The sequence below is a fragment of the Pseudomonas fjordensis genome, assembly GCF_976987115.1.
The window spans coordinates 344046-401284 of the sequence record NZ_OZ336860.1 but is presented as its reverse complement, the minus strand read 5'-3'; the positions used below and the strand labels follow the sequence as shown (position 1 = coordinate 401284).

The 57239-nt window shown below is 58.8% G+C and carries 54 protein-coding genes, 2 tRNA genes and 1 pseudogene (2 of these 57 cut by a window edge); 32 read left to right on the top strand and 25 right to left on the bottom strand.

The annotated features are described in order from the left end of the window. A protein-coding gene (locus ACWHXD_RS01715) for a glycogen/starch/alpha-glucan phosphorylase (protein ID WP_032894008.1) crosses the window boundary here: on the bottom strand, positions 1-37 show its 5' portion. Its footprint begins 2414 nt before the window's first position; the window shows 37 of its 2451 coding nt (coding positions 1-37); its start codon is at positions 35-37; its stop codon lies off the left edge, out of view. Between the two features lie 237 nt (positions 38-274). Between ACWHXD_RS01715 and ACWHXD_RS01710 the strand changes: the two genes are divergently transcribed. Further along, positions 275-709: a YkgJ family cysteine cluster protein gene (locus tag ACWHXD_RS01710; protein WP_003187815.1), complete on the top strand. Its 435-nt coding sequence runs from the start codon at positions 275-277 to the stop codon at positions 707-709. A 195-nt stretch (positions 710-904) separates the two neighbouring features. On the opposite strand, the gene typA is transcribed toward ACWHXD_RS01710, so the two are convergent. Both typA and thiI read right to left on the bottom strand, forming a co-directional pair. Then, positions 905-2725 (bottom strand): translational GTPase TypA, encoded by a 1821-nt coding sequence (gene typA, locus ACWHXD_RS01705; protein ID WP_003187814.1) that lies wholly within the window; start codon positions 2723-2725, stop codon positions 905-907. A gap of 139 nt (positions 2726-2864) precedes the next feature. Then, entirely contained in the window at positions 2865-4319 is a 1455-nt protein-coding gene (thiI, locus tag ACWHXD_RS01700; protein WP_032894010.1) for a tRNA uracil 4-sulfurtransferase ThiI, read from the bottom strand. Positions 4320-4654: 335 nt separating this feature from the next. Here thiI and glnA point away from each other — a divergent pair, with 335 nt between their 5' ends. The 4 genes from glnA to ntrC all read left to right on the top strand — a co-directional run bounded on the left by glnA (position 4655) and on the right by ntrC (position 9632). Further along, complete coding sequence (gene glnA / locus ACWHXD_RS01695) at positions 4655-6061, top strand: type I glutamate--ammonia ligase (protein ID WP_003187811.1); 1407 nt, start codon at positions 4655-4657, stop codon at positions 6059-6061. A gap of 198 nt (positions 6062-6259) precedes the next feature. Then, positions 6260-6796 (top strand): chorismate mutase, encoded by a 537-nt coding sequence (locus ACWHXD_RS01690; protein ID WP_138761736.1) that lies wholly within the window; start codon positions 6260-6262, stop codon positions 6794-6796. Positions 6797-7113: 317 nt separating this feature from the next. Further along, the gene (gene glnL / locus ACWHXD_RS01685; protein WP_014716523.1) at positions 7114-8199 is read left to right on the top strand and encodes a nitrogen regulation protein NR(II); all 1086 of its coding nucleotides are present in this window, start codon (positions 7114-7116) and stop codon (positions 8197-8199) included. Next, positions 8196-9632 carry a nitrogen regulation protein NR(I) gene (gene ntrC / locus ACWHXD_RS01680; protein WP_003187806.1) on the top strand — a complete coding sequence of 479 codons (1437 nt, stop codon included), beginning with the start codon at positions 8196-8198 and terminating at the stop codon, positions 9630-9632. The genes glnL and ntrC overlap by 4 nt, the downstream gene beginning before the upstream one ends. A 452-nt stretch (positions 9633-10084) precedes the next feature. Here ntrC and ACWHXD_RS01675 read toward each other — a convergent pair whose 3' ends face one another. Next, positions 10085-10525, bottom strand: coding sequence for a hypothetical protein (locus ACWHXD_RS01675; RefSeq protein WP_098949796.1), 441 nt, complete (start codon positions 10523-10525; stop codon positions 10085-10087). Here ACWHXD_RS01675 and ACWHXD_RS01670 point away from each other — a divergent pair. Continuing rightward, positions 10524-10979 (top strand): tRNA (cytidine(34)-2'-O)-methyltransferase, encoded by a 456-nt coding sequence (locus tag ACWHXD_RS01670; RefSeq protein ID WP_065930799.1) that lies wholly within the window; start codon positions 10524-10526, stop codon positions 10977-10979. The two genes, ACWHXD_RS01675 and ACWHXD_RS01670, sit on opposite strands and share 2 nt — an antisense overlap. Before the next feature lie 128 nt (positions 10980-11107). Here ACWHXD_RS01670 and secB read toward each other — a convergent pair whose 3' ends face one another. From secB to ACWHXD_RS01655, 3 genes are read right to left on the bottom strand one after another with little or no spacing between them, the layout of a single operon-like run. Beyond that, entirely contained in the window at positions 11108-11587 is a 480-nt protein-coding gene (secB, locus tag ACWHXD_RS01665; protein ID WP_032894017.1) for a protein-export chaperone SecB, read from the bottom strand. A gap of 41 nt (positions 11588-11628) precedes the next feature. Next, a complete protein-coding gene (grxC, locus tag ACWHXD_RS01660) occupies positions 11629-11883 on the bottom strand; it encodes a glutaredoxin 3 (protein ID WP_138761738.1) in 255 nt (84 codons plus the stop codon). Position 11884: 1 nt separating this feature from the next. Next, a complete protein-coding gene (locus ACWHXD_RS01655) occupies positions 11885-12298 on the bottom strand; it encodes a rhodanese-like domain-containing protein (RefSeq protein WP_032894019.1) in 414 nt (137 codons plus the stop codon). 151 nt (positions 12299-12449) lie between these two features. Between ACWHXD_RS01655 and gpmI the strand changes: the two genes are divergently transcribed. From gpmI to ACWHXD_RS01635, 4 genes and pseudogenes are all read left to right on the top strand, one after another. Then, entirely contained in the window at positions 12450-13976 is a 1527-nt protein-coding gene (gene gpmI, locus ACWHXD_RS01650; RefSeq protein ID WP_032894022.1) for a 2,3-bisphosphoglycerate-independent phosphoglycerate mutase, read from the top strand. A gap of 258 nt (positions 13977-14234) precedes the next feature. Continuing rightward, positions 14235-15529: pseudogene (locus tag ACWHXD_RS01645) on the top strand (murein hydrolase activator EnvC family protein). 30 nt (positions 15530-15559) lie between these two features. Continuing rightward, the gene (locus tag ACWHXD_RS01640) at positions 15560-16873 is read left to right on the top strand and encodes a S41 family peptidase (protein WP_003187790.1); all 1314 of its coding nucleotides are present in this window, start codon (positions 15560-15562) and stop codon (positions 16871-16873) included. A 2-nt stretch (positions 16874-16875) separates the two neighbouring features. Beyond that, positions 16876-17649, top strand: a complete 774-nt coding sequence (locus tag ACWHXD_RS01635) for a divergent polysaccharide deacetylase family protein (protein ID WP_138761739.1) — start codon at positions 16876-16878, stop codon at positions 17647-17649. A 103-nt stretch (positions 17650-17752) separates the two neighbouring features. On the opposite strand, the gene ACWHXD_RS01630 is transcribed toward ACWHXD_RS01635, so the two are convergent. From ACWHXD_RS01630 to ACWHXD_RS01600, 7 genes are all read right to left on the bottom strand, one after another. After that, the gene (locus ACWHXD_RS01630; RefSeq protein WP_098949799.1) at positions 17753-18508 is read right to left on the bottom strand and encodes a substrate-binding periplasmic protein; all 756 of its coding nucleotides are present in this window, start codon (positions 18506-18508) and stop codon (positions 17753-17755) included. Positions 18509-18574: 66 nt separating this feature from the next. Beyond that, positions 18575-19345 (bottom strand): imidazole glycerol phosphate synthase subunit HisF, encoded by a 771-nt coding sequence (gene hisF, locus ACWHXD_RS01625; RefSeq protein WP_003187786.1) that lies wholly within the window; start codon positions 19343-19345, stop codon positions 18575-18577. A 9-nt stretch (positions 19346-19354) separates the two neighbouring features. Continuing rightward, positions 19355-20092: a 1-(5-phosphoribosyl)-5-[(5-phosphoribosylamino)methylideneamino]imidazole-4-carboxamide isomerase gene (gene hisA / locus ACWHXD_RS01620; RefSeq protein WP_032894030.1), complete on the bottom strand. Its 738-nt coding sequence runs from the start codon at positions 20090-20092 to the stop codon at positions 19355-19357. Positions 20093-20131: 39 nt separating this feature from the next. Next, positions 20132-20389 (bottom strand): DUF2164 domain-containing protein, encoded by a 258-nt coding sequence (locus ACWHXD_RS01615; RefSeq protein WP_014716514.1) that lies wholly within the window; start codon positions 20387-20389, stop codon positions 20132-20134. Then, on the bottom strand, positions 20390-21028 hold the full coding sequence (gene hisH, locus ACWHXD_RS01610; protein WP_003187782.1) for an imidazole glycerol phosphate synthase subunit HisH: 639 nt from the start codon (positions 21026-21028) through the stop codon (positions 20390-20392). Next, on the bottom strand, positions 21028-21624 hold the full coding sequence (hisB, locus tag ACWHXD_RS01605) for an imidazoleglycerol-phosphate dehydratase HisB (RefSeq protein WP_003187781.1): 597 nt from the start codon (positions 21622-21624) through the stop codon (positions 21028-21030). Before hisB ends, hisH begins: the two co-directional genes overlap by 1 nt. 339 nt (positions 21625-21963) lie before the next feature. Then, positions 21964-23625 (bottom strand): OFA family MFS transporter, encoded by a 1662-nt coding sequence (locus ACWHXD_RS01600; RefSeq protein ID WP_003187780.1) that lies wholly within the window; start codon positions 23623-23625, stop codon positions 21964-21966. 326 nt (positions 23626-23951) lie between these two features. On the opposite strand from ACWHXD_RS01600, the gene ACWHXD_RS01595 reads away from it, so the two are divergent. The 4 genes from ACWHXD_RS01595 to ACWHXD_RS01580 all read left to right on the top strand — a co-directional run bounded on the left by ACWHXD_RS01595 (position 23952) and on the right by ACWHXD_RS01580 (position 27680). Beyond that, a complete protein-coding gene (locus ACWHXD_RS01595) occupies positions 23952-26168 on the top strand; it encodes an AsmA family protein (RefSeq protein WP_138761740.1) in 2217 nt (738 codons plus the stop codon). Further along, positions 26165-27232: an A/G-specific adenine glycosylase gene (mutY, locus tag ACWHXD_RS01590; protein ID WP_032894035.1), complete on the top strand. Its 1068-nt coding sequence runs from the start codon at positions 26165-26167 to the stop codon at positions 27230-27232. The genes ACWHXD_RS01595 and mutY overlap by 4 nt, the downstream gene beginning before the upstream one ends. Next, complete coding sequence (locus ACWHXD_RS01585; RefSeq protein WP_032894036.1) at positions 27229-27501, top strand: oxidative damage protection protein; 273 nt, start codon at positions 27229-27231, stop codon at positions 27499-27501. The genes mutY and ACWHXD_RS01585 overlap by 4 nt, the downstream gene beginning before the upstream one ends. Before the next feature lie 103 nt (positions 27502-27604). Continuing rightward, positions 27605-27680 (top strand) — tRNA-Phe (locus tag ACWHXD_RS01580). Positions 27681-27809: 129 nt separating this feature from the next. Here ACWHXD_RS01580 and ACWHXD_RS01575 read toward each other — a convergent pair. Genes ACWHXD_RS01575 through ACWHXD_RS01560 form a run of 4 tightly spaced genes read right to left on the bottom strand, consistent with a single transcriptional unit; the run spans position 27810 to position 32590 of the window. Beyond that, positions 27810-29537, bottom strand: coding sequence for an FAD/NAD(P)-binding protein (locus ACWHXD_RS01575; RefSeq protein ID WP_138761741.1), 1728 nt, complete (start codon positions 29535-29537; stop codon positions 27810-27812). A 56-nt stretch (positions 29538-29593) separates the two neighbouring features. Continuing rightward, positions 29594-31255, bottom strand: a complete 1662-nt coding sequence (locus tag ACWHXD_RS01570) for an acyl CoA:acetate/3-ketoacid CoA transferase (protein ID WP_138761742.1) — start codon at positions 31253-31255, stop codon at positions 29594-29596. Further along, positions 31252-31635, bottom strand: a complete 384-nt coding sequence (locus ACWHXD_RS01565; RefSeq protein ID WP_032894038.1) for a cupin domain-containing protein — start codon at positions 31633-31635, stop codon at positions 31252-31254. The genes ACWHXD_RS01570 and ACWHXD_RS01565 overlap by 4 nt, the downstream gene beginning before the upstream one ends. A gap of 58 nt (positions 31636-31693) precedes the next feature. After that, positions 31694-32590 carry a DMT family transporter gene (locus tag ACWHXD_RS01560; RefSeq protein WP_044270608.1) on the bottom strand — a complete coding sequence of 299 codons (897 nt, stop codon included), beginning with the start codon at positions 32588-32590 and terminating at the stop codon, positions 31694-31696. Positions 32591-32691: 101 nt separating this feature from the next. Between ACWHXD_RS01560 and ACWHXD_RS01555 the strand changes: the two genes are divergently transcribed. Together ACWHXD_RS01555 and ACWHXD_RS01550 are read left to right on the top strand one after the other, a co-directional pair. Next, positions 32692-33630, top strand: coding sequence for a LysR family transcriptional regulator (locus ACWHXD_RS01555; RefSeq protein WP_050499452.1), 939 nt, complete (start codon positions 32692-32694; stop codon positions 33628-33630). 163 nt (positions 33631-33793) lie between these two features. Continuing rightward, on the top strand, positions 33794-34465 hold the full coding sequence (locus ACWHXD_RS01550; protein WP_138761743.1) for a YajG family lipoprotein: 672 nt from the start codon (positions 33794-33796) through the stop codon (positions 34463-34465). 36 nt (positions 34466-34501) lie between these two features. Here ACWHXD_RS01550 and ACWHXD_RS01545 read toward each other — a convergent pair whose 3' ends face one another. After that, positions 34502-36109 carry an ArnT family glycosyltransferase gene (locus ACWHXD_RS01545; RefSeq protein ID WP_138761744.1) on the bottom strand — a complete coding sequence of 536 codons (1608 nt, stop codon included), beginning with the start codon at positions 36107-36109 and terminating at the stop codon, positions 34502-34504. A gap of 87 nt (positions 36110-36196) precedes the next feature. Next, complete coding sequence (locus ACWHXD_RS01540) at positions 36197-37162, bottom strand: arsenic resistance protein (RefSeq protein ID WP_138761745.1); 966 nt, start codon at positions 37160-37162, stop codon at positions 36197-36199. A gap of 158 nt (positions 37163-37320) precedes the next feature. On the opposite strand from ACWHXD_RS01540, the gene ACWHXD_RS01535 reads away from it, so the two are divergent. Next, a complete protein-coding gene (locus ACWHXD_RS01535; RefSeq protein WP_032894044.1) occupies positions 37321-37734 on the top strand; it encodes a hypothetical protein in 414 nt (137 codons plus the stop codon). Positions 37735-37907: 173 nt separating this feature from the next. On the opposite strand, the gene gabP is transcribed toward ACWHXD_RS01535, so the two are convergent. Further along, the gene (gene gabP / locus ACWHXD_RS01530; RefSeq protein ID WP_032894045.1) at positions 37908-39299 is read right to left on the bottom strand and encodes a GABA permease; all 1392 of its coding nucleotides are present in this window, start codon (positions 39297-39299) and stop codon (positions 37908-37910) included. Positions 39300-39854: 555 nt separating this feature from the next. Between gabP and ACWHXD_RS01525 the strand changes: the two genes are divergently transcribed. From ACWHXD_RS01525 to ACWHXD_RS01455, 15 genes are all read left to right on the top strand, one after another. Continuing rightward, on the top strand, positions 39855-40628 hold the full coding sequence (locus ACWHXD_RS01525) for an ABC transporter ATP-binding protein (protein WP_003187760.1): 774 nt from the start codon (positions 39855-39857) through the stop codon (positions 40626-40628). A gap of 13 nt (positions 40629-40641) precedes the next feature. Continuing rightward, the gene (locus ACWHXD_RS01520) at positions 40642-41394 is read left to right on the top strand and encodes an ABC transporter substrate-binding protein (protein ID WP_032894046.1); all 753 of its coding nucleotides are present in this window, start codon (positions 40642-40644) and stop codon (positions 41392-41394) included. 75 nt (positions 41395-41469) lie between these two features. Then, complete coding sequence (locus tag ACWHXD_RS01515) at positions 41470-42165, top strand: ABC transporter permease (protein WP_032894047.1); 696 nt, start codon at positions 41470-41472, stop codon at positions 42163-42165. A gap of 38 nt (positions 42166-42203) precedes the next feature. Next, positions 42204-42893, top strand: coding sequence for an ABC transporter permease (locus ACWHXD_RS01510; RefSeq protein WP_032803763.1), 690 nt, complete (start codon positions 42204-42206; stop codon positions 42891-42893). Beyond that, complete coding sequence (locus tag ACWHXD_RS01505) at positions 42874-44061, top strand: methyltransferase (protein ID WP_138761746.1); 1188 nt, start codon at positions 42874-42876, stop codon at positions 44059-44061. Before ACWHXD_RS01510 ends, ACWHXD_RS01505 begins: the two co-directional genes overlap by 20 nt. A 489-nt stretch (positions 44062-44550) precedes the next feature. Next, a tRNA-Thr gene (locus tag ACWHXD_RS01500) sits at positions 44551-44626 on the top strand. 364 nt (positions 44627-44990) lie between these two features. Then, positions 44991-45911, top strand: coding sequence for a LysR family transcriptional regulator (locus ACWHXD_RS01495; protein ID WP_098949809.1), 921 nt, complete (start codon positions 44991-44993; stop codon positions 45909-45911). 285 nt (positions 45912-46196) lie between these two features. After that, positions 46197-47222 carry a hydroxymethylglutaryl-CoA lyase-like TIM-barrel protein gene (locus ACWHXD_RS01490; RefSeq protein ID WP_138761747.1) on the top strand — a complete coding sequence of 342 codons (1026 nt, stop codon included), beginning with the start codon at positions 46197-46199 and terminating at the stop codon, positions 47220-47222. Next, complete coding sequence (locus tag ACWHXD_RS01485; RefSeq protein WP_098949811.1) at positions 47219-48409, top strand: isocitrate/isopropylmalate dehydrogenase family protein; 1191 nt, start codon at positions 47219-47221, stop codon at positions 48407-48409. Before ACWHXD_RS01490 ends, ACWHXD_RS01485 begins: the two co-directional genes overlap by 4 nt. Continuing rightward, positions 48393-49106, top strand: a complete 714-nt coding sequence (locus ACWHXD_RS01480) for an RraA family protein (RefSeq protein WP_003187741.1) — start codon at positions 48393-48395, stop codon at positions 49104-49106. Before ACWHXD_RS01485 ends, ACWHXD_RS01480 begins: the two co-directional genes overlap by 17 nt. Further along, positions 49103-49666, top strand: coding sequence for a flavin reductase family protein (locus ACWHXD_RS01475; protein ID WP_032894061.1), 564 nt, complete (start codon positions 49103-49105; stop codon positions 49664-49666). The genes ACWHXD_RS01480 and ACWHXD_RS01475 overlap by 4 nt, the downstream gene beginning before the upstream one ends. Positions 49667-49696: 30 nt before the next feature. Then, positions 49697-50059 carry an antibiotic biosynthesis monooxygenase gene (locus ACWHXD_RS01470; RefSeq protein WP_032894064.1) on the top strand — a complete coding sequence of 121 codons (363 nt, stop codon included), beginning with the start codon at positions 49697-49699 and terminating at the stop codon, positions 50057-50059. Between the two features lie 73 nt (positions 50060-50132). Further along, positions 50133-51104, top strand: a complete 972-nt coding sequence (locus tag ACWHXD_RS01465; protein ID WP_003187738.1) for an NAD(P)H-dependent flavin oxidoreductase — start codon at positions 50133-50135, stop codon at positions 51102-51104. A 68-nt stretch (positions 51105-51172) separates the two neighbouring features. Then, positions 51173-51946 (top strand): hypothetical protein, encoded by a 774-nt coding sequence (locus tag ACWHXD_RS01460; protein WP_138761748.1) that lies wholly within the window; start codon positions 51173-51175, stop codon positions 51944-51946. Further along, positions 51943-52812, top strand: coding sequence for a DUF6282 family protein (locus tag ACWHXD_RS01455; RefSeq protein ID WP_032894069.1), 870 nt, complete (start codon positions 51943-51945; stop codon positions 52810-52812). The genes ACWHXD_RS01460 and ACWHXD_RS01455 overlap by 4 nt, the downstream gene beginning before the upstream one ends. Positions 52813-52855: 43 nt before the next feature. Here ACWHXD_RS01455 and ACWHXD_RS01450 read toward each other — a convergent pair whose 3' ends face one another. The 4 genes in view from ACWHXD_RS01450 to ACWHXD_RS01435 are tightly spaced (at most 17 nt apart) and all read right to left on the bottom strand, a layout consistent with a single transcriptional unit that may run on beyond the window. Then, positions 52856-54046 carry an LLM class flavin-dependent oxidoreductase gene (locus tag ACWHXD_RS01450; protein WP_003187734.1) on the bottom strand — a complete coding sequence of 397 codons (1191 nt, stop codon included), beginning with the start codon at positions 54044-54046 and terminating at the stop codon, positions 52856-52858. A 17-nt stretch (positions 54047-54063) separates the two neighbouring features. Continuing rightward, complete coding sequence (locus ACWHXD_RS01445; RefSeq protein WP_238344539.1) at positions 54064-55302, bottom strand: MFS transporter; 1239 nt, start codon at positions 55300-55302, stop codon at positions 54064-54066. Continuing rightward, the gene (locus ACWHXD_RS01440) at positions 55295-56281 is read right to left on the bottom strand and encodes an LLM class oxidoreductase (RefSeq protein WP_056782642.1); all 987 of its coding nucleotides are present in this window, start codon (positions 56279-56281) and stop codon (positions 55295-55297) included. Before ACWHXD_RS01440 ends, ACWHXD_RS01445 begins: the two co-directional genes overlap by 8 nt. Beyond that, positions 56278-57239, bottom strand: partial view of an MFS transporter gene (locus tag ACWHXD_RS01435; RefSeq protein ID WP_032894073.1) — the 3' portion only. 598 nt of this gene lie beyond the right edge of the window; only the last 962 of its 1560 coding nucleotides appear in the window; the start codon falls outside the window, past its right edge; its stop codon occupies positions 56278-56280. The genes ACWHXD_RS01440 and ACWHXD_RS01435 overlap by 4 nt, the downstream gene beginning before the upstream one ends.

The following is a 57239-nucleotide window of genomic DNA, read 5'->3' as shown; positions in this document are numbered from 1 at the left end:
CTACCTCTGCTTCTCGTGCAAGCGGTTCCTGAGACATCGGTGCGACCTCGGGCGAGATTGAAGGAGTTGCTAGAGCCTAGTCGGTCTGACAGACGGTAGACGCGCTGGTTCGGCAGTTTTTTAACTCATTGGCCTGTGGCTGAATTTGATGCAGGGGTCGTGCCCGATCAGGCCCTGGCCAAACCTTTGAGCTGAAACCTGCAAAATATTGTTCAAAAAACCACCAATCCCGGTATGATCGCGCGCCCGGATAACGCCCCACCTTGGAACCTTGATGAAGCCTCAACTGATCGCCGCCGCGGAACTCGACCGTCTAGAGACCTGGCAGAAATACTCCGCCCACATGTGCGGTGGTTGCGTGTCCAGCTGCTGCACGCTGCCGGTGGAGGTGAAGATCAAGGACCTGATCCGCATTGGCATCGTCGATGAGTTCGAGCGCGGCGATCCGCCCAAGAACATCGCCAAGCGTCTGCAGAAAGAAGGCATCGTCGAGCGGTACAACAACAAGTCCGAAATTTTCACCCTGCAGCGCATGAGCAACAACGACTGCCTGTACCTGGATCGTAAGACGCGCTTTTGCACTATTTATGACAAACGCCCGGATACCTGCCGCAACCACCCGAAAATCGGGCCGCGGCCGGGGTATTGCGCGTACAAGCCCAAGGAAGTGGTGCGCGAGACCAACTTCAAGACCCTCGACAAGTTCTGATCCGGATTTTGTAGTGCCCTCAAGGGCCTCATCGCAGGCAAGCCAGCTCCCACATTTGAATGTATTCACAGATCCAAAATGTGGGAGCCGGGCTTACCCGCGATGAGGCCGGCACAGTCACCACACAACCTGCAGGCATAAAAAAACGCCCCCGGCCTTTCGACCGGGGGCGTTTTTCATTCAGCCTGAGTTAACTCAGTTCTTGGCTTTCTTGGCAGCGCGGGTACGCTCGCCTTCGTCCAGGATCTTCTTACGCAGGCGGATCGACTTAGGCGTGACTTCACACAGCTCGTCGTCCTGGATGAATTCCAGGGCCTGTTCCAGGGTGAAGCGAACAGGTGGAACCAGAGCGATGGTTTCGTCTTTGCCCGAAGCACGCATGTTGTCGAGCTTCTTGCCTTTGGTTGGGTTGACGCCCATGTCGTTGTCACGGCTGTTCAGACCAACGATCTGGCCGTTGTAGATCTCTTGACCGTGTTCAACGAACAGCTTGCCACGCGCCTGGAGAGTTTCCAGGGAGTAGGTCAGCGCCTTGCCGGTTTCTACCGATACCAGAACACCGTTCTGACGGCCGGACATGTCGCCGGACTTCATGGTGTCGTAGCGATCGAAGATCGAGGTCAGGATGCCAGCACCGTTGGTCAGGGTCAGGAACTGGTTACGGAAACCGATCAGACCACGAGCAGGGATGTTGTATTCCAGACGCACACGGCCTTTGCCATCCGGCACCATGTTGGTCAGGTCGCCCTTACGCAGGCCCATCTCTTCCATGACCTTGCCCTGGGATTCTTCAGGGGTGTCGATGGTGACGTTTTCGAACGGTTCCTGCTTCACGCCGTCAACCTGACGGATGATCACTTCCGGACGACCAACACCCATTTCGAAGCCTTCGCGACGCATGGTTTCGATCAGTACCGAGAGGTGCAGCTCACCACGGCCGGAGACCTTGAACTTGTCAGCCGAGTCGCCTTCTTCAACGCGCAGAGCAACGTTGTACAGCAGCTCTTTGTCCAGACGCTCCTTGATGTTACGGGAGGTCACGAACTTGCCTTCTTTACCGCAGAAAGGCGAGTCGTTTACCTGGAAGGTCATGGAAACGGTTGGCTCGTCAACGGTCAGAGGCTTCATCGCCTCGACGTTGTCCGGCTGGCACAGGGTGTCGGAGATGAACAGCGAGTCCATACCGCTCACGCAGACGATGTCGCCAGCGAAAGCTTCTTCAACGTCTACACGGTGCAGACCGTGGTGACCCATCAGCTTCAGGATACGACCGTTACGCTTCTTGCCGTCGGCGCCGATAGCGACAACCGGGGTGTTCGGCTTGACGCTACCACGAGCGATACGGCCAACGCCGATAACACCCAGGAAGCTGTTGTAGTCCAGTGCCGAGATTTGCATCTGGAACGGGCCTTCACGGTCAACTTTCGGTGCTGGTACGTTGTCGACGATCGACTGGTACAGCGGAGTCATGTCTTCAGCCATGTCGGTGTGGTCAAGACCAGCAATACCGTTCAGGGCCGAGGCGTAGATGACTTGGAAGTCCAGCTGTTCTTCGGTAGCACCCAGGTTGTCGAACAGGTCGAAGATCTGGTCCAGAACCCAGTCCGGACGCGCGCCTGGACGGTCAACCTTGTTGATGCACACGATCGGACGCAGGCCGGCTTCGAAAGCCTTCTTGGTCACGAAACGGGTTTGCGGCATAGGGCCGTCTTGAGCGTCAACCAGCAGCAGAACGGAGTCAACCATCGACATTACGCGTTCTACTTCGCCGCCGAAGTCGGCGTGGCCCGGGGTATCCACGATGTTGATGTGGTAGCCGTTCCAGTTGATAGCGGTGTTTTTTGCCAGGATGGTAATACCGCGCTCTTTTTCCTGGTCGTTGGAGTCCATCACGCGCTCGTCGTTGAGCTCGTTGCGCTCCAGGGTGCCGGATTGACGCAGGAGTTTGTCTACCAGGGTGGTTTTACCATGGTCAACGTGAGCAATGATGGCGATGTTACGTAGATTTTCGATCACTTGTGTATCTCGATCAGAGGATTCGGTGTGCTGACAGGTCGTGGCAGCGATTAACAGTAGAGTCAGGCCTTGCCGTTACAGCTTGACGGCAGAGTCGGGGGGCCGGTGACGCAGGCCACAGGCAAACAGCCCCGGGCTCTTAGCTCGGTCGATAAACGCGCACATTGGCATGCCCCTCACTGAGCAAATGGTGGGCATGCAGGCGACTCATCACGCCTTTGTCGCAATACAACAGGTACTGACGGCTGTTATCCAGTTCCTTGAAACGCGCGTTCAGTGCGTAGAACGGCAGCGTTTGCACGTCGATGCCAGCGATTTCCAGCGGCTCATCCTCAGCGGCATCCGGGTGACGGATGTCGATGACGATCTGGCCGGCCAGGGCTTCGCTGACTTCTTCGATTTTTACATCCTGGCCCAACTCGTCGATCACCCGATCGATTGGGACCAGCTTGGCGTTCTCGAGCGCACGCTCCAGAATCGCCATGTCGAATTCTTTCTCTTCATGCTCCACGCGGTGACGCTTGGCGTGAGTCTTGGGGTTCACCGAAATGACCCCGCAGTATTCAGGCATATGCTTGGCAAAGTCGGCGGTGCCGATTTGCTCTGCCAGGTCGATGATGTCCTGCTTGTGGCTGGCGATCAGCGGGCGTAGCACCAGCTTCTCGGTCACGCAGTCAATGATCGACAAGTTAGGCAGCGTCTGGCTGGAAACCTGGGAAATCGCTTCGCCGGTCACCAGAGCGTCGATCTGCAATTGATCGGCGATTCTGGACGCAGCGCGCAACATCATACGCTTCAATACTACGCCCATATGACTGTTATCGACTTTGCCGAGAATTTCGCCCAGCACTTCCTCGAACGGTACGCTTACAAATAGCACGCGTTGGGAGCTGCCGTATTTCTTCCAGATAAAGTGCGCGACTTCCATCACGCCCAATTCATGTGCACGCCCGCCCAGGTTGAAGAAGCAGAAGTGGCTCATCAGGCCGCGACGCATGATCTGGTAGGCCGCCACCGTGGAATCGAAACCGCCGGACATCAATACCAGGGTCTGTTCCAGGGCGCCCAGCGGGTAGCCGCCGATGCTGTTGTGCTGGCTGTGGATCACAAACAACCGTTGGTCGCGAATTTCCATGCGCACTTCAATTTGTGGCGCTTTCAGGGAAATTCCAGCGGCACCGCACTCGCGACGCAGCTTGCTGCCGACGTATTTCTCGACGTCCATGGAGCTGAACGGGTGCTTGCCGGCACGCTTGCAACGCACCGAAAAAATCTTGCCTTCAAGCGCACTGCCGTAGTGCTGCTTGCACTTTTCGGTGATGTCGTCGAAGTCGCCCAGCGGGTACTCATCCACCTGCAGGAAATGCGCGATGCCCGGCATGCAGCTCAGGCGCTCGGTCATGTCCTTCAAGGCTTTGGCGTCGGTAATGCGGGTTTCCAGCTCGAGGTTGTCCCACACGCCGTTCACCACCACAGCCGGGTCCAGGTCACGGAGCACGGCACGGATGTTCTTGGCCAACTGACGGATGAAACGCGTCCGTACCGGTCGGCTCTTGATGGTGATCTCGGGGAAGACTTTAACGATTAATTTCATGGAAACAGCGCGCGCCGGGCCTGCTGAAAAAGGGGGGCGCGGATTATAGCGGAAATCGCTCAAGGTTTAACCAGTTAATATGCATTGCACATGCAATGCACCAAAACGGGTCATTTACCCAAATAAACGCTACATTGCAGTGCGCGAATTATGCCGTTTTTGCCGATTGCACCGTTATAGGGGCCATTTTGAGGCAAAACGGCCATGTTGGCGCACTGGCATGCAATTTGCTCTCTTGTGAGGCAGGTTGCCTTGGCGGAGTATCCGCGCCGGCATCACCCAAATTCTAAGGGCTAACTCCACTACCCCAAGCCCGAAGCCACCCGGAGGACACCATGTCGAAGTCGGTTCAACTCATCAAAGATCATGACGTTAAATGGATTGATCTGCGCTTCACGGACACAAAAGGCACTCAGCACCACGTGACCATGCCGGCTCGCGATGCGCTGGAAGATGACTTCTTCGAAGTCGGCAAGATGTTCGACGGTTCCTCCATCGCCGGCTGGAAAGGCATCGAAGCCTCCGACATGATCCTGCTGCCAGACGACAGCACCGCCGTACTCGACCCGTTCACCGAAGAGCCAACCCTGATCCTGGTGTGCGACATCATCGAGCCTTCGACCATGCAAGGCTATGACCGCGACCCACGCGCCATCGCCCACCGTGCCGAGGAATACCTGAAGTCCACCGGTATCGGCGACACCGCTTTCTTCGGCCCTGAGCCAGAGTTCTTCATCTTCGACTCGGTGAAGTTCAAATCCGACATCTCCGGCTCCATGTTCAAGATTTTCTCCGAGCAAGGTTCGTGGATGTCCGACCAGGACGTGGAAGGCGGCAACAAAGGCCACCGTCCAGGCGTTAAAGGCGGCTACTTCCCAGTACCACCGTTCGACTTCGACCACGAAATCCGTACCTCCATGTGCAACGCACTGGAAGAAATGGGCCAGACCGTTGAAGTTCACCACCACGAAGTGGCGACTGCCGGCCAGAACGAAATCGGCGTGAAATTCAACACGCTGGTGAAGAAGGCTGACGAAGTTCAAACCCTGAAATACTGCGTGCACAACGTTGCCGATGCCTATGGCCGCACCGCTACCTTCATGCCTAAGCCGCTGTACGGCGATAACGGCTCGGGCATGCACGTTCACGTATCGATTTCCAAAGACGGCAAGAACACCTTCGCTGGCGAAGGCTATGCCGGCCTGTCCGATACCGCCCTGTACTTCATCGGCGGCATCATCAAGCACGGTAAGGCCCTGAACGGCTTCACCAACCCGTCGACCAACTCCTACAAGCGTCTGGTCCCAGGTTTTGAAGCGCCGGTGATGCTGGCCTACTCGGCACGCAACCGCTCTGCCTCGATCCGTATTCCTTACGTCAACAGCCCTAAAGGCCGTCGTATCGAAGCACGCTTCCCGGACCCGGCTGCCAACCCTTACCTGGCCTTCGCCGCCCTGATGATGGCCGGCCTGGACGGTATCCAGAACAAGATCCACCCTGGCGACGCCGCCGACAAAAACTTGTACGACCTGCCGCCTGAAGAGGCCAAAGAGATCCCACAAGTGTGCGGCAGCCTGAAAGAAGCCCTGGAAGAGCTGGACAAGGGCCGTGCGTTCCTGACCAAAGGCGGCGTTTTCAGCGACGACTTCATCGACGCTTACATCGCCCTGAAAAGCGAAGAAGAAATCAAAGTACGCACCTTCGTACACCCACTGGAATACGAGCTGTACTACAGCTGCTGATCCGGTAGCGCTGCTTGAGGCAGCGTGATGAAAAAGGCCTCCTTCGGGAGGTCTTTTTTTTGCCTGAGATTATTCACCGCACTTCCTGTAGGAGCGAGCTTGCTCGCGAAAAACGCCAAGACACCGCATTTTTTTCAACATTGACGCGTTATCGTTAGCGACCTTCGCGAGCAAGCTCGCTCCTACAGAGGATCGCCCTTGAAACATCGACTCGTCTTTGCCCTGCTATTGGCCAGTGCCACAGCAAACGCCGCGCCGCCTACGCTCGAACCCTTGCTCAACAGCATCGCCGAACGCCTGGAGATTGCCGACCAAGTGGCGCTGAGCAAATGGGACAGCCACAAGCCCGTGGAGGATAAGAAGCGCGAGCAAGAGGTGATCGCCAGCGTCACTGCCCAGGCGCCAAGCTACAAGCTGAACCCGGCGGCTGCCGAGCAGTTCTTCGCCGCCCAGATCGAAGCCAACAAACTGGTGCAATACACCCACCTGTCCGATTGGCAGTTCCAGGGCAAGGCGCCGGACGACCCACGCCCGGACTTGGTCCAGCAGATCCGCCCGCGATTGGACGAGCTGCAAAAAAGGCTGCTGCAGCAGTTGGCCGACTTCACGCCCCTGCGCACAGACCCCAAATGCCCCCAATGGCTCGCCGAGGCCGTGCACGAACCGCTGAATGATCCGCTGCGCCAACTGGCGATGATCCGCGCCACAGCCGAGCTGTGCATCTACAAAGGCTAGTGACAGCAAACCCAATCAAACAGGTGGGAGCAGGCAAGCCAGCTCCCACACTGACCGCGATTCGCCGCAAATCTTCACCAGCTGAACAACCTTCACAAAATCGCACTATATTGGTGCGATAGCCTGCACCCTTCTCAAGTGCCCAGCCCATTTTGGTTCGAAACTTCCCGTTCAAGCTGGCAGAACGCCACAGTTTCGCGCCTCAAGCCCTTATTTCAGGGCATTAGCGCTTCTTTTCGGAGCCTTGGTTTGGTTTTTGCATTTTCCTTGTATCAGCGTGTGCCTCAAGCCCGCGCCTTGCTCCAAAAGAGGTCCCGATGACCATCAGTGATGCACTGCACCGTTTGTTACTCGACAACCTGACCACCGCGACCATCCTGCTCAATGCCGACCTGCGCCTTGAGTACATGAACCCGGCGGCGGAGATGCTCCTGGCCATCAGCGGCCAGCGCAGCCATGGGCAGTTCATCAGCGAATTGTTCACCGAGTCGGCCGAAGCCTTGAGTTCTTTGCGCCAGGCCGTGGAGCAGGCACACCCGTTCACCAAGCGCGAAGCGATGCTCACCGCGCTGACCGGGCAGACGCTGACCGTCGATTACGCCGTGACGCCGATCCTGAGCAATGGCGCGACCCTGCTGCTGCTCGAAGTCCACCCCCGCGACCGCCTGCTGCGCATCACCAAGGAGGAAGCGCAGCTGTCCAAGCAGGAAACCAGCAAGATGCTGGTGCGCGGCCTCGCCCATGAGATCAAGAACCCGCTGGGCGGTATTCGCGGCGCGGCACAGTTGTTGTCCCGCGAGCTGCCGGACGAGCACCTCAAGGACTACACCAACGTCATCATCGAGGAAGCCGACCGCCTGCGTAACCTGGTCGACCGCATGCTCGGCTCCAACAAGCTGCCGTCCCTGGCGATGACCAACGTGCATGAGGTGCTGGAGCGCGTGTGCCAACTGGTCGAGGCCGAAAGCCAGGGCTGCATCACCCTGGTGCGCGACTACGACCCAAGCATTCCCGACGTGTTGATCGACCGCGAGCAGATGATCCAGGCGGTACTCAATATCGTGCGCAACGCCATGCAGGCCATCAGCAGCCAGAACGAGCTGCGCCTGGGCCGCATCAGCCTGCGTACCCGCGCTCTGCGCCAGTTCACCATCGGCCATGTGCGCCATCGCCTGGTGACCAAGGTCGAGATCATCGACAACGGCCCCGGCATTCCTGCGGAGCTGCAGGAAACCATCTTCTTTCCCATGGTCAGCGGCCGCCCGGACGGTACCGGGCTGGGCCTGGCCATTACCCAGAACATCATCAGCCAGCACCAGGGCCTGATCGAATGTGAGAGCCACCCTGGCCACACCACGTTCTCGATCTTCCTGCCATTGGAACAAGGAGCCCCCACGACATGAGCCGTAGTGAAACTGTCTGGATCGTCGACGACGACCGTTCTATCCGCTGGGTCCTCGAAAAAGCCTTGCAACAAGAAGGCATGACCACCCAGAGCTTCGACAGCGCCGATGGGGTGATGAGCCGCCTGGCACGCCAGCAGCCGGACGTGATCATTTCCGACATTCGCATGCCTGGCGCCAGTGGCCTGGACTTGCTGGCGCGCATTCGCGAGCAGCACCCACGTTTGCCGGTGATCATCATGACCGCCCACTCGGACCTGGACAGCGCTGTCGCGTCTTATCAGGGCGGCGCCTTTGAATACCTGCCCAAGCCATTCGACGTGGATGAGGCGGTGGCGCTGGTCAAGCGCGCCAACCAGCATGCCCAGGAACAACAGAACCAGGAAGCCCCGCCGACCCTGACCCGCACCCCGGAAATCATCGGGGAAGCGCCGGCGATGCAGGAAGTGTTTCGCGCCATCGGGCGCTTGAGCCACTCCAACATCACCGTGCTGATCAACGGCGAATCCGGGACCGGTAAAGAGCTGGTGGCCCATGCCCTGCACCGCCACAGCCCACGGGCGGCCTCGCCGTTTATCGCGCTGAACATGGCGGCGATTCCCAAGGACTTGATGGAATCAGAGCTGTTCGGCCATGAAAAAGGCGCGTTCACCGGGGCAGCCAACCTGCGTCGCGGACGCTTTGAACAGGCGGACGGCGGCACGCTGTTCCTCGACGAAATCGGCGACATGCCGGCCGATACCCAGACTCGCTTGCTGCGCGTGCTGGCTGACGGCGAGTTCTACCGCGTGGGCGGGCATACGCCGGTCAAGGTGGATGTGCGCATCATCGCGGCCACCCACCAGAACCTGGAAACCCTGGTGCATGCGGGTAAATTCCGTGAGGACTTGTTTCACCGCCTCAACGTGATCCGCATCCATATCCCGCGCATGTCGGACCGTCGTGAAGACATCCCCACCCTCGCCCGCCACTTCCTCAGCCGCGCCGCCCTGGAGCTGGCTGTGGAGCCCAAGCTGCTCAAAAGCGAGACCGAGGAATACCTCAAGAACCTGCCGTGGCCCGGCAACGTGCGCCAGTTGGAGAACACCTGCCGCTGGATCACCGTGATGGCGTCCGGGCGCGAGGTGCACATCAGCGACCTGCCGCCGGAGCTGCTGAGCCTGCCGCAGGACTCGGCCCCCGTGACCAACTGGGAACAGGCGCTGCGCCAATGGGCGGACCAGGCCTTGGCACGCGGCCAGTCGAACCTGCTGGACAGCGCGGTGCCGGCGTTCGAGCGGATCATGATCGAGACAGCCCTGAAGCACACTGCAGGCCGTCGTCGCGATGCGGCCGTGCTGCTGGGTTGGGGGCGCAATACCCTGACGCGCAAGATCAAGGAATTGGGGATGAAGGTGGATGGTGGGGATGATGATGAGGGTGATGAGGCCTGATCACATTTTCCCAAACCCACTGAAGATCCAATGTGGGAGCGGGCTTGCTCGCGAATGCAGTGTGTCAGTCGCCGGATGTATTGGCTGGCCCACCGCCTTCGCGAGCAAGCCCGCTCCCACATTTGGATTTTCATAAAGCTCGGGCTTGTGCACCGCTTCAATGCACGATGAACCGGCATTGAGCACAGACCAGAAAACTCGCATATCGCTTTCGCTACAAAGTTCTTAACCGTAGAAACAACCAAAGCCCCGTATTCCGGGGCTTTGCGCTTTTTGGCATTTTTTTCCAACGGTAAATGCAAGTTTTGGCACGCCCCCTGCAATAGCCCCAGTACTACCCAGTTTCGGGGACCTTGGTACAGGCAGGCCGAGAATCCCCTCTTTAACACCGAAGCCTCAGGCTTCACCCCGTTTTGGGAGCCCTGGTACAGGCAGGCCGGGAACTCCCTCTTTTATTGCTCGTGGAGATGGATCTCCAGCCGCCAGCGGCCATCGACCTCTGCACCGCTCCACTCCCCACGCAACGGCCGGGCCGCTACCAGGTTCAGCAGTAAGCCAGCATCGGTCTTGCGTATGCGCCAATTCACGTCCTTGTCATTGACCTTGAGCTGCCCGCTGGCTGCCTTGCCCTGGGCGTCAAACAGCAACGCCACGGTGCCGTCGATATGCTCGCCGTGCAGCTTGGGTTCATTGTTGAACCACACCACCAAACCATCCGCCGCAGGTTCTACCTGTTGCAGCTCAAGCGGCTCGGGGGTGGTCAAGCGGCCGATCATCAAGCCAATCATCAAGCCGACAATCGCCAATGAGCCCAACACCCTCGGCAATAGCTTCGGTCTCGGGTCGTCTTCGGGGGTAGAATGCAGCGCATCTTTGCCTTCGGAGCCGTGCATGTTTCACGTCATCCTTTTTCAACCAGAAATTCCGCCGAATACCGGCAACGTTATCAGGCTGTGCGCCAACAGTGGCTGCCACCTGCATTTGATCGAGCCTCTAGGCTTTGACATGGACGACAAGCGCCTGCGCCGAGCCGGGCTGGACTACCACGAGTACGCCACCCTCAAGCGCCATGCCGACCTCGCCAGTTGCCTGGAGAGCCTGGGCCACCCACGGCTGTTCGCATTCACTACCAAGGGCTCGCGGCCGTTTCATGATGCCAGCTTTGCCGAGGGCGACGCGTTCCTGTTCGGCCCCGAGAGCCGAGGCCTGCCGGCCGAGGTGCTTGACGCATTGCCCGAGGGCCATCGCCTGCGCTTGCCGATGCGTGAAGGCTGCCGCAGCCTGAACCTGTCCAACACCGTGGCCGTCGCCGTCTATGAAGGCTGGCGCCAACTGGGCTTTAAATAACACCGCATAACAAATGTGGGAGCGGGCTTGCTCGCGAAAGCGGTGTGTCAGTCGTTGAAATATCGACTGAAAAACCGCATTCGCGAGCAAGCCCGCTCCCACATTTTTGATCGGCGCCGTTCAAAAAATCATTGAACGGTCGGCGCGCCTTCTTGTTGCATGCGCTGCAGCTCTTGGGCGTACAGGGCATCGAAGTTCACCGGCGCCAGCATCAGTGCCGGGAACGAGCCACGGGTGACCAGGCTGTCCAGGGTCTCACGGGCATACGGGAACAGGATGTTCGGGCAGAACGCGCCCAGGGTGTGGCTCATGGACGCTTCGTCCAGGCCCTGGATCAGGAAGATACCGGCCTGTTGCACTTCAGCGATAAAAGCGACTTCTTCACCATTCTTGACGGTGACCGACAGGGTCAGCACCACTTCGTGGAAGTCACCTTCCAAGGATTTCTGACGAGTGTTCAGGTCCAGCGCAACGCTTGGGGTCCACTCCTGACGGAAGATGGCCGGGCTTTTTGGCGCTTCGAACGACAGGTCACGCACATAGATCCGCTGCAGCGAGAACTGTGGGCCTTGAGCTTCTGCTGCTTCGGTGTTCTGTTGATCAGTCATCGCAGATCCTTCTTTATCTTGGGTTCTTAAGGGTTTAGGAGTCAGACGGACAGCAGCGCATCAAGTTTACCGGCGCGCTCCAGGGCAAACAGGTCGTCGCAACCACCGATGTGCCGGGTGCCGATCCAGATCTGCGGGACCGACGTGCGGCCAGCCTTCTGGGCCATTTCGGCGCGCACCTGGGGCTTGCCATCGACCTTGATCTCTTCGAAGGCAATGCCCTTTTTCTCAAGCAAGGCCTTGGCCCGCATGCAGTAAGGGCACCAATCGCTGGAATACACGACAACCTGGCTCATATCACTTCACCAACGGCAGGTTATCGCCACGCCAGCTGCTGATACCACCGGACAGCTTGGCGGCGGTGAAGCCGGTCTTGAGCATCTCGCGGGCGTGGGTGCCGGAGTGCTGGCCCTGGGCATCGACCAGGATGATGGTCTTGGCCTTGTGCTTTTCCAGTTCGCCCAGGCGCGCCATCAGCTTGTCCTGGGGAATGTTCAGGGCGCCCACGATATGGCCGGCGGCATAATCTTTGGCCGGGCGAATATCGACGACGACGGCCTCATCCTTGTTGACCAGCGCGGTCAGCTCCGACGTGCTCAGGCTGCGACCACCGCGGCTCAGTTCATGAGCGATCAGCAGCGCCAGCAGGATGACGAAGGCGCCCACAAGCAGATAGTGGGCAGTGGCAAATGCAATCAGGTGATCAACCATCAAGGAGGTTCCAGGGCGTTAAAATGGCGGTAAGTATACACAGCCGCCAGGGGGGGCCAACCCCCGTAAAGCGGTGACGTGGTTGGAACTTCGCTTTAAACTGCCACTCCCTTTTCAATTGTCTTCCTTTATTAACGCCGCGAGAGGATCTATGACTACCACGCCTAAACCTTTGGTCCTGATAATTCTCGATGGCTTCGGACACAGTGAAAGCCACCACGACAACGCGGTTTACTCGGCCAATAAGCCGGTACTGGACCGTCTGACCGCCACCGTGCCCAACGGCTTGATCTCAGGTTCCGGCATGGACGTGGGCCTGCCGGACGGCCAGATGGGCAACTCGGAAGTCGGCCACATGAACCTCGGCGCCGGACGAGTGGTGTACCAGGACTTCACCCGTGTCACCAAAGCGATCCGCGATGGCGAGTTCTTCGAGAACCCGACCATCTGCGCGGCGGTCGATAAAGCCGTTGCCGCCGGCAAGGCCGTGCACTTCATGGGCCTGTTGTCGGACGGCGGCGTACACAGCCATCAGGATCACCTGGTCGCTATGGCTGAACTGGCATTCAAGCGCGGCGCTGACAAAATCTACCTGCACGCCTTCCTCGACGGCCGCGACACGCCGCCCAAAAGCGCGCAATCCTCCATCGAACTGCTGGACACCACCTTCGCTGCCCTGGGCAAAGGCCGCATCGCCAGCCTGGTGGGCCGCTACTTCGCCATGGACCGCGACAACCGTTGGGACCGGGTCTCCCAGGCCTACAACCTGATCGTCGACGGCCAGGCCGAATTCAACGCCGCCACCGCCCAGGAAGGCCTGGAAGCGGCCTATGCCCGTGGCGAGAGCGATGAATTCGTCAAGGCCACCACCATCGGCGAGCCGGTGAAGGTCGAAGATGGCGACGCCGTTGTGTTCATGAACTTCCGCGCCGACCGTGCCCGCGAGCTGAGCCATGTGTTCGTCGATGAAGGCTTCAAGGACTTCGAGCGCGCGCGCCAGCCGAAGGTCGAGTTCGTCATGCTCACCCAATACGCCGCCAACATCCCGGCCCCGTCGGCTTTCGCCCCGGGCAGCCTGGAGAACGTGCTGGGAGACTACCTGGCTAAGAACGGCAAGACCCAGCTGCGCATCGCCGAAACCGAGAAATACGCCCACGTGACGTTCTTCTTCTCCGGTGGCCGCGAAGAGCCGTTCCCTGGCGAAGAGCGCATCCTGATCCCGTCGCCAAAAGTCGCGACCTACGACCTGCAGCCGGAAATGAGCGCACCGGAAGTCACCGACAAGATCGTCGACGCCATTGAAAACCAGCGTTATGACGTAATCGTGGTCAACTACGCCAACGGCGACATGGTTGGCCACAGCGGCAACCTGGAAGCGGCGGTCAAAGCGGTTGAATGCCTGGACCTGTGCGTTGGCCGCATCGTCGACGCGCTGGATAAAGTCGGCGGCGAAGCGCTGATCACCGCCGACCACGGCAACTGCGAGCAGATGTCCGACGAATCCACCGGCCAGGCGCACACCGCGCACACCACCGAGCCGGTGCCGTTCATCTATGTCGGCAAACGTGACCTGAAAGTGCGTGAAGGTGGCGTGCTGGCGGATGTGGCGCCGACCATGCTGAAACTGATGGGGCTGGAGCAGCCGAAGGAGATGACCGGGACCTCGATCCTGATCTGATCCAAAGTACGCCACAAAACAGTGTGGGAGCGGGCTTGCCCGCGATAGCGGCTAATCAGTCGACATCTATGTCGCTGACCCACCGCAATCGCGGGCAAGCCCGCTCCCACATTGGTTTGTGGCGCTTTGAGAGATATCTTTTTGCCATACCAGCACCACTCGGCGCCTATCTTGCCCGCCAGCCCCAATTGGGCGTTTTTTTTGCAGCGCTTGGCGGGCATACTAGGCCGTCCTTTTCCCCTGGTGTCGCCCGCCTCTATGCTTCGCGCCTTGATAACCCTTGCTCTTGTCTGCCTGCTCCAACCGGCGTTTGCCGATGAGCGTGCACAAACCCAACAACAGTTGGACGCTACGCGTCAGGACATTACCGAGCTGAAAAAGCTGCTCGGCAAGCTCCAGGAAGAAAAATCCGGGGTGCAGAAAGACCTGCGCGGCACGGAAACCGAGATGGGCAAGCTGGAGAAGCAGGTCCAGGAGCTGCAAAAAGAACTAAAGAAGAGCGAGTCGGAACTGGAGCGACTCGACGCTGAGAAAAAAAACTCCAGAGCGCACGCGTTGAACAGCAACGCCTGATCGCGATCCAGGCCCGTGCCGCGTACCAGAGCGGCCGCCAGGAGTACCTCAAGCTGCTGCTCAACCAGCAGAACCCGGAAAAATTCGCCCGCACCCTCACCTATTACGATTACCTGAGCCAGGCCCGCCTGGCGCAATTGAAGGGGTTCAACGAAACCCTGCGCCAATTGGCCAATGTCGAACAGGAAATCGCCGACCAGCAATCCCAGCTGCTCGACCAGAAAACCGCCCTGGACACCCAGCGCGACCAGCTCGATAAAGTACGCAAGGAACGCCAGCAGGCCCTGGCCAAGCTCAACAGCGACGTAAAAGCCCGCGACGCCAAGTTGCAGGCCCGCGAGCAGGATCAGGCCGACCTGGCCAAAGTGCTCAAGACCATCGAAGAAACTCTGGCCCGCCAGGCACGCGAGGCCGAAGAAGCGCGGCAAAAAGCGCTGATCGCCCAGCAGGAAGCCGAAAAAAAGCGTCAGCGTGAGGCCGAACTGGCTGCCACCACCGACGCTCCAGCCCCGCGCAAACCGGCGCGTGCAGCGCCTGGCCCGCTGGTTTCCAGCAGTGGCGAGTCGTTCGGCGGCCCTTTTGCTTCAGCGCGCGGCAAACTTCCATGGCCGGTTGATGGTCGATTACTGGCACGCTTTGGGGAAACCCGTGGCGATGACACCCGTGCCAAGTGGGATGGCGTGATGATCAGCGCCTCTGCCGGCAGCCAGGTCCACGCCGTGCATGGTGGGCGCGTAGTGTTTGCCGATTGGTTGCGGGGCGCCGGTTTGCTGGTGATTCTTGACCACGGTAATGGCTATTTAAGCCTTTACGGCCACAATCAGACATTACTCAAGTCGGCAGGTGATGTTGTAAAAGCCGGTGAATCCATCTCCACTGTCGGTAACAGTGGTGGCCAGGACACCCCGGCGCTGTACTTCGCTATTCGTCAGCAGGGCCGCCCGAGCGACCCTGCACAATGGTGCCGGTCCCAAGGATAGGGTCGCATCTACATTAGGAGTTCGTTCGACATGCTGCATTTGTCCCGCCTCACTTCGCTGGCCCTGACGATCGCCCTGGTGATCGGCGCGCCTCTGGCTTTTGCCGACCAGGCCGCACCGGCTGCACCCGCCACGGCGGCGACGACCAAGGCGCCGTTGCCGCTGGACGAGCTGCGCACCTTTGCCGAGGTCATGGACCGGATCAAGGCAGCGTATGTCGAACCCGTAGACGACAAGGCCCTGCTGGAAAATGCCATCAAGGGCATGCTCAGCAACCTCGACCCGCACTCTGCCTACCTGGGCCCGGAAGATTTCGCCGAGCTGCAGGAAAGCACCAGCGGTGAGTTCGGCGGCCTGGGCATCGAAGTGGGCTCCGAAGACGGCCAGATCAAAGTGGTCTCGCCTATCGACGACACCCCGGCGTCCAAGGCCGGTATCCAGGCCGGCGACCTGATCGTGAAGATCAACGGCCAGCCGACCCGTGGCCAGACCATGACCGAAGCCGTCGACAAGATGCGCGGCAAGCTCGGCCAGAAAATCACCCTGACCCTGGTGCGCGACGGCGGTAACCCGTTTGACGTGACCCTGGCGCGCGCGACCATCACGGTCAAGAGCGTGAAGAGCCAGCTGCTGGAGTCGGGCTACGGTTATATCCGTATCACCCAGTTCCAGGTCAAGACCGGCGACGAAGTGGCCAAGGCCCTGGCCAAGCTGCGCAAAGACAACGGCAAGAAGCTCAACGGCATCGTGCTTGACCTGCGCAACAACCCAGGCGGCGTGTTGCAGTCGGCGGTCGAGGTGGTCGACCACTTCGTCACCAAGGGCCTGATCGTTTACACCAAGGGCCGTATCGCCAACTCCGAGCTGCGCTTCTCGGCCACCGGCAACGACCTCAGCGAGAACGTGCCACTGGCGGTCTTGATCAACGGCGGCAGCGCCTCGGCCTCGGAAATCGTCGCCGGCGCCCTGCAAGACCTCAAGCGCGGCGTGCTGATGGGCACCACCAGCTTCGGCAAAGGCTCGGTGCAGACCGTATTGCCGCTGAACAACGAGCGTGCGCTGAAGATCACCACCGCGCTGTATTACACGCCCAACGGCCGCTCGATCCAGGCCCAGGGCATCGTGCCGGACATCGAAGTACGCCGCGCCAAGATCACCAACGAAATCGATGGCGAATACTACAAAGAGGCCGACCTGCAAGGCCACCTGGGTAATGGCAACGGCGGCGCCGACCAGCCAACCGGCAGTCGCGCCAAGGCCAAGCCGATGCCCCAGGACGATGACTACCAACTGGCCCAGGCACTCAGCCTGCTCAAGGGCTTGAGCATCACCCGCAGCCGTTGATCATGCGTCTTGCCCTGATCATCGCTGTGCTGTGCAGCCTGGCAGGGGTCGCTCAAGCGGCCCCTGCCAGCGAACCGCACAAAGCCTACCTGACACTGATCATCGACGACCTGGGGCAAAACCTGCCTCGGGATCGCCGCGTGCTCGCGCTACCCGGCCCGGTGACCACCGCCATCATGCCGGACACGCCCCACGCCGCCGAATTCGCCCGTGAGGCCCACAAGGCTGGCAAGATCGTGATCCTGCACATGCCCATGGACCCGGCCACCGGCCCCTTCGCCTGGCACCCGGAGCTGTCCATCGAAGAACTGGGCAAGCGCCTGGACGCAGCGTTCGATGCTGTGCCCTACACCGCAGGCATCAACAACCACATGGGCAGCCGCATGACCGCACAACCGGCGGCGATGGCCTGGCTGATGGGTGAGTTGCAACGGCGCCACAAGTTCTTCGTCGACAGCCGCACCAGCGCGCAAACCGTCGCCGCCGCCGAGGCGCAGAAGATCGGTTTGGCCCATGTGTCGCGGGATGTTTTTCTCGATGACGAACGCACCGAAGCGGCGATTACCACGCAGCTGCAAACCGCAATCAAGCTGGCGCACAAGCAGGGCTCGGCGGTGATGATCGGGCATCCTTACCCACAGACGCTGGCAGTGCTGGAGCGCGAATTGCCCAAGCTCAAGGCGCAGGGCGTGGAGTGGATCGATATCAAGTTGATGATCAGCGTGCGCAGTAACCGGGCGATGGCCGGGCATGGCAAAAACGGCATCTATCGCTGACACCCCCCTGTAGGAGCGAGCTCGCTCGCGAAAAACTTGAGACCGCCGCGTACCCCCTGGATACCCGCGTCATCGTTGACGTCCTTCGCGAGCAAGCTCGCTCCTACAGGTAGTTGGCCATGATCTGGTCGATACGGCCTTCCTCACGCAACTGGTCCAGCGCGGACTGAAGCTTGGCCACCAGCTCATCCGGCACGTCCTTGTTCAACGCCAGGTAAAGCTGCGCACTGTTAAAGCGCAATACGGTCTTGAGCCCGTTCACCCCCACCTGCCGCGCCAGGTAACGCCCAGCAGGATCGCCAGTGGCCCACAGGTCGATCTGGCCCTCCATGAGTTTTTGCGCGTTGTCCTGGTCACGCAGGGCGACAATCGGCTTGAGCCCCTGCTTGTCCAGGCTTTCGGCAATGGCGTCGCCTTTGTAGGCGCCGATCTTGTATCGGCGCGCCTGCTCAAGGTTTTGCAGCTGGATCTTGCTGTCGGCCTTGGCCAATAGCACCCAATCGTCCGGGCCGATGGGGCCGACCCATTTGAACAAGGCTTCACGGTCTGGCAACCGCGCCATCACAAACACGCCGTAACCGGGTTTTTCCAGGGCGAGCTTGTAGATTCGCTCCCAAGGGAAACGCAGGGTCAGGTTGTAGGAAATGCCGGCGCGCTTGAAGGTTTCGCGCATGATGTCTACGGCGATGCCTTCGATATTCTCGTCCTTGGCGAAGTTCTTGCCGTTTTTCGCCATGTTGTAGGGCGGGAAATTTTCCGTCAGCAGCACCAGGGAGGCGTCAGACGGTTGTTCGGCGTGTGCCGTAGCCACCATAAGCATGGAGGAACTGGCGAGGGCGAGCAGCAGGTGTTTGAACATGAAGGCTACCGGAATCCATGGCAAGCGCAGAGAGTGCCGCGAGCCTGCCATGGTGTCCAGCAGCGTTTAGCGCACGACGATACCGCGTGCGGCCATGTAGGCCTTGGCCTCGGGTACTGTGTATTCGCCAAAGTGGAAAATACTCGCCGCCAGCACTGCGCTGGCGTGGCCTTCAAGCACGCCATCGGCCAAGTGCTGCAGGTTGCCCACCCCACCCGATGCGATCACCGGAATGCCGAGGGCATCGCTGATGGCGCGGGTGACGCCCAGGTCGAAGCCGTTTTTCATGCCGTCCTGGTCCATGCTGGTCAGCAGGATCTCACCGGCGCCAAGGCCTTCCATCTTCATCGCCCACTCCACCGCGTCCAGCCCGGTAGGCTTGCGCCCGCCGTGGGTGAAGATCTCCCAGCGCGGGGTTTCGCCCGGGCCGGACACCTTCTTGGCGTCGATAGCCACCACGATGCATTGCGAGCCGAAGTGCTGCGCGGCTTCGCCGACAAACTCGGGGTTGAACACCGCGGCGGTGTTGATCGAGACCTTGTCGGCACCGGCGTTGAGCAGGTTGCGGATGTCTTGCACGGTGCGCACGCCGCCGCCCACGGTCAGCGGGATAAACACCTGGCTGGCCATGCGCTCGACGGTATGCAGCGTGGTGTCGCGGCCATCGACGCTGGCGGTGATGTCGAGAAAGGTAATCTCGTCGGCACCTTGCTCATCGTAGCGACGGGCAATTTCCACCGGGTCGCCGGCGTCACGGATGTTCTCGAACTTGACGCCCTTGACCACGCGACCGTTGTCGACGTCCAGGCAAGGGATGATGCGTTTGGCCAGCGCCATGGTCAGTCCTCAGCCGTTGTAGGCATCGCAGTAAGCCTGGGCTTCGGCGACGTCCAGAGTACCCTCGTAGATCGCACGACCAGTGATGGCACCGATGATGCCGGGGGCCTTGGCGTCCAGCAGCGACTTGATGTCACCCAGGTTGTGAATGCCGCCGGAAGCGATCACCGGGATCTTGGTGGCCGCTGCCAGGGCTGCGGTGAAGGGCACATTGCAGCCCTGCATCATGCCGTCTTTGGCGATGTCGGTATAAACGATGGCAGACACGCCGTCGGCTTCGAACTGCTTGGCCAGGTCGATCACCTGCACGGTGCTGATTTCAGCCCAGCCGTCGGTAGCGACGAAACCATCTTTGGCATCCAGGCCTACGATCACTTTGCCCGGGAAAGCGCGGCAGGCTTCGGCGACGAAGGCTGGGTCTTTCACGGCCTTGGTGCCGATGATCACGTAGCTCACGCCCGCCTTGACGTAGTGCTCGATGGTTTCCAGGGAACGGATACCGCCGCCGATCTGGATCGGCAGGGTGGGGTAGCGCTTGGCGATGGCAGTAACCACCTCGCCGTTGACCGGCTGGCCTTCGAAGGCGCCGTTCAGGTCCACCAGATGCAGACGACGGCAGCCCCCTTCTACCCATTTGGCAGCCATGCTCACCGGGTCATCGGAGAACACGGTGGAATCTTCCATGCGGCCTTGGCGCAGGCGGACACAAGCGCCGTCCTTGAGATCGATAGCGGGGATAATCAGCATCTGGCAAACCTTATTCGATATTCAGCAATGCTTGGGAAATCAGGGTTTCTCAAGCGACCACAAGTCGCTTTCGATGCTTTCGAACCTTTCCTTAAGGAGCGTCTGCGTGTCGAAAACCGCCCTGTTGTAATAATGCGGCGCCACTTCGGTGGTGAACAGCTCAAGAATCTCGGCGACCTCGAACGAGCCCAACTTGAGCTCGAAGCGGTCCTCCATGAAACGTTTGATCTTGTCGGTGGCCGCACGCTCCTGCTCGGGCGTGAGGTTCAAGATCGGCGGCTTCGGTTTCTTGGCCATTTACCAGCGACCATCCCACGCGGCGAAGTTCTGCAGCAATTGCAGGCCATGGGTATGGCTCTTCTCCGGGTGAAACTGCACGGCAAAACGCGAACCATCGGCCAGCGCGGCGGCAAAATCGACGCCGTAATGCCCGCCACCCACCACCTGGCGCGGGTTACCGGCGGCGATGTAGTAGCTGTGCACGAAGTAGAAACGCGCCATGTCCGGGATGTCGTGCCACAGCGGGTGGTCGACGGTGCGACGCACTTCGTTCCAGCCCATGTGCGGAACTTTGAGGTGCTCGCCCTCTTCATGCAGGTCTTTGCCGAAGAACTTCACCTGGCCCGGAAACAGGCCGATGCAGTCGACACCACCGTTCTCTTCACTGCTGTCGAGCAAGGCTTGCATGCCCACGCAGATGCCGAGGAATGGGCGGTCCTGGCTGACCTCGCGCACCAGGCTGTCAAAGCCCAGGCGGCGGATCTCGGCCATGCAATCGCGAATCGCGCCAACCCCGGGGAACACCACGCGGTCGGCTTCGCGAATCACGTTGGCATCGCTGGTGATCAGCACCTTGCCGGCGCCTACATGCTCAAGGGCCTTGGCCACCGAGTGCAGGTTACCCATGCCGTAATCGATAACCGCGACCGTCTGCATTACAGGACGCCCTTGGTCGACGGCATTTGCCCGCCCATGCGCTCATCGACTTCCACAGCCATGCGCAACGCGCGGCCGAAAGCCTTGAACACGGTTTCGATCTGATGGTGGGTGTTGGTGCCGCGCAGGTTGTCGATGTGCAGGCTGACCAGTGCGTGGTTGACAAAGCCCTGGAAGAATTCCTGGAACAAATCCACATCAAAGCCACGGCCCACGTTCGCGCGGGTGTAAGGCACGTGCATCTGCAAACCCGGGCGACCGGAGAAGTCGATGACCACACGGGACAGCGCTTCGTCCAGCGGGACATAGGCATGGCCGTAGCGACGGATGCCTTTTTTGTCGCCGATGGCCTTGGCAAACGCCTGGCCGAGGGTAATGCCCACGTCTTCCACCATGTGGTGGTCGTCGATGTGCAGGTCGCCCTTGCCGACGATATCCAGGTCGATCAGCCCGTGACGGGCGATCTGGTCCAGCATGTGCTCAAGAAAAGGTACACCGATATCGAATCGGGCCTTTCCGGTGCCATCCAGGTTGATCGAGGCTTTGATCTGGGTTTCCAGAGTGTCGCGCTCGACAGATGCCTTACGTTCGGCCATCACCAGCTCCGCAAAATCATTGGGCGAAAAAGGCAGCCATTATAGGGGCGCGGGCGCTAAACAGAAACAACGAAGGGGATAAGACTGATGGAGTGTCGGGGATAGACATGTGCATACATGTGAAGCACAGCCCCTGAAAACCTGGGAAACCAATATGGGAGGGGGCTTGCCCCAATGCCAGTCAGCTAAGACTCTGTAGGAGCGAGCTTGCTCGCGAAAAACTCACAGGCGCCGCGTTCATTCAGAAACCGCGCTTTATCGTTGACGTTTTTCGCGAGCAAGCTCGCTCCTACAGAGGGTAATCCATTGGGGCAAGCCCCCTCCCCCAAGGGTTTGCTGTTAGTGGAACAGTACTGCGGTCTTCTGCAGGGTCACCCACACACCCCACGCCAACGGAATACCTACCACCAGCCACGCGGCAATCGCCAGCGGCTTGCTGGCGGCGGAGGCCTTCCACTCCAGCACGGTGCTCGCATCGGCACCTTTGTCATGGCCCAGCGCCTGTTCGGCGGCAAGTTCGGCATCGGTCATGAAGTACTTGTCGGCCACCGGGCGCACCAGCAGGTTGCAGATGAAGCCCAGCACCAGCAAGCCGGCGAGGATGTACAAGGTGATGTCGTAGGCCGCGGCGCGTTCAACGCCTATGCTCAACTGGTATTCACGCAGGTAGTTCACCAGCACCGGGCCCAACACGCCCGCAGCGGCCCAGGCGGTCAACAGGCGACCGTGGATCGCGCCAACCATCTGGGTACCGAACAGGTCGGCCAGGTAGGCCGGAACTGTGGCAAAACCACCGCCGTACATCGACAGGATGATGCAGAACGCCGCCACGAACAGCGCCACGTTACCCAGGTGCCCCAGGTTCGGGATCAGCGCATACAGGGCAAAGCCCAGGGCAAAGAACACGAAGTAGGTGTTTTTACGCCCCAGGTAGTCAGAGAACGACGCCCAGAAGAACCGGCCACCGATGTTGAACAAGCTCAACAGACCGGTAAAGCCAGCGGCGATGGCCGCAATGGACGCCAACTGGCCCGCATCCAATTGACCAAATGGCACATCGACACCCAGCAACTTGCCGCCGAACACTTCCTGCAGCAGTGGCGAAGCCATGCCGAGGATGCCGATACCGGCCGAGACGTTCAGGCACAGCACCAGCCATACCAGACGGAACTGTGGGGTTTTCCACGCAACATTCACATGCACATGGCGGTGAGTGATCATCGCATTGCTGGCTTTCTTCGCTGGCGCGGTCCAGCCCTCAGGCTTCCAGCCGGTTGGCGGAACGCGGTACAGCAGTGCACCACCGATCATGAACACGAAGTAAATCGCCGCCATCACCACAAAGCTCTGCCATACACCGACGCTGGTCGGCGAAGAGAAATGGCCCATCAGTGCTGCGGCCAAAGGTGCACCCACCATCGCGCCGCCGCCAAAGCCCATGATCGCCATGCCGGTGGCCATGCCACGCTTGTCCGGGAACCACTTGATCAAGGTCGAAACGGGCGAGATATAGCCCAGGCCCAGGCCAATACCGCCAATGACCCCGGAGCCGATCCACATCAGCCAGATCTGGTGGGTATAGATACCCAAAGCCGAGATCAGCAGGCCACCACACCAGCACAACGCGGAGACTACACCGGCCTTACGCGGCCCGGCGTGTTCCAGCCAGCCACCCCAGATCGCTGCGGAGCAGCCCAGGAAGATGAAGAACAGGGTGTAGATCCAGCCCAGCATGGAGATGGGCCAGTCGCATTGGGACGAGAAGACTTGAGCGATAAAGCCCATGTCCGGTGCGCAAGCCACTGGCGCGGTGATGCCCAGCGCCTTGGACAACGGCAGCCAGAACACCGAGAAACCATAGGCCATGCCGATGCACAGGTGGATGGCCAGGGCGGCCGGTGGAACCAGCCAGCGGTTGAAGCCCGGCTTGGCGATGATGCGCTCCTTGGACAGGAACGCAGGCTGTGCGGCGTCAGTGCCGGCCACAGTGCTAGTGCTCATTTGGTGTTTCCCCCAGTTATTGGTATGCGTCCGTCAGGCGCTCTCTCCCTCGGCCTTGCACGCAAAGCGTGGCCGTTTTGTTGAGTGGAACTTCCCTTTAGGCGCGACCTTAAGTCGCAGAAGGCGGACGAACGTGCAGAGATTAGCACCAGTGGATGTGAGAAAAATCAGATTGCCACTACCTTTTTGGATTATCTGTATTTTTCTGACGTCAAAATCCTATTTCCGCGCCCATGGATACAATGTAACGATCCGTGAACTGACGCGGGCCGTCGAGCGCTATACTCTGCGGCTAAATTTTGAAATCGACATACAAGGACTCGCCCATGAAAGCGTTCGGCAAAATCCTGGGTCTGGTACTTCTCGGGCTGTTGCTGATCATTGTGGCGCTCGGCTTTGCCCTGACCCACCTTTTCGATCCCAACGACTACAAAGAAGAAATTCGCCAGATAGCCCGCGACAAGGCCCACATCGAGCTGACGCTCAATGGCGATATCGGCTGGAGCCTGTTCCCCTGGCTGGGCCTGGAACTGCACGAGGCCAGCGTCGCGACCCTGACCGCACCCACCCAACCTTTCGCCGACTTGCAGATGCTCGGCCTGTCGGTACGCGTACTGCCACTGCTGCGCCGCGAAGTGCAGATGAGCGATGTGCGTGTCGAAGGCCTGAACCTGCGCCTGAACCGCGACAAGCAAGGCCACGGTAACTGGGAAGACATCGGCAAGAACCTGCCCGACGAAACCACAGGTACCCCCGCTCCCGCGCCGGTCGAGGCCGTGGCGGAAACCAAGCCGGAAAAGCCACCGCAGCCGATCCGCCTGGACATCGACAGCCTGACCATCAACAACGCCCGCGTCGAATACACCGATGAACAGACCGGCAAGCAGCTGAGTGCCGAAAGCATCCAGTTGAGTGCCGGTGCCATCCACGAAGGCGCCAGCATCCCGCTGAAACTCACGGCGTTCCTGGGCAGCAACCAGCCGCTGATGCGGGTCAAGACTGAGCTGAACGGCAACTTGCGCATCCAGCGTGCGCTCAAGCGTTACCAGTTCGAAGACATGCGTTTTAGTGGCGAGGCCACTGGTGAGCCGTTGCAGGGCAAGACGGTGAGCTTCTCCACCCAGGGCCAACTGCTGGTGGACCTGGCGGCCAACGTCGCCGAATGGACCAACCTGAAACTGGCGGCCAACCAGTTGCGCGCCTTGGGCGAACTGAAGGCCAATGACCTGGACAAGACCCCGCAGATCAGCGGCGCGCTGTCGGTCGCCCAGTTTGACCTGGCCAAGTTTCTTGAGAGCGTCGGCCACCCATTGCCTGCGATGGCCCCGGGCAGCCTGAGCAAGGTCGAGCTGGTAAGCCGCCTCAAGGGCACGCCCACCAGTGTGGCCCTGGAAAACCTGAACCTGAAACTCGATGCAAGCACCTTCAGCGGCCGTGTCGCTGTCGAGGACTTCGCCAAGCAGTCACTGCGGGTACAGCTCAAGGCCGATACCTTCAATGCCGACAACTACTTGCCGGCCAAATCCGAAGCGGCCAAAGGCGCAACCGCCGCACGCCAAGCCGAAGTACAGAGCAGCGAAGCCGGCGCCATGGCGGCAGGCGGCAACACGCCATTGCCGGAGGCGCCGACCAAGGGCGCCTGGAGCAACGACAAACTGCTGCCGCTGACCCGCCTGCGCAGCCTGGACGTGAATGCAGACCTGGCCTTTGGCGAGCTGACCCTGAGCCAATTGCCCATTCAGAACGCGGTGCTCAAAGCTTCCGGCATCGACGGGCAACTCAAGCTCGACACGCTCAGCGGCGGTCTCTACAACGGCACGTTCCAGGCCAACGGCACACTTGACGTACGCCAGGACACACCCGTGCTGGCCCTGCAAAGCCACATCAAGCAGGTGCCTGTTGAACGCATCCTGCAGGCCCAAGGGAAAACCCCGCCGGTCAAAGGCCAGCTCACCCTCGACAGCAACCTCAGCGGCCGCGGCAACAGCCAGAAAGCCCTCATCGAGAGCCTCAACGGTACCGCCAGCCTCGTGATCAACAACGGCGTGTTGCTCAATGCCAACATCGAGCAGCAGCTGTGTACCGGCATCGCCCTGCTCAACCGCAAGACCCTGAGCACCACCCCAGGCGGCAAGGACACGCCCTTCCAAGAACTGCGCGGCAACCTCACGTTCCGTAACGGCGTGGCCAGCAACCCCGACCTGAAAGTGCGTATCCCGGGCCTCACGCTCAACGGCAACGGTGATGTGGATTTGCGCGTGCTGGGCATGGACTACCGCGTGGGCATCATCGTCGAAGGCGACAAGCGCGACGTGCCGGACCCGGCCTGCCAGGTCGGCGCCAACTTCCAGGGCATTGAGGTGCCGCTGCGCTGCCGGGGCCCGCTTGAGCTGGGCGCCAAGGCCTGCCGCCTGGACAAGGACGGCCTGGGCCAGGTCGCTCTCAAGGCGGCCGGCAATCGCCTCAACGAGAAGCTGGAAGAAAAACTCGACAAGGTTAACCCCAAGCTCAAAGACGCATTGAAAGGCCTGTTCAACCGATGAGAAACGAGCAGTTTTCACAAGCGGTACTGGACTGGTACGACCGCCATGGCCGCCACGATCTGCCCTGGCAACAGGGCATCACCCCTTACCGGGTGTGGGTGTCGGAGATCATGCTGCAACAGACCCAGGTCAGCACCGTGCTCAACTACTTCGACCGCTTCATGGCGTCCTTGCCGACGGTCGAAGCCCTGGCCGCCGCACCGGAAGATGAAGTGCTGCACCTGTGGACGGGCCTGGGCTACTACACCCGGGCGCGCAACCTGCAAAAGACCGCGAAGATCGTGGTGGCCGAATACGGCGGCGAATTCCCCCGCGACGTGGAAAAGCTCACCGAGCTGCCGGGCATCGGCCTGTCCACCGCTGGCGCGATTGCCAGCCTGAGCATGGGCCTGCGCGCACCGATCCTCGACGGCAACGTCAAACGCGTGCTGGCGCGCTTTACCGCGCAAGAGGGTTACCCGGGCGAGCCCAAGGTGGCCAAGCAGCTGTGGGCCACTGCAGAGCGCTTTACGCCCCATACCCGCGTCAATGCCTACACCCAGGCGATGATGGATATGGGCGCCACGCTCTGCACCCGCAGCAAACCCAGTTGCCTGCTTTGCCCGCTGGAAAAAGCCTGCGAAGCCCACATGCTGGGCCTGGAAACCCGCTACCCGATCCCCAAGCCGCGCAAGACCATCCCGCAAAAGCGCACGCTGATGCCGATGCTGGCGAACGCAGAAGGCGCGATCCTGCTTTACCGTCGCCCTTCTACGGGCTTGTGGGGCGGCTTGTGGAGCTTGCCGGAGCTGGACGACCTGCAAGACCTGGATCACCTCGCCAACCAGCACGCGCTGGCGCTGGGCAAGCATCAGGAACTGCCCGGGCTGGTCCACACCTTCAGCCACTTCCAACTGGCTATCGAGCCTTGGCTGGTCCAGGTCGAGGAAACCGCCCATCACGTGGCCGAGGCCGACTGGCTCTGGTATAACCTCGCCACCCCGCCGCGCCTGGGCCTTGCCGCCCCGGTGAAAAAACTGCTGAAGCGCGCGGCCGACGTATTGAACGCAGGAGTTTCGTCATGACCCGCACCGTTATGTGCCGCAAGTACAAAGAAGAACTGCCAGCCCTGGAACGCCCTCCTTACCCAGGTGCCAAGGGCCAGGACATCTACGACCACGTCTCAGCCAAAGCCTGGGGCGACTGGCAAAAACACCAGACCCTGCTCATCAACGAAAAACGCCTGAACATGATGAACGCCGAAGACCGCAAATACCTGCAGGGCGAAATGGACAAGTTCTTTTCCGGCGAGGAATACGCCCAGGCCGAAGGCTACGTCCCACCTGCTCAATAATTGATCAAAAACCGGGGTCTGCACGTAAGCGACGGTAATAATTAAATATTTTTTGAAAACTTGCTTGACGACCCCCTGAAAAACCCGTTTAATGCGCCCCGTTGCCCAGATAGCTCAGTCGGTAGAGCAGGGGATTGAAAATCCCCGTGTCGGCGGTTCGATTCCGTCTCTGGGCACCAAAATACCGAGAAACCCCAAGGAACAATGTTCCTTGGGGTTTTTTATTGCCTGCGATTCAACCGGCTTCAGGCCCCGCAGCCCAAATGATCTGCGCGGGCTTGATTTAAATGGCCAGGCTCAAAGCGCCCTCAGACCAACTGCGTCGTCGGCGACGCCAGTTCCCCTCGCACGGGTGCCCCAAGCACGTTTGCGTTCCCCTGAGCAGCCTTCAGGCCGTAGCGTCTATTCTGCCGGGTGCTCGCCGAAGCAGAAGCCGTACGACCTCTTCGAGTGACAGAGCGACGACGAGGCGCTCGCGCCGAAGGCAACGCCGCGTGAGAGATGCTGCCTGACAATACGCTGAGCGCATCTTCAACCTGACGCCGCGCCAACCTGACGTTGACGTCCATCGCATTCGTCCAGAAATACGTGCCAGCGGCCAGGCTGCCAAGTACCGAGACATGAGGCCAGGCCTCACCAGCTGCACCCACCAACCTTCCTGTCTCGAAGTCCAACTCAAAGCCGCCGAACTCATTGGGCCTGGCCAACTTGCGCCGGAGCAGATTCACCACGAGCGGCACGTCAGACTGTTCCACCTGAACGGAGTAACCGGTGGCGTTGATAACATACTCACTCTCGACGACGGTACGAAATGCACTGCGACGGTCGTCAATGCGCGTCTCAAAGACCTTTGAAGCCTGGTTGTAAGTGACTTGCCTGACGCCGCCGAGCACCAGTATTCGGTCAGCCTTCAGCAACGCCTGCAACTTATGAGCATTTTTGACCGGCACCGAGACTCGGTAAGAAGACCAGAGACTGCCGAATGTCGTCTGGAATACCTGCTTGTCGTCGCGAGACAGGCGATGCCAGACATAATCGATAATGGAGTTGGTCGAGTAAATGACCGACTGCCACAGACGCTCGGCATTGTCTGCCTGCATGATCTCGGACGTTATGTAGTCCAGCACACCAGCGCCTGAATTCATGATGCGCTTCAAGTCCACGGCGTCACCGGTAACCTCCTCGATCTCACGCAGCAACATCGTAAATACGTCATGCAGCTTGAGCTGGCCCCCATTTGCATCACAGAAGTTATCGATGTGGGCCCGGGTCAGATGAGTCAGTGTATGAGGCCGATTAAAGGTACCGCGCACACTGGGCAGACGGCCGGTGCGCGATGCCATGACAATTTTCCCCTGGTGCCCGGCTTCTGTCAGTGAGAGCACAGTGTCAATGGCTGACAGCCCGGTCCCTAGCACACACACCGAAGCGTTGGCCGGTATGTTGCGCACCATGTCCCGGGTTGGGTATGGGGTGCGCACGAAGCCAGCCACATCATTGAGCTGAGTAAACCGCGTGGATGGCAGGTTTCCCATGCTGAGGACAACCCGATCCGCCACGTAGGCCACGCCGCTCTCGGTATCAATGCAAGGGCGCTGGTCAGACAGTGAGATCAAGTCTGTGACGGTTGAGGTCACTGCAGTGACCTTAATGCCATGGGCGCGGGCCACGGCCATCGTCTGCTCATACTGATGTGCCAGGTATCTGCCGAACAGGCTGCGCGGCAGGAAGGCGTGATCGTCGATGACTGTTTGTGGAAAATCTACCGCCTGATCTGCGCCATGCTGTTCCAGCCAGCGAATAAAATGCCGCTTGTCGCCTGCTACCGCAGACATGGCGTCGGCTCGCGTGTTGAGCAAGTTGCACTCAAAGTCGTCCTGGTACGCATAACCCGGCCCAGGTGTTTTCTGTGACTCAAAGATCAGCACATCCAAATGATGACTCAGCCCCTGACGAACAGCTTCATCAATGAGTTGCGTAAAATATGCAACGCCGACAGAACCACCGCCCACTATGGCAATTGTTATTTTTTTCATGGTGTTTTCCAAAACGCGTAGTGCGAAGAATGAAGAGCCATCAATGAAATGATGAGTTAGTCACGCGAACGCCAGTACTTGTCCGTGACAGAGAGCGGCTGATGGAGAAAAATCGACGCAGGCATCAACTCCACGTGGTCAGCCACGATAATATCGGCCGTACTGCGAGCGAGAATATCGCGCTCGATGTCGATACCCGGCGCAACTTCCTTGAGTATCAAGCGGCCGTCTTTCAATACGAGCACAGCCCGTTCAGTGATGAACAGAATCGGGCAGTTGCGTGATTGCGCATGGGCGGCATTGAAGCTCATGTGCTCAACGGCTTGAATAAACTTGGTGATATCCCCTTCACGCTCAATGATTAATTGTCCGGCTTCAAACCCCAGTTCCAAACCACCGGCCGTGAAGGTTCCACAAAACACTACGCGCTTGGCGCTTTGCGAAATGTTGATAAAACCACCGACGCCGTTGAGCCGCCCGCCGAATCGACTGATGTTGACGTTGCCACGGCTGTCGGCCTGACCAAACCCGAGGAAGGCCAGATCGATTCCGCCACCATCATAGAAGTCGAACTGGCTGGCTTGATCGAGAATCGCTTGAGGGTTGCTCGAAGCGCCGAATGACAGCCCGCGCGCAGGCGTCCCACCGATAACCCCTGACTCGACAGTAAGCACATGGGCGGAGCAGCGCTCCTCGCTCGCCACCCTTGCAATGTACTCCGGGGTGCCAATACCCAGGTTAACGATCGGCGCGTTGTACCGGGCTATTTCATACAAGGCTCGGCGCGCGACGATTTTTTTGGCGCACAGCGGTAACGGCGTGACGGCGGTATCAGAGCGTGAACGCCCGGTATAGGTGTTGTTTCTGACCTCACCGTAGGTTTGCCAATGCGTGTCTGGCGTGGATAAAACCAGATAATCCACAAAGATCCCCGGAATACGGATGGTCTGAGGATCAAGCGAGTTACGGTCGACCAATTCCATCACTTGCACGATGACGATACCGCCGCAATTGTGAACGGCCTGCGCCTGGGCGAGGCTGTCCTGAAAGTTGGCTTCGTCCTCCATGCTGATATTGCCGTCGACATCTGCTCGGCTTCCGCGCAAAAAGGCGACATTGATGGGCATCGACGGATAGAAAAGTTCTTCACGCCCCCCAACGTTTACTACTGAGATCAGCTCTTCAGTCGTAGCCGGGCCGACTTTGCCCCCCTCCTGCCTGGGGTCGATAAAGGTGTGCAAGCCAATCCCTGAGAGCACCCCACTTTTGCCCCCGGCGATTGAGCGGAACAGGTGGCTTATCACGCCCTGAGGCCAGTTGTGCGCTTGGATTTCACCACGCAGTGCCATCTGGCCTATCGACGGGGCAAGGGCCCAGTAGCCTCCGATCACCTTTTTCAGCAGGCCTTTGACAGCCAGTTGATTAAGCCCACGGCTGGCCTTGTCACCCTGACCGGCCGCAAAAACCAGGGTCAGGTCTGATGGCTGTGCGGTAGCGGCAAAGCGCGCCGCCAGCGCTTCGGTGAGCAAGTCAGGGTGCCCGCAACTGCCGAACCCCCCAGTGGTAATCGTGCAGTTATCGGGTACCAGGGCGGCCGCCTGGCTGGCGGTGATGACGCGCTTTGGCTCCATTACGTAATCACTGCCGAACGAGGCCGCTGCAAGCGCAGCTCCCGGGGCCGCCTGGACGTTGAAGCCGCTATTGAGGGCGCCCATCATGCCTGCGCCTGCGCCAGGGAAACGGTCTGCACGGGCTTTTCCCACACCACCAGGAAGGTGCAGCCTTCATCGCTCCACAGCGCATGCTCACTGTCAGGCGGGCAGACTTCAAGCGTGCCTGCTGGGTGTGCACCGGCATCGTTATGCAGCACGCCATCGAGCACGAAAATCAGTTCGTAGCCAGGATGAAGGTGGCGTTGGGTACGGGCACCCGGCTGATAACGTACCAGGGCCGCTGATGGGCCATCCACTTCCGGGCCTTGGTACAAATGCACGATGTCGGTCTTGGTTCGGCCATTGGCGGTATAAGGTACCCACGGCAAGGCTTCTTTGCTGCGTACTGCGTTGAGTACATCTTTAAGGATTTGTCCGGTATGCATGATACTTCCTTGTTCGCTGGATAAAGAGGCGTTAGATAGGGGTGGTTAAACGTTGAGCTCACTTCTTGACATGGGTGCACGCATAAACAGCCAGTGCGGTAATCGCAAAACCCACTGCGTTAATTGCACTGAACGATTCACCGAGAAATACAAAGCCCATTAAGGCTGTGACTGCGGGAATAAGATGGAACAGGCCTGCTACTTTGCTCGCCTCACCTTTGCGCATGAGAATGTAGAGGATGCTGATAGCGCCAATAGAGTTGACCAGTGACAACCAACCGGACGCGAAGATCATTGTTGGGGTCCACTGAACCGCGAGGTTTTCAAAGTGGTCGGCGAGAAAGAACATCACGAAAGAGGCCGTGGCCAACTGAATAAAACCGCCGGTGCGCAAGTCCATGCCGGTGCAGTATTTCTTCTGATACAGGCTGCCGGCCGTGATGCCAACCAGTGCCAGCACTACGCACAAGTAACCTGTCAGGCTCGCTGTTGCACTTACACCCAGCTGTTCATAGACCACCAGGGCCACACCGAACAATCCGCCCACCAAGCCGAGCCACTCAACACGACTGACTTTTTCGTTAAGAAACCGGGTGGCGCCCAACGCGGTAAACACCGGCATCGTGCCGACAATCAGCGCGGCCACAGCGGCCGACACGCCCAGATCCAGCCCCATGTACAGGCCAGCAAACTGAAGCGCCTGGATCAAGATGCCCACCACCACCAGATGGCCGAACTGAGCGCGGGTTTTCGGCCACGGTGCTTTCGTCGCAAGCGCCACGCCCAGCAGGATCAGCGCCGCACTGGCAAAGCGAATGAAGATCAGGGTGTAGGGCCCCACAAAGGGGAGTGCCACTTTGCCCACGACATAACCGGAACTCCACATGACGATGAAGAGCAAAGGCAGTAGAGTGGCGGGCAGGGCAATATTGAAACTTCTGGTCAGGGCTTTCATGAATCCTCCAAGGTTTAACCGCTAGAGAATTCAAAGTATTTAACCCACCCGCTGCGCACAATACGGCCAAAAAGAACAAGCCTGTGTCCTCTGGAGAAACAATGGAATCTTTCTCAGATAATATTTCGGATGTCTTTGTTTTCGTTAAAGTTGTCGAACTGAAAAGTTTCTCCAAAGCGGCCCGTTTCTTCGGTTCGACCACCTCAACCGTCAGTAAACAAATGCGCAGGCTTGAGGAAACGCTCGGGGCCAAGTTGTTAAACCGCACCACGCGAAGCCTGGCGCTCACAGAAGCGGGAGAACTTGCCTATCAGCACGGTGTTCGGATTACCGAGGAAACCGGCGCATTACTCAACTCGGTCGAGAGCTTGCAATCAGCGCCCCGAGGCCACCTGCGGGTCACCACATCGGTTGCCTTTGGCAATCTCCACTTGAGCAACCTGGTTGGGCAATTCCTCAACGCCTACCCCGATATCAGCGTCACGCTCTCTTTGAGCGACCGCTATGTGGATATTGTCGAAGAAGGGTTCGATATTGCGATACGTCTGACCAGTACGCCCGTTGACAGTTTTATAGCGCGACGCTTAGCCAAACTCGATTACGTACTATGCGCAACACCCGGTTATTTAAGCAGCCACTCCCCCATCGCCACGCTCGGTGATTTGGCCGCACATAACTGCTTGATCAATGGCCTGGCGCGGGAAGCATCCTGGCGTTTTATTCGCGATGGCGAAGTGACCGAAGTGCGCGTATCAGGGCGTTTCAGCGTCAACAGCAGTGAGTCGGTGAGGCAGGCCGTGATGGAAGGTGTGGGCATAGGCTTGCTGCCCACGTTCTCCATCGCCGAGGATCTGCGCAAGGGCAGCCTCAGCGTGATTTTGCCCAAGTACATTGCAGAGGGCACTTTCGGCGACAGCATTCATGCGATTTTCTTGCCGAGCAAGTTTGCCGTGCCCAAGTTGCGGGTCTTTGTGGACTTCCTGATTGAGAAATTCGAAGACGGTGGTGGATGGTTGCCAGCCCCACAGAAGGCGGAATAACCACGGCTGCCATGACGACCAAGACCGCTGCCCTGTATCCTTAGTGGCTTAGTGCCTGCGATTGGCAGAGGAAAGCCATGAGGCTTTTATCCTCCGTGCTGGTTATTTTTCTCTGGGTTCAATCGTTCAGCCTTTACCCAATTCTCAGTTGTAAGGTTTTTTCATGACCCGCTTCTTGCTTTGCACCCTATTCATACTGACCGCCCTGCTCAGTGGGTGTGCCACGCAGTTGGACGTAGCAATCAACGCGACGCCTGATCCCGATTATCAATTTGACCGACAGGCAACCGTGTTGGTGACCTCCACGGGCGGCAGCGATGAAAACTCGCTCAATGCCCGCTACTACCTGCGCGACATGGTCCGCGCCATGCAGGACCAGGGCTTTCGCAATGTCTTTACCGATACCACGCTGCCCAAGAACCACGCGCCGATCAAAATGACCGTCACCCTGGATGTCGACAGCAAGCAGGTGACGTATCGCTACACCGCTACCGAATACGGGCAAGTGGCAAAAAGCACCACCACCCAATGCAAGAAGAACAAGAAAAAGACCGACCAGCTGACCTGCACCAGCACCCCAAACACCTCCTACGGCCCGGTAGGGACCTCGGAGCGCACCGGCTACACCACGCTCACTACCTTCCGGGTCACGGCTCGCGATGAAGCGAGCAGGCGTGCGGTCTACCTGCTACGGGCGTCGTCCTATAACGACGACTGCCAAGCCGCCAAGGTCGAAGCCTTCCTGGTACAGCAGGGGTTGCAGAACCTGAATTTCCAGGACCGTGTGCAGCGCAACTATACGGTCACGATGCCTGAAAGCTTCCGCTGCAAATAATCATCTGCTCGACAGGCCCTTCGCTAAAGGGCCTCCTTACTTGAGCAAAAATACCATCAACGGGTTGTCATTCAAGCGCCCCTGATAGCTCGGCGCCAAGTGCTCCACCGGCGAGCCCTTCAACAGCGCGGTCTCCTTGCGCGACACAATCACCCAGCAGGGCCGGGGCAGTGCCGCCAGTTTTTCAAGCTCGTGACGCCCGACAAACAGCGGCTGCTCATCGTGATCCAGGTTCATCATGTAGCGCACTGCCCAGGTATCTCGCGCCAGGTCGACAAACACCAAAGGGCCCGGCTGAGCCTCACGCAACACCTCCACCTGGCTGACAAACCGCCGGGTATCGAATTGCAGGTCCTTGGCCGGCTCTATCACCGTCACCAGCAACAACCATTGCGCCGCCAGCGCGATCAGACTGAGCCACACCAACCGCCATGCTCGCCGCCAGGCCAGCAACGCCGCAACTTGCAGCACCACCAACGCGCCGATCATCAACGGCAAGGAAATCTGCGGCCAGTAGCCCTGCTTGTGCCAGGCGTGTCGACACACAAACAACACCACCACGCACAACGTCGGCAGCGCCGCGACCAGCCATTCGTAGCCACGGCGCACGCCTACCAGCCAGCCTTGCGCATGCAGCAGCCCGTAGGCAGCGACCGCCGCGAACATGGGCACCATGGGCAGAATGTAATAAGCACGCTTGAAATGCGGTACCGACAGGCCGAACAGAATGATCAAGCCGCAGCCCCCAAGGCGCACCAGCAATTGCAGGTGCTCATTGGCCCAGCGTTCGGGCCACCGATGGCGCAACGCAAACAGGGTCGCAAACGCCAGCGGTACCACCGGGAAGTAGCGGTACAAGCTCAGTTGGAAGTAAAAGTAGAACGGCTCACCCGACTCATCCAGACGCCCCCCGACTTGCATCTTGAACACTTCATCGGCAAAGGCATCGCCACCACTGAACCGCGCAAGCTTCATCAGTAGCCACCAGCACGCGGCGAGCAACACCAAGCCGATAACGCCGTGGATCAGCACCTGCCGGACACGCTCCCCCGGCTTGCCCAGCGCCCAATACACACACACCACCGCGCAGACCTCAATCAACCCCAGCGGCCCACGTATCGCAAACCCAAGGATGAACAACGGGAACACCGCCAGTTGCCTCAGCCGTGACCCGAGGCGCTCGCCGGTGTGCAGCAGGTAGAAACTGCCCACGCATAACAACGCAACCATCTGATCCAGGCACACCGAGCGCGACTTTTCGAGCAACTGGGCGGTGAGCAGTGTGAGCAGCACTGTCAGCAGTGACCAGGCGCGGCTATAGGGCGCCAGCAAGCGGTACGTCAGCGCGATCACCCCCGCCGAGGCGAGCGCCGTGGGCAGCACATTCGCCAAGTGGTTCGGCGCGTCAAACAAACGGGCGAATAGATAACTGAAGAAGGTCGCGGTGCCGGGGTAATCCGCATAGGGTTGGCCGTAGGTGGTGGGGAAAAGGCTCGCACCATGGCGATACATTTCCTGCATGAACAGCGCCCAACGCCCGTCAAAACCCTGGGGCTGCTGATCCCAGATGCCCACTGTGAATAACAAGAGAGCGACCAGGAAAATACCCAGTGACTCCAGGCGAAAACGGTTGCGGTGATCCATCGGGTGACCTGTCAGGTGGGAAGCGCTGGCGTATGGTGCCGAACGCGCCCCTGAATGGCGCCTGAACAGATCTGAACATTCACGCGGTTACCGACTGGTGGGCCACACCACTGCCGGAATCAGGCGAACGTAGAGCAATTCGGCAACCAACTCGATCAGGGTTTGCAGGATCACCACCGTTGCGGCCAAGCCGCGCACATCCTCCGGCAGGGCCAGCGCCAATGGCAAAACCACCAGCGAGTTACGGGTCGACGCACTGAAGGTCACCGCCCGCGCCGTCAACGCTGGCAGTGCGAACAGCCGCGCAGCCACAATGCCCATCAGCGGCGCCAGCAACACAAAGGCCACGTAGACCGGAATGACTGGCAGCAACAAATTGATATCCCGTACCACCGCCGTGATGTGCGAAGCCAGCACTACAAACAACACCAACGCCATTGCCGGCACCGGCATCCACGCCCAGGCGCTGCTCCAAAGACCGATAGCGCTCGAACGCCGCGCGAGAGCGCTGGTTAGGACCGCCAGAAGCATCGGCACCACAATCAACCCCACGAACGCCTCGACAAAAGGCCCTGCATCCACCACCACGGAGGATTGCTCGCCCAACATCAGCCCCAGGTACACCGGCAACAACAGCAGTTGCAGCAACAGCAGCAGCGGTGTTGCCGCCAGCATCGACCGCGAATCGCCCTTGCCGATATGGGTAAACACCACCACATAGTCGATACAGGGCGTCAGCAACACCAGCAGAGCGCCCACCAGCAACGCCGGGCGTTCCACCAGGCCGCGGGTCAACCCCCACACCAGCAAGGGCACCAGGATGAAATTGGCTAACAGCAAGGCCGCCAGGAAACGCTTGTTGCCCAAGCCCTGGCGCAGCTCAAGAAAGGGGATCTGCAAAAACATCGCGTACATCAGCACGGCGATGGCAGGTGTCACCCAAAGGCTGAGGCCCTGCGCCGACAAGGGCCAGAGCAGGCCGAACGTGACGGCCACAAAGACGGCAACGAAGTAGATCGGGACCTGATGGTGCTCCAGGGTGTCACGGGTCATGGGCGGGCTCTGGTGGATCAATAGACTGTCAGCCTAAGTACCCGCGCAGATAAGGTCGAGCACTACAGCAATCTTTGCCGCCCGAGAAACCCTTGGGATTTGCCCCAACCTGCGCTTCAATACACCCTCTAGACCCAGACCCCAAGGACGTCGAGCCCATGGCCTCGCCAAACAAGCAGCAAAAACGCGCCCACCGGGCAAAAGCCAAGGCCAAGCAAAACCGCACCCAGCGCGCCGTGGCGCACAAGCCGGATGCTTTTGCTGGCGACGACAGCCGCATCGACCTTGAGTCGGTGGATTTGACTGAACTGTTCGTCGCGATGCGTGCCGCCGGCGAGATCAGCCAGCAGGCGCTGTGTGCGGTGTTCCTGGCGCACCCGTTGCTGGCGTTGGTGCTGGAGCAGGAAGGCGAAGAGGAAGCGACCGACTTTATCCTGGCGGCGCTGATCGAGTATCGGCAGTGGGCGACGGACAGCGATGACGAAGCCGCGGCGTTAGCGTGGATCGAATCGCCGCAGTTCCAGGCCGATTACGTGGCTGCCTCCCAGGCGCTGACAAACTCAGCTGACTGACACACAACAACATCTGGCGCCATTGCCCCGTGTAGGAGCGAGCTTGCTCGCGAAAAACGCCAACGATAACGCGTGGTTCCTGAGTAAACGCGGCGCCTATTGGTTTTTCGCGAGCAAGCTCGCTCCTACAGGCATTAGGGTAAGCCCCCCTTCCACATTTACTCAGTATTGCGTCAGTTAAGGGCCGCAGCGCCCAATCGTTGAGCCTTGCGCCGGCTGGCCACAACCAACCCCGCCAATACCACCAGCAAGCTCAACACCCCCGTCGCGATGATCTCGACCCGGTGCGCTTCCTGGAACAGCATGATGGTCAACGTACCGACGATAAACACCATCACCGCGTACGTCAGGCCAGGAAACAACCACATCTTGAACACGATCTTCTCGCCCGCCGCAGCACGCTTCTGGCGCATGCGCAGTTGCGACACGGCAATCACCAGGTACACCAGCAACGCGATGGCGCCAGAGCTGGCCAGCAGGAATTCGAACACCGCCGCCGGGGCGACGTAGTTGGCGAATACCGCCAGGAACGCAGCACCGGTAGACAGCAACACCGCCCAATAAGGCGTGCCGCTCTTGTTGGTACGCTTGGCCACGGCCGGTGCGTCACCGCGACGGCCCAGGGAAAACAGCATGCGCGACGCGGTGTACAGCGCCGAGTTGAGGCAGCTGGTTACGGCAACCAGCACCACCAGGTCGACAATCAGCTTGGCGTTCGGAATGCCCATGCGTTCCAGCACAGTCTGGTAGGAACCTACGGCCGCCAGGGTCGGATCGTTCCAAGGCACCAGGGACACCACGATGAAGATCGACAACAGGTAGAACAAACCAATCCGCCAGATCACCGAGTTGGTGGCCTTGGTGATTTGCTGGCCCGGGTTCTTCGATTCGGCTGCAGCGATGGTGACAATCTCGGTACCCATGAACGAGAACATGGTGGTCAGGATCGCCGCCAATACCGCGCCCATGCCGTTGGGCATGAACCCTTGAGTATCGAACAGGTGCGAAACACCGCTGACCTGGCTGGTGGGCAAGAAGCCGAAGATCGCGGCCAGGCCGAGGATCACAAAGCCAACGATCGCCACGACCTTGATCAGCGCAAACCAGAACTCGAACTCACCGTAGTTCTTCACGCTGAACAGGTTGGTTGCAGTGAGCAACAAGGTAATCACCAGGGTGAACACCCAGATCGCCACGTCGGGGAACCAGGCATGCAGGATGGTCGCCGCCGCGTTGGCTTCCAGCGGAATCACCAGCACCCAGAACCACCAGTACAGCCAGCCGATGGTGAAACCGGCCCAGTGGCCGATGGCCCGGTCGGCATAGGTAGAGAACGAACCGGTATCCGGTGACGCAACGGCCATCTCGGCCAGCATGCGCATCACCAAGACCACCAGCGTACCGGCGGCTGCATAGGCCAACAACACAGCCGGGCCGGCAGCAGCGATCGCATGGCCGGAGCCGACAAACAAACCGGCGCCGATGACACCGGCAATCGACAGCATGGTGACGTGACGCGGTTTGAGCCCCTGTTCGAGGTCATTGGAGCTTTGCGTACTACTCATTGACACACCTTTGCGAGGAATTGCGAAAACGGTTCGCCCGGCTTGCAGCCTTTCTCGTGAAAAGAATCCAACAGGGCGTTCTTTATTTTTTACGCAAGATTTGCGCCAAAATATTTCAGAGCCACAGTTGACGGGGGCTGTAGGACAATTCGCCACCCATCGCAAGTCATTGAGAACAATGGCATTCCGCTATAGCGTTACCGTGCGACTCACATTCACGGCGCACCGACGCACCAAAAACACACACAAAAAGTACGTGACGCCCCATAACCGGGCTGATATGGACCGTTTGCCCGGTTAACCCTTCCAACACCCGGCCAAAGCTGGCACCATCGCGCCCTTTTTTACGCGAAGCCTGTGGATTTTTCCGGGTCAAACGTCTGTAGGTTGTTGATGGCGCGACACGCTGCTGCGCCGATGCGACACCCTGCCGCAGACCATCGGTTAACCGTCCGCAGCGCTGTTGGCTGTCATCCAAACGCTATGCTAGCTTGGCGCCTCGCCAGGAAGGCGGCCCAACAGCGAAGATCGCAACGAACACAATGAGGACCGCACATGGCCCAGGCCACGCCCGCGCTTGAAATCCGCAACTTGCATAAACGCTATGGTGAGCTTGAGGTACTCAAAGGTATCTCGCTGACCGCTCGCGACGGCGATGTGATCTCGATCCTGGGCTCCTCCGGTTCCGGCAAGTCCACTTTCCTGCGCTGCATCAACCTGCTGGAAAACCCGCACCAGGGCCAGATCCTGGTGGCCGGCGAAGAACTCAAGCTCAAGGCCGCGAAAAACGGCGAACTGATGGCCGCCGACGGCAAGCAGATCAACCGCCTGCGCAGCGAAATCGGGTTTGTGTTTCAAAACTTTAACCTGTGGCCGCACATGAGCATCCTCGACAACATCATCGAGGCCCCTCGGCGCGTGCTCGGCCAGAGCAAGGCCGAAGCCATAGAAGTGGCCGAGGCCCTGCTGGCCAAGGTCGGTATCGCCGACAAGCGCCACGCCTACCCTGCCCAGCTCTCTGGCGGCCAACAACAACGTGCGGCGATTGCGCGTACCTTGGCGATGCAGCCTAAAGTCATTCTGTTCGACGAGCCGACATCGGCGCTTGACCCGGAAATGGTCCAGGAAGTACTTAATGTGATCCGCGCACTGGCCGAAGAAGGCCGCACGATGCTGCTGGTCACCCACGAAATGGGCTTCGCCCGTCAGGTATCCAGCGAAGTGGTGTTTTTGCACCAGGGCCTGGTCGAGGAGCAAGGATCGCCACAGCAGGTGTTTGAAAACCCGCTTTCGGCGCGCTGCAAACAATTCATGTCCAGCAACCGCTAACGGAGCAACATGCATGCAGAACTATAAAAAATTCCTTCTGGCCGCGGCCGTCTCGATGGCGTTCAGCGCCACGGCCATGGCAGAAACCTTGAAAATGGGGATCGAAGCGGCCTACCCGCCGTTCAACAATAAAGACGCCAGCGGCAACGTTGTCGGCTTCGACAAAGACATCGGCGACGCCCTGTGCGCCAAGATGAAAGTCGAGAAGTGCGAAGTGTATGTGTCCGACTGGGACGGCATCATCCCGGCCCTGAACGCCAAGAAGTTCGACTTCCTGGTGTCTTCGCTGTCGATCACCGACGAGCGCAAGCAGGCGGTGGATTTCACCGACCCGTACTACTCCAATAAGCTGCAGTTCATTGCGCCCAAAGCCACGGCCGACTTCAAGACCGACGCCGCCTACCTCAAAGGCAAGGTGATCGGTGCACAGCGCGCAACGCTGGCCGGTACCTACCTGGAAGACAAGCTGCCGGACACCGAAGCCAAGCTCTACGACACTCAGGAAAACGCCTACCTCGACCTGACCTCCGGTCGCCTCGACGGCATCCTGGCTGACAAGTACGTGCAGTACGAATGGCTCAAGAGCAAAGACGGTTCGGCCTATGAATTCAAAGGCGAGCCGGTGGTAGATAGCGACAAGATCGGTATCGCCGTACGCAAAGGCGACCCACTGCGCGAGCGCCTGAACAAAGCCCTGGCAGAGATCAAGGAAGACGGCACCTACAAGAAGATCAACGACAAGTACTTCCCGTTCAGCATCGAATGATCTGAACGGCCTGCCCGGCGCGCTCCTGGTGAGCGCGCTGGCTTTTAGCAATGCCTGCCGCGATATGAAAACACCATGAATTTCGATCTCTACGGATTCGGCCCGGCCCTCGCCGCCGGCGCGCTGATGACCGTCAAACTGGCGCTCACGGCCCTGTGCCTGGGGCTGGTGCTGGGCCTTGCCGGCGCCTTGGCCAAAACTTCGCCGTACAAGCCGCTGCAATGGCTGGGCGGCGCTTATTCGACCATCGTGCGCGGTATTCCCGAGCTGCTGTGGGTGCTGCTGATTTACTTCGGCACCGTCAACCTGATGCGCGCCCTCGGTGAGGTCTTCGGCAACCCCGACCTGTCGCTGAGTGCCTTTGCCGCTGGCGTCATCGCCCTGGGCCTGTGCTTCGGCGCCTACGCCACCGAAGTGTTCCGCGGCGCGATCCTCGCCATCCCCAAGGGCCACCGCGAAGCGGGTGTGGCGTTGGGGCTGTCGAAGTTTCGGATTTTCACCCGGCTGATCATGCCGCAGATGTGGCGCATCGCCCTGCCGGGCCTGGGTAACCTGTTCATGATCCTGATGAAGGACACCGCGCTGGTGTCGGTGATCGGCCTGGAAGAAATCATGCGCCACGCGCAGATCGGCGTGACCGTGACCAAGCAACCGTTCACCTTCTTCATGGTCGCGGCGTTCATGTACCTGGGCCTGACCGTACTGGCGATGACCAGCATGCACTTCCTGGAAAAACGCGCCGCCCGCGGCTTTGCAAGGAGCACCCAATGAGCGGCGACTACAGCTGGCTATCGCACTTTGACCTGGGCTTGAACTGGGCCGTGATCATCAAGTGGCTGCCGAAGTTGGCCCAGGGTGCGACCCTGACCCTGGAGCTGGTGGCAATCGCCGTGATCGCCGGCCTGCTGCTGGCGATCCCTCTGGGCATCGCCCGCTCTTCGCGCCGCTGGTACGTGAGCGCCCTGCCCTACGGCTATATTTTCTTCTTCCGTGGCACGCCACTGCTGGTGCAATTGTTCCTGGTGTATTACGGCCTGGCGCAGTTCGATGCCGTGCGCAACAGCTTCATGTGGCCGTACCTGCGAGACCCGTTCTGGTGCGCCACAGCCACCATGACCCTGCACACCGCCGCCTACATTGCCGAGATCCTGCGCGGCGCGATCCAGGCCATACCGCCTGGCGAAATCGAAGCGGCGCGCGCCCTGGGCATGTCCAAGCCCAAGACGCTGTTCTACATCATCCTGCCCCGCGCCTCGCGCATTGGCCTGCCGGCCTACAGCAACGAAGTGATCCTGATGCTCAAGGCCAGCGCCCTGGCCAGCACCGTGACCCTGCTGGAACTGACCGGCATGGCGCGCACCATCATTGCCCGCACCTACCTGCCGGTCGAGATCTTCTTCGCCGCCGGGCTGTTCTACCTGCTGATGGCCTACGTGCTGGTGCGCGGCTTCAAACTGCTGGAAAAATGGCTGCGCGTCGATGCGTGCCAAGGACGTTGAGGCACGCTTCCAGGAGCTGGATGCATTCCTGACTGAACACCAAGGGCTGTGGCGACCACGGCCCTTTACCCAGTTACAGTTGCCCTGGGAAACCGAGCTCCCTGCGTTATCCCAATGGCTGCGCCAGCGTTCACTGGCCGAGGCCGAAGCCAGTCACAACCAACCTCACCACCTGCCCGCGCCCGCCCCTTTTCCACAGCTGGCCGCTCACGCGCTGCGCCTCGGCACTGTGGATAAGTTGCCCACACACACCCTTGAACCCGCTCGCCATCGCCTGAATGTCGACGTGCCCGGGCGCAAATGGCAACAGATCGAAGCCTTCGGCGCCGCGCTGACCTTTACCCAAACGCCTGCCCACTGGCTGGACTGGTGTGCCGGCAAAGGCCACCTCGGCCGGCGCCTGCTGCAACCCGGCCAACATCTGACCTGCCTGGAATACGACCCCGCCCTGATCGCCTCCGGCCAAGCCTTGAGTGCTCGCCACGGCCTGCCCGCAACCCATCACCTCCAAGACGTCATGGCAGATGTCGCGATCCAACCCGAACACACCCCCGTCGCCCTGCACGCCTGCGGCGACCTGCATGTGCGCCTGCTGCAACTGGCCAGCGCCGCCGGCTGCAAACAACTGGCCCTGGCGCCCTGCTGCTACAACCGCATCACCGCCGACAGTTATCAGGCCCTCTCCGCCGCCGGGCGCGCCTCCCTGCTGCAACTGTCGATTGATGACCTGGGCCTGCCCCTGAGCGAAACCGTCACCGCTGGCAACCGCGTACGCCAACAACGAGACACCTCCATGGCCCGCCGCCTGGGCTTTGACCAACTGCAACGCCACCTGCGCGGCTGCGACGACTACCTGCCAACCCCCTCCCTGCCCGCCAGTTGGCTGGACAAACCCTTTGCCGACTATTGCCAGGAACTGGCGAGCCTCAAAGGCTTATTCACAGGCGAACAGGACTGGCAGGCCCTGGAAGCCCACGGCTGGCAGCGCCTGGCCGAAGTGCGCAACCTGGAGTTGGTGAGAGGCCTGTTTCGACGCCCATTGGAACTGTGGCTGGTGTTGGACCGGGCACTGTTCATGGTCGAACAAGGCTACAACGTCGAGGTCGGCAGCTTCTGTGAACCATCATTGACCCCGCGCAACTTGATGGTGCTGGCCGAGCGCGAATAAAGGGCAAAAAATCCTACAAGCGCCCTGTGGATAACTCTGTTGATGAATAGTTTACAAAGGCCGTAGATATAGGCACTTCACGCCAAAAGCCAACCTGGTCATTTTTTGTTCACAAAATAAAGTGCACGCAAAACAGGCAGTTGCAGCGTGTTGAGAACTGCTGCACAAAATGGCTGTTTCGTGACAGCGGTTACCAACCGATTGTGCATAAGCATCTGGCGCTAGGCGCATAACGGGCGCCTTATGCGGGTTGTTTTGGCGTGTTCGGCAGCGGGTATCAGGTTACGAGGGAGGTCTGCCCAAGCGATGCTTGAACCTATCGGCGTTCGTCTGCTGCCTGGAGCTGGGCCCGAACTATGCAAGTCCTTTTCAACCTGTGAAGACACGGGGAAAACACCCTAATCGCGAGAAACTTCCGATTTTGCAAAAATAGTCAGAATTCAGGGGTTTACAGAACCTTTCCAATCGCTATAATCGTCGCCCTAACACGCCGGTATAGCTCAGTTGGTAGAGCAACTGACTTGTAATCAGTAGGTCCCGGGTTCGACTCCTGGTGCCGGCACCATATCTCGAAGCCCCGCAATGCGGGGCTTTGTGGTTTCTGCGGTTTGGAAATTAAGCACTACACTTCAGCGCACCCCGATGACGCGGTAACCTCCTATCACCGCTCCACAGCTGCCAATTGCATCGCCCCTCCCTACCAAAAAAACACAACGCGAGTCACCAAAATATCGGACAGTTTTGTCCTTTGTGATCTGACATTTGCGACGCACATAGACCCTGCGCAAACACATAACATCGACGCGATTCAGTTTCCACATTGGATCCAAATAGGACTTATCCAGCATTGAACCTGACTGGATAATTACTACGCCGTCGGTTGTGCCCGACATTTTTTTACCGTTGCTATTGATATAAGGAAATATTAAATGAATATAGCATCCAGGAATAGAATCGCGTCGAATACAGAGCCAGCTATATCCTGTCAAACAGCACATTTAAACTGGGAAGACCTTCGTTACTTTGTGGCGTTCTCCCAAGTGAACTCCTTGAGTGGAGCGGCGCGTGTCTTGGGCGTCGAGCATGCTACCGTGTCTCGACGTATCGCGGCGCTAGAAAAATCACTCAGCGTAAAATTAGTTGATCGTAGAAAGCGCCTGTACGAACTTACAACAGTCGGGCGCAAACTCGCAGACCTGGGAAAACAGATCGAGACTCAAACGGAGGCGATTGAACGCCTGGCTGTCGCGGCCGCGCAAACCCAGCAAGTTGTCGAGGTGACGGTCAGCGCCCCGCCTTCCGTTACCTCCGAGAAACTGATACCCAGCCTGGGACGTTTCCGGTCAACGCATCCGAACATAGTTTTGCGTCTTCTAGGCGATAGCCAATATTCGTCTCTGTCCAAGTGCCAGACACATCTGTGCATTCGCTTCGCCAAGCCTCGCCAAATTGGAATTGTCGCGCGCCGGATAGGTTCGGCCTCCTTTTCATTCTATGGCGCCAAGACCTATCTCCAAGACCGTTCTCCCGAGCAATATGAGTTCATCGGCTACGAAGCCGAAGCCATGACACTTCCTCAAAATGACTGGCTAAAAAAAATTGTCGGGGATCGTCCATGCGTCCTCAAAGCGAAAACGGTCGAGCTGCAGGTCCGAGCAGCCGAGGCCGGCGTGGGCATTGCGCTGCTGCCCAGCTTCGCAGTGCAACATAGCTCACAACTTTGCCGGCTTGAGCTTGCAGACCCGTTGATGGTGGACGTCTGGCTAGGGGTGCACGAAGACTTCCGTGCGATCCCCTCAATCCAGGCCGCCATGAATTACGTTGAGGCCTGCTTCTACGACAATGATTAAAGGCAACAAGCTGATCAAGCGCCCGGTGTCAGTCGGCATTGATCCAGTATGGGAAAAAATTCACAGGCACCGGTGATTAACGCACGTTTACAAAACTACACGTATTGACGAGGATCAATACCGAACACCTCAACAGGTGTTTTCAAGACCGAACTGCAATGAGTTTCGGCTGGCTCTATATACCCAACGAAGGTCACCCCTACAAAAAAAATAAAGGGGGATTAACTACCTTCGGTCAAATGTGTGCCCACCTCTTAACTGCCATCAACCGCAGGAGAAATTATCATGGGGAAAGTAAAAGTTGTGGACGTCACCCTGCGTGACGGAGGATATCGCAATAATTTCAACTTCACGGACGAACAGGCCCTGGTAATAACATCAAGCTTGGCAGAGGCCGGGATTAATGTATGTGAAGTTGGTTATTGCAGGGGGTCGTTCGCGCCCAAAGTTGAGCATGGACTGACAAGCAATATAAATGCTGAATTTATCGAGCGCGTTCGCCGGGCTGGCGGTGGCCGAATCGAGCTTGCGGTGATGGTCCACCCTAAAAACGTGGGTAACGAGGATTTCGCCATGCTCAAGGAGCAGGGCGTCTCGATGATCCGAGTCTGCTTACGCCGAGAGCAGTTGACCGAAGGGCTTGCCACGCTTTCACTCGCTCGCGATTTCGGTTTCAGCGTTAGTGCAAATGTCACCCATGTGACGGCACAAACGCTCAGTGCCGTCATTGACACCTCGGTGCGCGCTGAGGGCGCTGGTGCAGACATCATCTGTTTCGCAGACTCTAATGGGCACATGCTCCCAAGCGATGTCGATCGACTGATCAGTCGCCTCTCCAACCGACTGGCAGTGCCATTGGGTTTCCACGCCCATAACAATCTTTCAATGGCTCTGGCTAACGCAGCCGCTGCCATCGAATCGGGCGCCGAGTACATCGACACGTCCATCTGTGGGATGGGGAAAGGGGCCGGCAACTTGCACTTGAGCATGCTCGTCGCCTATCTCGAGCGCATTGGCACTAATCATGGATTTGACCTCGTCAAGGTTCTTGAACTTTCGAACCTGACTGCGGCGTCTATCCCATTCAACAACATCCCAAGCCCTCTGCTGGACATCATTATGGGGGCGTACAACTTCCCGTTCGACAGTACAAAACGCATGCGAGAAACCGTCGAGCGATTTCAACTGACGTCCGAGTATCGTGCTCTTGAAATCATGCATCAACAGGATCAGGTCGCACGCCTTGCACCCAGAGCCATCGCGAATGTTTACGGTCGCGACACCATGACCGCACAGGAGATAGCTGGATGAGCGACTACCTCACACGCAAGCGTATTTGTGTGCTTCCCGGTGACGGTATTGGCATCGAAGTCATGGAGGCCGCACTGCCAGTCCTTAAGGCCTTGAACCTGCCGTTCGATCTCGAGTTCGGGGACATCGGTTGGGAATGCTGGAAGCGGGAGGGCAATACCGTTCCAGATGAGACCTGGGAAAAGATCAATCAATGCGACGCCACCTTGTTAGGCGCCATCACTAGCAAACCCCTTGCCGAAACAGAAGCAGAGCTGCCCCCTCATCTTCAGGGGCAGAACCGCCGCTATGTAAGCCCGGTGATCCAGCTAAGGCAAAACCTGGATCTTTACGCAAACGTGCGGCCGGTCACTGACATCACGGGCGAAAATCGATTCCGTTTTGTCGTCATCCGGGAAAACACTGAAGGGCTGTACGCCGGTCTGGATTATGGACGGATACCTGATCAATTCCTGCCCTTGCTGCAAGAGCGGGAAGCATTGGGCGCGCCATGGCGTCGTGAAGGGCAGGAGGACGCGACCATTTCCGTGCGCCTGCAAACGCGCAGCGGGCTTGAGCGCATCTTCGAATACGCATTTGACTATGCGTCCCGGCATGGATTCGACCGGGTCACCTTCGTAGACAAACCCATGGTACTTCGTCACAGCAGCGCTTTCACTCGAGGTGTATTTGAAAGTGTCGCCCAGGGATACCCCGGCATTGAGGGCGTAATCGAGAACGTGGACGCCGTAGCGCTTTGGATGGTGCAACGCCCGGAGCGTTTCTCCGTTGTAGTGGCTGAGAATATGTTCGGCGATATCCTTTCTGATCTCGGCGCAGGCGTCATGGGTGGCCTGGGTTTCGCCCCGAGTGGGAACTTCGGAAAGCTGGGCGCATATTTCGAGCCGGTTCACGGCAGCGCTCCGGCCCATGCAGGACTCAACAAAGCCAATCCCAGCGCGATGTTCATGACCATCGCTCTGATGCTCGAGCATCTGGGTTATCCGCAGGAAGCACACTACGTGACGACGGCGGTCAGCCGGGTGGCGCGTTCAAGCGTGCGCACCTATGACATGGGCGGTTCGCACTCCACCGGGCAGGTTGGCGAAGCCATTATTAGAGAATGCGTTTCCATGGCCGCGCTGAACTGGGCGCAACCTTGCGTTTCAACCTCACCCCAGGGAGCAACACATGCCCAAGCTCTTTGAATCGGTCCAACTCTCTCAAGCATTGCTGGACGAATGCGAACAATTGGATACCGCGTCACTGTCCGATGCCCTGGACAGCCTTGGCGTTTCTGGCGGCCTTCTGGGCATCACCACCCAAGTTCCTGGTAGTCGCTGCGTGGGCATTGCTTTTACCGTGCAGTATGAGCCGGTCGGAGATTCTCATGGGTTCAAAAATGCGGCCAATTATATTGATCAGGTCCCGCCTGGAGCCGTGATCGTCAGCTCCAATGCGGGGCGCCAAGACTGCACGGTCTGGGGCGATATCATGACGCACTTCGCCGTGGCCAGAGGCATAAAAGGCACTGTAATTGATGGAGTGGCCAGGGATATCGATACCGTCGTTAAGCTAGGGTATCCCCTGTTCAGCCGCGGACGGTTCATGCAGTCCGCAAAAAACCGGACTCAGCTCAAAGCGGTGCAGGTCTCGCTTGAGATCGGTGGCGTCACCGTCAATCCTGGAGACCTGCTGGTCTGCGATGGCAGCGGCTGCCTTGTCATTGCGCAGCATATAGCGGCCGAAGTTATTCGCCGTGCGCGTGCCGTAGAACACACCGAACGCCAGATTATCGGAGCGATAACCGCGGGGGCCTCATTAGAGGAGGCTCGCAAGACCTACCGCTACGACCAACCTTGGTTGGGTGCTGCTCAGAAGGTAGAAGCGGAGTTAGCCCAATGAGCCTTTCGCATGAGCTATCCGCCAGCGCCAGGGTCTTGAGCGCGCCGTTGAAACCGCACTGCTTCACAGACAAGGGTTCAGTCACTCAAGAGTTCAAGAAAGCGATGCGTCGCCTGACCTCCACGGTCACTCTTATTGCGACTGAACATGAGGGCGCACCTTTTGGGATGGCTGCAACCGCCGTAACGTCGGTGTGTACAGACCCTTCCTCCATCCTTGTCTGCATTAATCACGGGGCAAGCATGTACAGGCCTCTGATTGGTCATGGAAGGTTTTCGGTGAACTTGCTTCGGGTTGGCCAAGAGGACTTGGTGAAGGTTTTTGGTGGCGCAGTCACCGGCCCTGCCCGGTTCGAGACAGCCGACTGGCAACACGCCAACGGCCTACCGTATCTGCCCAGTGCCCAGGCTTCTCTTTTCTGCACCGTTGCCCAACGCATGAGCCATGGAACCCACGAAATAATCATCGGCCACGTCGACGACCTTGTCGTGGCGCAAGACATCACTCCCCTGCTCTGGCAGGACGGGAAACCCACAGGGTCCATACCCGTAATGCCTTGAACACTCGTTTTTCACTACTGGAAGATAATCATGAAAATGGAATTGTTTGATCCTCAATCTGTTTCGGATGACACCGCGATTTATCTCGTGAATGTGGTGCATGTTGAAGAAGGCGCGCAGGACCTCGCAGTGGAAATACTGGAGGACACGGTCAACTATGTTGCGCGAACGTACAGCGCCTTTCAGTGGAGCCGTTTGATGAAGAGCACAGACGGCAAGACGGTCATCAACCAGGCTCAGTGGAGCGATCGTGGGCAGTTCGAATCGCTTTTCATCGACGAAGAGTTTTTATCACGGTATTCGCGCTTGAAAGAAACCGGTACCTGGGAATATCACTTGTACACCGTCGCCACCTACATCACCCCTGCCACCGCCCGCGAAACTGTCAGCTAACTGCAATCGCATGCGCAGCGCTTGGCGCTGCGCAATACCCAAGCCTATTCAATATTCGATCAAGGAAGAAGTTATGGCCGCAATCCGTTCAGCATTGACAACCTTCTTGGGCATCCAGCACCCACTGGTCCTCGCACCGATGGGAGGTGCATCAGGAGGACACCTGGCAGCCGCCGTTTCAAACGCAGGGGGGCTAGGCCTGGTGGGAGCAAGCTACGGAGATCCTGACTGGATGGTTCAACAGTTGTCGCTCATGCAGGATTTGAACAAGCCCTGGGGCGTCGGGCTGGTCATGTTCACGGTGGCGAAACGTTTCGAGCTACTGCATTTGGCACTGGAGTTCGGCCCGCAGGTTGTAGCGCTGTCCTTTGGTGACGCTCGTCCATTTATCGAGCCCATTCATCAAGCGAACGCCAAAGTCATCGTGCAAGTACATGACGTTGACCAGGCGTTATACGCTCTCGACGCCGGCGCCGATGCATTGATCGTGCAGGGTGCAGAAGCTGGGGGGCACAGCTTGCGCAGATCCTCCATGCCTTTGTTCCCGGCAGTTCGCGATGCCGTGGGCGAGAGCGTAATCCTGATCGGAACAGGTGGGATAGCTGATGGCCGAGGAATGGCCGCCGCCATGGCACTCGGAATGGACGGGGTAATGATGGGAACGCGATTCCTGGCCTGCGACGAAGCGCTTCCCTCTGAGCGTGTGAAAAACAGGCTGCTCCACGCCGTCGCAAGCGACACCGTCAGAACTCGCATCTTTGATGATGTGCGCGGAATATCTTGGCCCGCAGAGTACAGCGGTCGGGCGATCGCGAACCAGTTTTCCGAGTCGTGGGTTGGTAACGAGCAGGCGTTCTCGCTGGCCCTTGATGAGTTGCGGCCCCAGTACGAACGGGCACTGGCAACAGACGACGTAGGGACTAAAGCGATCTGGGCAGGCGAGGTGGCCGATCTGATCAAGGACGTACAGCCGGCACGCTCGATAGTCGAGGCCACCCTCAAGGGCTATGCCGATACTGTCGCCAAGCTTGGACGCACCCTCTAAACGGACTCACGGGGCACAACCGGCCTGCTTGTAAAAGTAGGCTTTGTTATTTCTGCAGGAGCGAAACAATGAACCAGGACGTGCAATTCAAAGTGTATGGGCAAGGAAAACAGTGCGTTTTTGTACTTTCACCCGTCATGCCCACATGGGACGAGGGCGCCTTTATCGCGCCGCTGACAGGCCATTTTCTCAGCGCAGGCTATCGGGTAGTGGTGTTTGATTCGCTCTCGATACCCGTTGCCTGCGGTGAGACGCTGAACACTTTCAGTGAGCGCTGGGCTGAGTTGCTGCAACCCTGGGGCATACCCGACGTGCTTGTCGGTGTCGCCTTGGGCGGCGCGCTGGCGCTGGAACTGGTCCGTACCTCCTCGCTTGCGTCAACGGCGGCTCTGTTGCTGCTCTCTTCCCCAGCCAAAGCCGACGCTATATTGGATGCCAGGCTTGGAAGAATGGCGGAACTTGCCCGGCTTGGCCAGGTTGAAGAGGCCAAGCGTCTGCTGGATGCACTCGTCCTACCCGAAGGCAAACACCCCCAGCAAAGTCCAGAAACCCAAAACAGTGTTCATCTTGAAATACAGGGGCAGCGCCTCTCAGGTGGTTTTGGGTTGTTAGCCGGTATCGATCTCAGTCACAGTCTGCTGGCATACCAAGGAAGGGTTCTGAGCGTTTTTGGCGAGCGCTCCCAACTTGTCAACCAACCGCACGTGGTACGCACCTCTGGAACCCACCAACACACACTGTGCATAAGAGCGGGAGGCATGCGGCCGTTGGCTGACGATCTCGATTCGGTTGTGAACGCTATCGACACTTTTCTTATACCTCGCTCGGAACACGCGGCATGAACGCGCTCACAGACACCAGCCATTCCCCGAACTTTATCGACCTGCACTACCACGCGAACCCGGACGCGTTCGTTCGCCGCCACGGCGCAATAGATGCCGGAAAACTGTACGCAGCGGCCAACGGCCGGGTGGTATTGAAAAACCACTTGGGCTGCACTGCCGCACAGGCCTGGGAAGCGCGCTCACAGGGTTTCCCTGTCAGTGGTTCCTTGGTTTTGAATGAGATTGCAGGCGGTGTGGACTTCAGGGTAGTGGAGCGAAGCCTGTGTATGCGCGGCGACGAACCGGGACGCTTCATTGTGCACTTCCCGACGGTGACAGGACGAAAGCACACCAGTACCCTCGCGCGAAATGTCAGCCATCCATTGTTGGTAAGTAAACCCATCAAGCCTCTGCGCGTCACAACAGACGCCGGGCGCTTGACGCCCCAGGCCCTGGACATACTCAAGATGGCGTGTGATTACCCCCTGGTCATTTCTACCGGCCACGCTGACGCTCGCGAGGTACGTGCTCTGGTAGATGAATCGGTTCGATTGGGCGTGCCGCGCCTGATGCTCAACCAGCCGGCCAATCCATTGACTGATTTGAAGGCTGCCGAGCTTTTGGAGATCGCCACGGCTCCTAACGTATTCATTGAGCAGACCGCACTCACCTATCTTTTAGGCTATCAACAAGAAGACGACTTTCGCGAGGTGCTATCGACCGTCCCCAATGTTGTCTACAGCTCGGATTTGGGCCAAACGAGCCAGATGGACGTCAACGACTGGCTCGAACAAAGCCAGCGGTGGTTTGATACGTTTGAGCTGGATAACGCTCGCCGCGTGCAAGTGACCCTTGCCAATCCGCAGAAAATGTTGGAGCTCTGAATGGGAGTTGGGCCCCCAGGTGCATTCGCCTGGGGGCCAGCGATCACACCATTTCCACAGCTTCGCGCGCCTCGTTGAGCACGGGCGATGCATCACTGAGGAACGGCTCGCGCAAACCTGCCGCTTCCATGAGCGGTTGAACGCCCGCTACGAAGTCCTTGATGCCTTGGTGGTAGTCCAGCCAGGTGAGCGCAATGCCATCAATGCCCCAGTCTGAATATTTCTTGAAGAGCTCTACAATCTGTTCAGGCGTGCCCACTAACGGTACGCCGGCAAAACCGGCCTTGAAGTGGAAACGGAACCGAACTGCATCCTCGGGAGTGAAAATCCCGGTCTGAATGCCCAACTCGGTCGTGATGATGTCGCACCCTTCATCGTCGCCCATTTGGTTGGCGTAATAATCCAGGTACGCCTCGGCTTCTTCCTGAGTGTCTTTTTGAACAACGTAGCCATAGCACCAGATCTTGAGGTCTCTGCCGAACTCATTTTTGGCCAGATCCTTGTAGGACGCGATCTGTTCACGCACCGCCGCTTCGCCATCCAAGTGCTTGATGATCAAGAACGCCGCATCACAATGTTCTGCACAAAACCTTTTTCCACGTGGGGAGCCGCCAGCGTTGATAAGGTAGGGCTTGTTGAGTGGCTGTGGCTGGGAGATCGCGTCGCAGATCGTGAAGTACTCACCTTTGAAATCAAAAGGCGTCTGCTGCTGCCAGGCGTTCTGCGCGATGTGCAACCACTCCTCAGCGTAGTCATATCGCTTGTCGTGTTCCATCATGTGACCGCTGAACATCCTCATCTCAGCGCCGTACCAGCCACACAAAATATTCAGGCCAAATCGTCCGCCGCTGATGTGGTCAATCGTAACCGCCTGTTTGGCGGCAAACAGAGGGTGCACAGTGGGTAAGTGCGAGGTGGTGAACACTGCGATCTGATCGGTCAATGCGGCGATGCCCGCCGCCCAAGTGTAAGTCTCGTAACACACGCCACCGGTGTTGTTGGCACCACCAAAGCCTTTCCAACGGCCTACCGGAATGAACGCTTCAAACCCTGCCCGGTCCGCGTCTTTTGCAATTTCCAGATTGCCCGCCCAGTCATCCCCGCGAATCCGCTCGGGCGCATTAGTCACCGTACAGCCGCCCTCGGTGTTCGTAGAAAATACCCCTAGTTGCATCTTGTTACGACTGACACGCATTGGATTAGGTTTTACAGGGGTGGACTTTGTCGTGCGCATGATGACCTCCCAGGTCGTCAGTAGTGGTGAACTTCTTGCTTATTTCTCGCAACAAACCAGGCGGCGAGCAGGGCACAACTAGCGAGCAGACCCGCCAGCGTATAAGCGCCGAAGGCCAAGTCAGTTCGATCGATCAGGAAACCTGTTGCTACAGGCAGCAGACCTGCAGGGACATAGCCCCCCATATTGAGCAATGCGTTAGCCTGCGCTCGCTTGTTGTCCGATATCCTTAACGCGATTAACGTCAATCCTCCCAACTGCCCCAGCCCCTGACCCGCACCCGCTAGCAAGGCGGCGATAATCAGGACGACGGGAGAGGAAATCGCTATCGCAGTGCAGATACCCAGCATCGAGAAGAAGGTCGCAGTGGCGCTGAAATAGAAGATATGTTCCACAGTGCGTCGGCGCAGCGCCATCTGGACGACGAAAGCCGAGATGAACATTAGAAACGCAGTGGCTCCTGCCATCAGCGGCGTCTTGATGTTAAGCAGACTTGCCAATAGCAATGGCCCTAACGACAAGACAAATGAGGTCGCTGTAATACCAGGACCGAACAGCGCGATCCCTAACAGTATGTGAAGGCGATGATGTCGCTCGACCGAAGGGAACCTCCATTTTGCATGGCCTCTTGGCCGGGCCTTATTGGCTTCGTCTGGCATCGTCCAGGCGATCAGGAAAGCGAGTGCAAGTATCCCAAGCTCCAAGGTAAACACCTTTTCGATCGGCTGACTTGCAAACGTGGCAAAGCTGCCAGCCAGCAAGGGCCCGAGACCTGCTCCCAGCACCATTGACATCGAGGCCACTAACGAAGATAACCTTCGCCGCGGTAGACCTCCTTGATCCACCACACTTGCCATCCCCGCCGAGACAATGATCCCTACGGCAATACCTGTAAGCAGCCTTGCGAACAGCAAACTCTCCACCGATTCGGCGGACTTGAATAACCATGCAGCCGACATCGCGCAGACCAGGCCTGGCAGGAGTACCACCCTGCGACCGTAGCGGTCAGAGACTTGCCCGGCAACCAGCAAACTGAGCAATAGCCCCAGGATATAGGCCGCGAATATTAACGTGAGGGTCGAAGATGCAAACCCGAGTTGCCCCTGCCACACGACATAGAGCGGGGTCGCGGTATTGGACAGAATAAACACCGACACCACCATCCAACCCGCCAGCCACATACGTAGCGGACTGCGTGGGACAACCATGCCTTGATTCAACAAGTCCTGAGCTGACGGCGCGTTTTGTTCAGACAAGGTTTGCTCCCTGGGCTGGAAAATGCGGCAGCACATATTCTGCTAGCTCCTGCAAGACATCTTTGGCAGGGCGACGTAACGGCTTCAGGTTCAAGGCGACATGTGAAACACCTTGCGCTTGTTGTCGCTCCCACAAATCAATAAGCGCATTGCGTCCGGTGCTTATGCCTCGCCCCACCTTCAACGGAGCGTCGGGATTTTCTTCCAGATTGAAGAATGTCGCATAACCATATGGCTTGAACGTTCCTGGCGCAGAACAAGACCGCCACTGCTCAATCAAATTGGGCAGGCTGCCAAAGTCACTCTGGTGCCAGAGCCATCCATCCATATTCGACGCCAACCACTTCATGTCTTGACCACAACGGCCAACGGCAAGCATCGGCATTGCCGTAGACCAGGGTTTTGGAAGCAAATCCAGGGTGCCGTCGAGCCTGCCATAGTGGCAAAACTCGTACGTGGGAAACGCCTGTTGGGTCGCTATACGCAGGACTTCGCAACCCTCCCTGAAACGCTCCGCACGATTGTCGAACGCCCGGCTGAACGCTGGGTATTCGCTGGGCCGATCACCCGTTGAGAGCCCAAGGAGAAAGCGTCCCTGCAGTAACACATCAAGGGTCGCGGCTTGCTTGGCAACCATCAAGGGATCGCGCAACGTCAACACCACGCCGGCAGTGCCGATGCAGATACGTTGAGTAACCACGCCTAAGTGAGCGGCGTACACCAGCGGATCGAACATCTGCCCCGCGTCCCCGAACTCAGGGTCCAGCAAGGGCACGTCGCGCAGCCATATCGCGGAGAAACCCGCGATGTCGGCTTGGCGCGCCAGATCGACATGATCTTGCATGGTCGGTGCCATGCGATCGGGATACCCTTCCAGCGGCGCGATCAGCCCAAACGTAAGATGGCCAGGCGCAAACACACGTGAAAATGCAGGGTGAGTTCGATTGGAATCGTCGCTCGTTTGCATCTGGCCAATCATTCGCCGTCACCCACGATCACCGGGCGGACTGCTTCGGCCGGTTGATGATCATGCGCGCTGACTCGACCCAGTGTTGCGTACACCGCAATGGCCGTCAGTACGCTACCAGCTCCAAGGATGAACAGCAGGTGCCGAAACCCTTTCGCATACTCGAAGCGCAACAGCTCCGACTGCCCTGGCAGCTGATTACCTGCGCTGTGCAGATCGCCGAGCGCTGCCCGGCTGGAGGCCCCCATAATCTGATCCACAGCAAAATGGGTAGCGGCGTCGAACAGCCCCCATTGAATGAACGTCGCCAGCAACGCACCGGCGATGGCGATCGCTATTCCGTCGGCGGACACACGAACAGCGTTGAAAATGCCAGTCGCCATTCCCGCACGTTCTTTCTCCACCACGCTGACGGCCATCCCATCCATCAACCCCCAAGGCAGGCCAATGCCGATACCGATCAGCGCCATGGGCATCACTGCATTGCTGGCACCACTATCGAGCACAACACCCAGCCAGAACAGCCCGGCAGCCACCAACACCAGCCCGACTGCCGAGAGCATCCCTGAGGTGTAGTGACGCGCGAGCTGGGCCGCTAGAAACGGTACAAACAACAACGGTGCAGCCAACGCAATCATCATTTTTCCGGTTTGCAGGGCACTGAGTCCATCGACCCCGATAAATCGCGCCGGCAGCATGATAATGAGCACGACAAAAAAGAACGCCGGGCTGGCTGCAAGAATCTGCACGCCTACGAATTTGGCTTGTTTGAACAATGAAAGGTCGAGCATCGGGCTACTGACACGACGCTCAATGGCCACGAAGATCATGAACAGAACGATCGCGCCAGCGACACAGCCCAACACGATGGGACTGGCCCAACCATCCTCTGGCGCGAGAAGGACGCCATAGGTAAACAACGTCAATGCGGCCGTAAAGCTCAGAGCTCCCGGCCAATCCATACCGTTGT

Coding starts and splice junctions, on each gene's coding strand:
- hisF (WP_003187786.1), bottom strand. CDS start 19,345: ATGGCGCTGGCCAAACGCATCATCCCTTGCCTGGACGTCGACAACGGT.
- mutY (WP_032894035.1), top strand. CDS start 26,165: ATGAGAAACGAGCAGTTTTCACAAGCGGTACTGGACTGGTACGACCGC.
- ACWHXD_RS01525 (WP_003187760.1), top strand. CDS start 39,855: ATGGCCCAGGCCACGCCCGCGCTTGAAATCCGCAACTTGCATAAACGC.
- ACWHXD_RS01635 (WP_138761739.1), top strand. CDS start 16,876: ATGCGTCTTGCCCTGATCATCGCTGTGCTGTGCAGCCTGGCAGGGGTC.
- ACWHXD_RS01585 (WP_032894036.1), top strand. CDS start 27,229: ATGACCCGCACCGTTATGTGCCGCAAGTACAAAGAAGAACTGCCAGCC.
- ACWHXD_RS01505 (WP_138761746.1), top strand. CDS start 42,874: ATGCGTGCCAAGGACGTTGAGGCACGCTTCCAGGAGCTGGATGCATTC.
- ACWHXD_RS01475 (WP_032894061.1), top strand. CDS start 49,103: ATGAGCCTTTCGCATGAGCTATCCGCCAGCGCCAGGGTCTTGAGCGCG.
- ACWHXD_RS01655 (WP_032894019.1), bottom strand. CDS start 12,298: ATGGTTGATCACCTGATTGCATTTGCCACTGCCCACTATCTGCTTGTG.
- grxC (WP_138761738.1), bottom strand. CDS start 11,883: ATGAGCCAGGTTGTCGTGTATTCCAGCGATTGGTGCCCTTACTGCATG.
- gpmI (WP_032894022.1), top strand. CDS start 12,450: ATGACTACCACGCCTAAACCTTTGGTCCTGATAATTCTCGATGGCTTC.
- ACWHXD_RS01675 (WP_098949796.1), bottom strand. CDS start 10,525: ATGCACGGCTCCGAAGGCAAAGATGCGCTGCATTCTACCCCCGAAGAC.
- ACWHXD_RS01465 (WP_003187738.1), top strand. CDS start 50,133: ATGGCCGCAATCCGTTCAGCATTGACAACCTTCTTGGGCATCCAGCAC.
- hisB (WP_003187781.1), bottom strand. CDS start 21,624: ATGGCCGAACGTAAGGCATCTGTCGAGCGCGACACTCTGGAAACCCAG.
- ACWHXD_RS01495 (WP_098949809.1), top strand. CDS start 44,991: ATGAATATAGCATCCAGGAATAGAATCGCGTCGAATACAGAGCCAGCT.
- ACWHXD_RS01440 (WP_056782642.1), bottom strand. CDS start 56,281: ATGATTGGCCAGATGCAAACGAGCGACGATTCCAATCGAACTCACCCT.
- ACWHXD_RS01485 (WP_098949811.1), top strand. CDS start 47,219: ATGAGCGACTACCTCACACGCAAGCGTATTTGTGTGCTTCCCGGTGAC.
- ACWHXD_RS01555 (WP_050499452.1), top strand. CDS start 32,692: ATGGAATCTTTCTCAGATAATATTTCGGATGTCTTTGTTTTCGTTAAA.
- ACWHXD_RS01540 (WP_138761745.1), bottom strand. CDS start 37,162: ATGACCCGTGACACCCTGGAGCACCATCAGGTCCCGATCTACTTCGTT.
- glnA (WP_003187811.1), top strand. CDS start 4,655: ATGTCGAAGTCGGTTCAACTCATCAAAGATCATGACGTTAAATGGATT.
- ACWHXD_RS01480 (WP_003187741.1), top strand. CDS start 48,393: ATGCCCAAGCTCTTTGAATCGGTCCAACTCTCTCAAGCATTGCTGGAC.
- ACWHXD_RS01550 (WP_138761743.1), top strand. CDS start 33,794: ATGACCCGCTTCTTGCTTTGCACCCTATTCATACTGACCGCCCTGCTC.
- ACWHXD_RS01460 (WP_138761748.1), top strand. CDS start 51,173: ATGAACCAGGACGTGCAATTCAAAGTGTATGGGCAAGGAAAACAGTGC.
- ACWHXD_RS01595 (WP_138761740.1), top strand. CDS start 23,952: ATGAAAGCGTTCGGCAAAATCCTGGGTCTGGTACTTCTCGGGCTGTTG.
- ACWHXD_RS01670 (WP_065930799.1), top strand. CDS start 10,524: ATGTTTCACGTCATCCTTTTTCAACCAGAAATTCCGCCGAATACCGGC.
- ACWHXD_RS01640 (WP_003187790.1), top strand. CDS start 15,560: ATGCTGCATTTGTCCCGCCTCACTTCGCTGGCCCTGACGATCGCCCTG.
- ACWHXD_RS01515 (WP_032894047.1), top strand. CDS start 41,470: ATGAATTTCGATCTCTACGGATTCGGCCCGGCCCTCGCCGCCGGCGCG.
- ACWHXD_RS01535 (WP_032894044.1), top strand. CDS start 37,321: ATGGCCTCGCCAAACAAGCAGCAAAAACGCGCCCACCGGGCAAAAGCC.
- ACWHXD_RS01710 (WP_003187815.1), top strand. CDS start 275: ATGAAGCCTCAACTGATCGCCGCCGCGGAACTCGACCGTCTAGAGACC.
- ACWHXD_RS01560 (WP_044270608.1), bottom strand. CDS start 32,590: ATGAAAGCCCTGACCAGAAGTTTCAATATTGCCCTGCCCGCCACTCTA.
- ACWHXD_RS01565 (WP_032894038.1), bottom strand. CDS start 31,635: ATGCATACCGGACAAATCCTTAAAGATGTACTCAACGCAGTACGCAGC.
- ACWHXD_RS01615 (WP_014716514.1), bottom strand. CDS start 20,389: ATGGCCAAGAAACCGAAGCCGCCGATCTTGAACCTCACGCCCGAGCAG.
- thiI (WP_032894010.1), bottom strand. CDS start 4,319: ATGAAATTAATCGTTAAAGTCTTCCCCGAGATCACCATCAAGAGCCGA.
- ACWHXD_RS01470 (WP_032894064.1), top strand. CDS start 49,697: ATGAAAATGGAATTGTTTGATCCTCAATCTGTTTCGGATGACACCGCG.
- ACWHXD_RS01520 (WP_032894046.1), top strand. CDS start 40,642: ATGCAGAACTATAAAAAATTCCTTCTGGCCGCGGCCGTCTCGATGGCG.
- ACWHXD_RS01570 (WP_138761742.1), bottom strand. CDS start 31,255: ATGATGGGCGCCCTCAATAGCGGCTTCAACGTCCAGGCGGCCCCGGGA.
- ACWHXD_RS01600 (WP_003187780.1), bottom strand. CDS start 23,625: ATGAGCACTAGCACTGTGGCCGGCACTGACGCCGCACAGCCTGCGTTC.
- ACWHXD_RS01575 (WP_138761741.1), bottom strand. CDS start 29,537: ATGAAAAAAATAACAATTGCCATAGTGGGCGGTGGTTCTGTCGGCGTT.
- ACWHXD_RS01490 (WP_138761747.1), top strand. CDS start 46,197: ATGGGGAAAGTAAAAGTTGTGGACGTCACCCTGCGTGACGGAGGATAT.
- secB (WP_032894017.1), bottom strand. CDS start 11,587: ATGACTGATCAACAGAACACCGAAGCAGCAGAAGCTCAAGGCCCACAG.
- ACWHXD_RS01545 (WP_138761744.1), bottom strand. CDS start 36,109: ATGGATCACCGCAACCGTTTTCGCCTGGAGTCACTGGGTATTTTCCTG.
- ACWHXD_RS01455 (WP_032894069.1), top strand. CDS start 51,943: ATGAACGCGCTCACAGACACCAGCCATTCCCCGAACTTTATCGACCTG.
- ntrC (WP_003187806.1), top strand. CDS start 8,196: ATGAGCCGTAGTGAAACTGTCTGGATCGTCGACGACGACCGTTCTATC.
- hisA (WP_032894030.1), bottom strand. CDS start 20,092: ATGCTGATTATCCCCGCTATCGATCTCAAGGACGGCGCTTGTGTCCGC.
- gabP (WP_032894045.1), bottom strand. CDS start 39,299: ATGAGTAGTACGCAAAGCTCCAATGACCTCGAACAGGGGCTCAAACCG.
- ACWHXD_RS01630 (WP_098949799.1), bottom strand. CDS start 18,508: ATGTTCAAACACCTGCTGCTCGCCCTCGCCAGTTCCTCCATGCTTATG.
- hisH (WP_003187782.1), bottom strand. CDS start 21,028: ATGCAGACGGTCGCGGTTATCGATTACGGCATGGGTAACCTGCACTCG.
- ACWHXD_RS01450 (WP_003187734.1), bottom strand. CDS start 54,046: ATGCGCACGACAAAGTCCACCCCTGTAAAACCTAATCCAATGCGTGTC.
- glnL (WP_014716523.1), top strand. CDS start 7,114: ATGACCATCAGTGATGCACTGCACCGTTTGTTACTCGACAACCTGACC.